The sequence below is a fragment of the Knoellia sp. Soil729 genome, from assembly GCF_001427985.1.
Classification (GTDB): domain Bacteria; phylum Actinomycetota; class Actinomycetes; order Actinomycetales; family Dermatophilaceae; genus Knoellia.
The window spans coordinates 282,267-339,376 of the sequence record NZ_LMSA01000003.1 but is presented as its reverse complement, the minus strand read 5'-3'; the positions used below and the strand labels follow the sequence as shown (position 1 = coordinate 339,376).

The following is a 57,110-nucleotide window of genomic DNA, read 5'->3' as shown; positions in this document are numbered from 1 at the left end:
GGCCTCGATCGCCAGCGACGACGGCGCGGAGACGCAGGCGAGCACCGCGATGCCCGACACGGCGGCCTTCTGCACGATCTCGAAGCTGGCTCGGCTCGACACGACGAGCAGCCCACCGGAGGTCTCGACACCCGTGACGAGGGCCGAGCCCAGCACCTTGTCGACGGCGTTGTGGCGTCCGATGTCCTCACGGACGATCGCCAGGCTGCTGCCACCCACGGGCACGAGACCTGCTCCGTGCACCCCACCGGTCTTGGCGAACACGGCCTGTCGTGAGTGCAGCTCGCCCAGGGATGCCGCGATCCGGTCTGCCTCCCAGAGCACCTCGGGCGGCCGGTGAGTCACGACCGCCTCGATGGCCTCCACCGCGGTGGTGCCGCACAGCCCGCAGCCCCCGAGGGAGGCGAGGTTGCGGGTGGACGTCACAGCACGCCCCGCACCGCCTGCGGGCACCTCGAAGTTCACGACGTTGAGGCTGTCGAGGTCGGAGCAGAAGCGCGCCGACACGACGTCCTCCCTGCGCGCGATGACACCCTCGGCCCGCAGCAGTCCGTGCGCGAGGTCCACGTCCTGGCCAGGGGTGCGCATCGTCACCGTGAAGGTCTCGCCATTGACCCGGATCTCCAGCGGCTCCTCGCAGGCGACCGTGTCGATGGAGCGCGAGGCATCCCCATCCAGGTCGATGCGGACGACCTTGTGCCGTGCGGTGACCCGTCCCATCAGCGCACCTCCTGCACGGCGACCATGCGTTCCATCTGAGCCATTGTCCCTCGTCAGGTCACTGTCGCGCGCGAGCGGAACTCGTCACGTTCGAACTCGCGCCCCGTGACGACCGCGTGGAGGTGGATGGCGGCGGCCAACGCATCCTCGTGCGACAGGTAGAGCGGCGCGAAGCCGAGCCGCACGATGTCGCTCTCGCGGAAGTCCCCGATGACTCCGCGTGCGATGAGAGCCTGCACCACGGCATACGCATCGGGGTGACGCAGGCTGACCTGGGAGCCCCGCGCCTCACTGCGCGGGGTGACCACGGGGAGGTCGACGCCGAGCACGTCGAGGCACTCGACGAAGAATCCAGTGAGCGAGAGCGAACGTCGCCTGACGTCGACGACCTCCAGACCGTCGTATGCCGTGAGCGCACCTTCGAGTGTGGCGATCCCGAGCACCGGGGGAGTGCCGACCCGGGCGCGGGTGATGCCCTCGGCGGGGACGTGGTCGGGCGACATGGCGAAGGGAGTCGCGTGCCCGTTCCAGCCCAGGATCGGGTTGGTGAAGCCGGCGAGGTGCTCCGGCGCGACGAAGAGGAACGCCGGGGCGCCGGGCCCGCCGCTGAGGTACTTGTAGCCGCAGCCCACAGCGAAGTCCGCACCCCCGTCGGCCAGTCCCACCTCGACGACTCCGGCGGAGTGGCACAGGTCCCAGCACGCGAGTGCGCCCGCGGTGTGCGCCGCCGCCGTGATCGCGGCGAGGTCCCAGAGCGCCCCGGTGCGGTAGTCCACGTGCGAGTAGGAAGCGAGGACAACGTCGTCCGAACCCTCCAACCGGATCACGGCGTCGTCGGGGGCGACGAGCTCGAGGGTCAGCCCCAGCTGGTCGCAGACGCCGCGGGTGACGTGCACGTCGGTGGGGAAGGAGTCCGGATCCGTGAGGACGACGGTGCGGCCCGGGCGCAGCCGAGCGGCGGCATGCACCGCTTTGTAGAGGCTGACCGTCGTCGAGTCGCCGACGACGACCGAGCCTGCGGGCGCACCCACGAGCCCGGCGATGCGGTCGCCCACCCGCTCCGGCGCGGTCCACCAGGCGGACTCGTTCCAGGCGGTGATGAGCTGCTCGCCCCACTGGCGCGTCACGGCGTCAGAGGCGGCCTCCCGCGCGGCCACGGACAGGGCACCCAGCGAGTTGCCGTCGAGGTAGATGACGCCCTCGGGCAGGACGAAAGCATCGCGCCGGTCGGTCGCGCGGTGCTCGATGTCGAGACTTCGGGCCTTGTCGGACAGGGCGGGAACCGGGTCCACGCGTGCGGGCTCGCTCATGGGTCGACTCTCTCATCCGGAGGAGTGGCGTCGGGCGTGGCCTGCATCAGGCGTCGCCGGCGAGGATCTGGGCGAGCTTGCGCTTCGGCACGCCCCCGAACTTGTCGCGGACCCGCAGCACATGGTTGCGGGCGGTGCCGATGGAGATGTGGAGATGGTCCGCGATCTCCTGCGCGGTGAGTCCCTGGGCCGCCAACGTGGCGACCTCTCGCTCGCGGGCCGTCAACCCGGCCGTGGAGACCAGCCGCTGGCTCGATGGGACCATCGGCAGGTCACGGCCCCGGTGCAGGCTGCGGTCGCGCAGGACGGCGGCCAGGGAGCGCTCTGCGCCGTGGGTCTGGAAGAGCTCGAGGGCCCTGCGGCGCAGCTGGTTGCCGGTGAGCGCGTCGGGTGCCACACCGGCGGCGGCGTGCAGGAGCTGACCCACCGTCACCGGTTCCGGAAGGGCGGCAAAACGCTCGGCCGCCTCGAGCAGCAGGTCGTAGCCCTGCGCGCCGGAGACCAGTCCGTCGACGGCGAGGCGTACGGCGGCCCCCCGGGGGTTGACCGGCCAGAGGTCACCCATGGTCCGGAGGACCTCGCGGGCCTCGGTGGGGTCGTGCTGTGCGAGGACGAGGACGAGGTCCTCCCACCCGAACCGGACGCCCATGCCCCGCGCCTGGTCCAGCGACTGTCCGAGGTCGCGCAGCGGGAACGGCTCCTGCCTGGCGACGCGTTGGGTGGCCCGGACCGTCAGGCCCAGCCACAGCATCTGCTCGTCGAACTCGATGTGTCTGAGGGACTCATCGAGGATCCTGGGGTCCGGGCGGCCCTCGCGTTCGAGGGCCACGGCCGCCAGCACGATGCCCCCCATCCCCGTCGCCATGTGCGGACGTCCCGACCGCGCCACCCTCGCCGACGCGACCGCGGCGTCGAGGTCGCCGGTGCGCCACTGGACCAGCGCCTCCACCGCTGCGAACTTGCGTGCCCAGGTCGCTCCGTGGGCCAGGAGCTTGCCTTCGCGCGCGACCCGCGACGCCAGGGCGTACGCGCCGTGGCCGTATGCCGTGTGTGCCCAGTTGAACTGGTTGAGGCTGGCGATCTCGGCGGTGGCGGCATCTGGGCTCGAGGGGAGCGCCTCGGCCGCCTCTCGCCAGTGCTCGAGAGCCTCGGGGCGGTCGAGGTAGGTCTCACAGCCGGCCAGCCGTCCTGCGCAGAAGGCAACCGCCCACGTGTCACCCGTGCGTCGTGCGAGAGCCAGGCCCTCGCGCCCCACCGTCACGCGGTAGTCACCGCTCAGCCCGTCCTCCCGCGGCCAGCACAGCTCCCCGAGGGTGACGGCCTGCCCGCGGATGTCGCCGGCCAGCCGGAACTCGGCCAGAGCTCGCTGCAGGATCTCGGGTGTCTCGGCAGCCGTCCCCGCGCGTCCCCGGGTGAAGAGCAGGGCTCCTCGGGCATTCGGCGCCTCGACGCGCTCGGCCAGCGACTCGAGGAAGGGATGGGCATCGATCAGCTCGCTGCCCCAGGCGCTCACGACCACGGCCAGCTCCCCGATGGCGACGCAGTCGTCGTCCGGGGACGAGGGCGGCAGACTCGCCGCGGTCGTCATGAGGAGGTCCAGTCCCGCCCTCGTGTCACCACGTAGGCCCAGGGCCTCTGCCTCGCGCAGGATCGGCGCGAGGGCCGGTGAGACCGAGCGCGCGAACGATGCGAGCGCGGAGCGCGACGACACCCGTCGCCGGGTGTCGGGAGTCGACTGCCGGCGCTGGTTCCTGAGGGTCTGACCGGCCACGTGACGAGAATATAGGTAGTTCTTGCACGTTCGGCGACGATCCGTCAGGGCGTTTGCTTGACCCGGGCGAGCACACCCCGGCGCGCCACGTCAGTGGAGGTTGTCCCATGCGTTCCATCACCAGCAGGGCCACGGCCCTCGCCGCCGCAGCAGTCGTGATCGCCGGCCCGGCCGCGACCGGCTCGGCCTCAGCCTCGACACCAGGGACGACGACCCTGGGTCCACCGGCCAGCGGAGACAAGAGCACCGTCACGTGGACGGGCGGTCCCTACAGCGGCGCCGTCCTCACCCCCGAGACGTGCACGAGTACCACGTGCGACACCCATTCCCTCAAGCTCGACGTCCCGGCCGACTACTGGGGCAGCCACGAGGGTGGGGTCGAGATCGCCATCCGCTGGGCGTCGTCGTCCGACGACTACGACCTCTACGTGGACGACGCCTCGGGTCGGCAGATCGGGTCGAGCGCTGCCGGAAGCACGACGAGCGAGTCGGTCGACCTCGGAGCGCTCGCACCCGGGTCCTACACCGTGCGGGTGGTGCCCTACGCCGCCGCCGGCTCGAGCTACACCGGGACCGGCACCCTGACCTCGTCCGCGGTGCCGACCGGGATGAAGTACCCCGAGGATCGGAGTGCGGTCGAGGACGAGCTCGTCGTCGACTACCCCCTCAACATCGTGTTCGTCGGTCGGCGCCCCAGTGCCGCGGAGGTCGCCGAGCTCAAGCAGTGGACCCCGGAGAAGTACCGGCCGACGGTTGCCACCAAGACCACGGCCTCCGGTGAGACGACCCAGGTGGGCGCGAGCCTGCTGAACTGGAACAAGGACCAGTTCGACGGGACGCCCTACTTCGAGGGCATCACCTACAACTACAAGATCAACGTCCTCGCGGCCACCGACGAGTACGCCAAGGCTCTCTTCCAGGTCGCGAAGACGGCGACGGCGCCCGCGCAGACCTACCACGCAGGAGCAGGGAGCGCGCGCACCGCGAACCAGGTGAAGTACGACGCAACGTTCGGCCAGCACCGTCTCCTCGCGAAGGGCGGCGACCCGGCATACAAGGTCACCGACCCGACGAAGACCGACCTCGTCGACGCCTACGCGGTGGAGGACTGGATCTTCAGCTCCCGTCACGACGCGAAGTGGGCCTGCGCTTTCACCAACCTCGAGACGGGTGCCTGTTCGAGCCCCTCGGTCGTCAACCCCGACCAGGGCGCGTACCACGACCCCTACTACGACAAGAACGGCCTCAACCTCGACCGGATGCCCCAGGGCCCGAACCAGGGGTCGTCGTACCTGTTCCTCGACACCTTCACCCCGGCCTACGCCAAGGACTTCTTCCGGCCCAACGCGTACCACACCTACGGGACCGACAAGGTCGTCGACGGTGCGATCATCCCCAAGTCCGTCAAGGACGGTGGCTCGTGGCGGATCACCGACCCGGACACCGGTGACTGGGACGGCGTCGACTACGCCCGTACCTGGGGAGGTCGCTACCGCTTCCACTTCGTCGACCTCGGCGCGGCGCCCAACGACTACGAGGCCGCGACCTGGGCAGGCAAGGGCCTGGGCATGTCCAGCGACTACCCGCACGGCGACCCACCTGTGTGGCAGTACGCCTCCGACCCGCTGTGGCGACAGCAGGGCGACAGCTGTGCCACCGACGGCACGCCGATCGCGGGCATGGACCTGCCCTACAACAACAGCACCCCCTGCCGGCTGATGCCCCGCCTGGCCAGGGACGTGGCGTACGGACTGTTCTTCCGCTCGACCGCGGGGTTCCTCTACCGGCCCATCCCGCGCGGCGACACCTACTGGCTCGCGGTGTCCAACTGGACCGACTTCTACTCGCGCCCCCAGTGGGTCAACGGCCAGCTCACCAATGCGCCGTACTACGGCACCTGGTGGACGAACATGGACAAGCTCTACAAGATCGGGGACGTCTCGGGCGGCAGGCAGCAGGACGACACCCTGCGCTGGCTCTCCTCGGCGACGCCGTACGCACGCTGGGTGGGACGCAAGGACGAGTCGATTCCCCTCTACGACCCGACGAACAACCAGCCCACCGGTGAGACCCTGGACACCTCTCCCAAGTACGAGGACCTGCCGGCCCCCGCGCACCACGTCCAGACCAAGGACGGGGCGACGCAGGTCCCGGAGCCGCTGCACGACGGGACCCATGAGCACGCGACCTATGGCGACAAGACCGTCGACCTCACGGCCGTGCAGGAGGCCCTCGAGAAGGCCAAGGCGACAGGGTCGGGCATCGGCCCCGGCTATGACGGAGCGGTCTCGCACGAGTCCTTCCGCGACTTCATCGACGCCCACCCGGACGGCATCGCCGACCATGTCGAGGGAGTCAACACCATCCCGGCCATCAACGTCGTCTTCGAGAAGGCGTTCACCTGGGCCCTGCCCGCGATCGTCGGCGGCATCGCCGTGGGTACGGCGGACGGTGAGGCGTGGGGCGTCATGAACAACGTCAACGACCGCTTCAAGTCGAGTTCGTCGCACTACCCGGGTGTGCAGCCCGGCGACGCCCCCGGGTCGAAGCGCTCGATGACCGACACCTCGCTGCCGACGCAGGACAGTGGCGGCGGCTTCAGCTACACCATCGAGCACGAGGCCGCGCACAACCTCGGCCTCAGCCACCCGCACGACGGTTCGTACGGCGTCGACCGGTGCCCGAAGGGTGACGCCAAGGAAGGCCAGTGGGAGTGCTACTGGCAGGGACTCGGTTGGATGTACGACGTCTCCGCAGCGCCGACGACGTACGCCATGTCCTACCGCCCCTACGAGGTCGAGGACCAGGACCAGCTGCAGCGCGGGCACACCGCCGAGTACCTCATCGGGGCGCAGGACGCGCTGCGCACCCGGCTGACCGACGAGTCCGCCGCGGGCCGCACCACTCCGTCGGCAGCGTGGAGCTCGGACTTCTCCCGGATGAAGCAGTGGCGGACCCAGGCGGGCGAGCTGTTCCGCAAGGGTGACTACCTGCACTCCGAATATGCCGCCCGCAACGCCGCGCTCGCGGCCCGCGGGGTTCCGCAGACGGCAGCCAACACCTCGGCGCCGAAGCTGCTCGAAGCCGGTCAGGTGTTCTACTTCACGGTCAACCCGCAGGGTGACGGTCGCCCGGACGCCGTGGCGAACCTGCGGCCAACCGATCTCACGGCGTCCCAGCCGGAGCGGAAGCAGACGACTGTCTCGGTGGCCGTGGCCAACCCCGGCAGTGCCGCCGCCAGCGGAGTCGTGGTGGAGCTGTTCGACGGCGCCACCTCGCTCGGGACAACTGCCCCGGTCGACGTCGCCGCAGGCGGGAGTGTCACGGTGACGAAGGTGTGGGACACCAAGCGGGTCCAGGGTGACCGTGTGCTCAAGGCCGTCGTCGACCCGAGCAACGCCGTCAAGGAGTCCAGCGAGACCGACAACGAGCTCAGCAGGGCGGTGAAGATCAGGGGCAACCTCGTGACCAACGGGTCCTACGAGACCACGACCAGTGGGACGGCACCCGACGGCTGGTCGTCCAGCGGAACGGCACCGTACGACACCTCTGGGGCGCACGCGACCGACGGCACCTCGGCGGTCGGCACCACTGGTGGGCTCACGGGCGGCAGCTGGGCAAGCACTCCCCTGGGTGTGACGGCGGGCTCCACCTACTCGCTGGCGATGTCCGCAGCCGGCGCGACACCGTCGATCACGGCGACGTTCCTCGACAGCTCGGGCAAGGTGGTCAGCAAGATCGCCTCGGTCGACCTGGTCGTCAGCAAGATCGACTCCGCGGTGAGCAAGATCGGTACCTCGGTCAGCAAGATCGACGGGTCCGTGAGCAAGATCACCGGGACCCTGGCCGCACCTGCCGGAGCCTCTCGCATGGTGCTCACGGTCAAGGCACCAGCGACCCTGCCGGCCAGCACGACGATGTGGTTCGACGACGTGTGGGTCTGGTGAGCGGGTCAGGCACCTGAGGTAGGCCCGGGGATGGTCGGCGGCATGGAGCCGCCGACCATCTCCGGCGTCCTCCGCCCGCACTCAGCGGTCGAGTGCCTCAGACTCCAGAAGCATGAAGGCCAGGTCCGGACGGTGGTCGGGCAGCCACGGTGGCCGAGCCGTCCCCACGGTCCGCCAGCCTCTGCGGCGGTAGAAACGGCCGGCGTCGGTGTCGTCGCCGACCACGTCGAGCATCGGGGTCAGGTCGCGGCGCCGGATCTCGGCCAGAGCCGTGTCCAGCAGGAGACCACCGATCCCGCGCCCGTGGCGTGCCCGTGCCACGAAGAGCACGGACACCTCGGCCAGGCCCTGAACGGGCAGTCCGGTCGCCTCGACCCACTCGGACGCCATCCGACCAGCGGTGAGGTCGGTGACGGAGACGTGGCCGGCGACCTGACGGTCCTGCTCGTCCTCGCCATCCTCGCCGTCGTGGCCCTCGATGGCGACCCAGGCCGCGAGCTCGCCGGGGCGGACGAGAAACTCCTCGGCCGGGTAGGGGAGCGGCCACCGCTGGGGGTAGGACGTCTCGGGCTGCTGCGCGCCGAGCAGGCCGACGAGGGCGGGCAGGTCCTCGGGTCGCCGGGGGCGAATGGTGATGGGCACGGGGAAACGGTAGGCGCCCACACCGTCGCCCGTGGTCGTCGGCTCCTAGGAGAGGAAGCTGCGGACGTCGATGTGCTCGCCGCCCTCGTGAACGTGCTCGGCGATCCGCTCGCGCGTGGGCTCGTCGAGGTCGAGGCCGGCCTCGTGCAGCGCCTTGTCGAGCTCCTCGCGCACGGTGCCCTCGGTGGCGCCCTCCTGCCACGAGACGACGCGGTCCACCACCGCCTGCAGGGACTCGACCTTGGCCTCGCGGGCGTCTGCTGACGTGTCGTCTCCGGGGTGCGGTGTCATCATGCGTCCACCCTAGGGCGGGCACCGGGGCGGGCGGTGGCGGACCGGACGTACGATTCCGGGCGTGACCGCCCAGCCCACCATCGGAGTCCTCGCCGTCCAGGGCGACGTGCGCGAGCACGTGCACGCCCTCGAGCTCGCCGGCGCCCGTGCCGTCGCCGTCCGTCGCCCGGGGGAGCTCGCGGCGGTCGACGGCCTCGTCATCCCCGGGGGCGAGTCGACGACGATGGACAAGCTCGTGCGGATCTTCGACCTCTTCGACCCCCTCGTCGAGCGGCTGCGCGACGGGCTGCCCGCCTACGGGTCGTGCGCAGGGATGATCATGCTGGCCGACCGGATCCTCGATGGGCACCGGGAGCAGCAGACCCTCGGTGGTCTGGACATCACGGTGCGCCGCAACGCGTTCGGGCGCCAGGTCGACTCCTTCGAGGAGGACCTGCGCATCCGTGAGCTCGGTCCCGAGCCGGTGCGCGCCGTCTTCATCAGGGCGCCCTGGGTCGAGGATGTCGGCGACGACGTCCAGGTGCTCGCGTCGGTCGACGTCGGGGGAGGGCAGCACCCGGTGGCCGTCCGGCAGGGCAACGTCCTCGCGACGAGCTTCCACCCCGAGGTCACCGGCGACCACCGGATCCACGCCTTCTTCGCCGACATCGTGCGCCGGGCCTGACCCGTCGCCCAACGCCACGACCCATTGCCGAGAACGGGACCACACGGCATACGGCTTAGGATCGTCCGCGAGTCCCGCACGTTCGACAGCACGAGGAGACACCTTGTCCGGCCACTCCAAATGGGCGACGACGAAGCACAAGAAGGCCGTCGTCGACGCCAAGCGCAGCAAGCTCTTCGCCAAGCTGATCAAGAACATCGAGGTGGCGGCGCGCACGGGTGGTGGCGACATCACCGGCAACCCGACGCTCTACGACGCGGTCCAGAAGGCCAAGAAGAGCTCGGTGCCCAACAACAACATCGACAACGCGGTCAAGCGTGGCTCCGGGGCGACGGCGGGTGGCTCCGACTGGGAGACGATCACCTACGAGGGCTACGCGCCCGGCGGTGTCGCGATCCTCATCGAGTGCCTCACCGACAACCGCAACCGTGCCGCCGCCGAGGTCCGCACCGCGCTGACCCGCAACGGTGGTCAGCTCGGCGACCCCGGCTCGGTCGCGTACGTCTTCGACCGCAAGGGCGTCGTCGTCGTCCCGAAGGAGCAGGGCGGCAAGGAGCTGACCGAGGACAGCATCCTGGAGGTCGTGCTCGAGGCCGGCGCCGATGAGGTCAACGACCTGGGTGAGGCCTACGAGGTCGTCTCCGAGGCGAGCGACTTCGTGGCCGTGCGCAAGGCCGTCCAGGACGCCGGCATCGACTACGACTCGGCCGAGGCGTCGTGGGTCCCCAACCTGCAGATCGAGCTCGACCTCGACGGGGCGAAGAAGATGATCCGCGTCATCGACGCCCTCGAGGACTCCGACGACGTGCAGGACGTGTTCGCCAACGGTGACATCCCCGACGACGTCCTCGCCCAGCTCGACGGCGACGACTGACCCGCGTGTTGCTGCGCGTCGCCCTCCGACACGCTGTGTAGCGTGGCACCGAACACGTGTTCGGATCTCACGGAAGGCGGCGCGCGTGCGCGTTCTCGGCATGGACCCCGGGCTCACCCGGTGCGGTCTCGGCGTGGTCGATGGCCGCGCGGGCCGGGCGACGATGGTCGCCGTCGGCGTGGTGCGCACCCCCTCGGACGCCGAGCCCTCGCAGCGCCTGATCTTCCTCGAGCGTGAGCTCGACGGCTGGCTGGACCGGTTCACCCCGGACGTCATGGCGGTGGAGCGGGTCTTCGCCGACACCAACGTCACCCAGGTCATGAACACCGCACACGCCACGGCGATCGCCCTGCTCACGGCGGGCAAGCGCGGCATACCCGTCGTGTTCCACACGCCCACCGAGGTCAAGGCGTCGGTGACCGGCAGCGGTCGTGCCGACAAGCCCCAGGTGACGGCCATGGTCACGCGGATCCTCAAGCTCAGCTCGCCGCCCAAGCCGGCCGATGCGGCCGACGCACTCGCGCTGGCGATCTGCCACCTCTGGCGCGGCGCCGCGACCGCCCGCCTCGAGGCCCTCGCCAAGGCAGGAACCCGATGATCGCCTCGTTGTCCGGCACTGTCGCGCAAGTCGGCCTCGACCGGGTCGTCGTCGCCGTCGGTGGCGTGGGGATGCTCGTCCACACGACCCCGCGCACGGCGGGTGAGCTGCGGACGGGTCAGGACGTCACCGTCTCGACGACGCTCGTGGTGCGCGAGGACTCGTTGACCCTCTTCGGCTTCGGCTCGGACTCGGAGCGCGACATGTTCGAGACGGTGCAGACGGTGTCGGGGGTGGGTCCGCGCCTGGCGCTGGCCATGCTGTCCGTGCTCACGCCCGACGAGGTCAGCGCGGCGCTGCGCGCCGGCGACCTCGCGACGCTCACCAAGATTCCGGGGGTGGGCAAGAAGAGCGCGGAGCGTCTTGTCCTCGAGCTCAAGGACAAGGTGGGTATGCCGTCCGGCTCGCCGGGTGCCGACGTCACCCCGTCGGCCGCGTCCCTCGGTGACGCCAAGCGCGACCAGGTGGCAGAGGCGCTCGTGGGGCTGGGATGGTCGGCCAAGCAGGCGACCGACGCCGTGACCTCGGTGTCGGGGGCTGCCGACCCGGAGGCCTCGGTGGCAGCACTGTTGCGGATGGCCCTGCGCGAGCTGGGCCGGTGACGTCGCTGCCGATGAAGCCGACAGACACGAGCGCCGGTGACCCGGGCGGGAGCGCGAAGGGCTTTCGGTCCGACATCGTCGAGGCGAGCGAGGCCGACGGTCAGGACGTGCACCGCGACGGCCGTCGGGGCGAGCGCTACTCAGACGGGTCGCTCGACGCGACGGCACGCATCGTCGACGCGGGAGCCGACAGCGACGACGAGCGGGTCGTCGAAGCAGCCCTGCGCCCCAAGCGGCTGGCCGAGTTTCCGGGCCAGGCGCGGGTGCGTGACCAGCTGGGCCTCGTGCTCGAGGCGGCGCGACGACGCGGCAGCGTGCCCGACCACATCCTGCTTTCCGGTCCTCCCGGGCTGGGCAAGACGACGCTGGCGCTCATCGTCGCGGCCGAGCTCGAGCGTCCGATCCGCATCACCTCCGGCCCGGCGATCCAGCACGCCGGCGACCTCGCCGCCGTGCTGTCCTCCCTCGACGAGGGCGAGGTGCTCTTCCTCGACGAGATCCACCGCATGTCGCGCGCTGCCGAGGAGATGCTCTACCTCGCCATGGAGGACTTCCGGGTCGATGTCATCGTCGGCAAGGGCCCCGGCGCGACGGCCATCCCGTTGGAGCTGTCGCCGTTCACCGTCGTGGGCGCAACGACGCGCTCGGGTTTGCTGCCCGCACCGCTGCGCGACCGGTTCGGGTTCACCGGACACCTCGACTACTACGACGCCCACGACCTGACGACCATCCTTCGGCGCTCCGCCGGGCTGCTCGGCGTGGATACCGAGGAGGCCGGCATCTCCGAGATCGCCGGACGGTCGCGAGGCACACCCCGCATCGCCAACAGGTTGCTGCGCCGGGTGCGCGACTGGGCGCAGGTCCACGGATCCGGGCACGTCGACCTCGAGGCGGCGCACCAGGCGTTGCGGCTCTTCGACGTCGACGACGCCGGCCTGGACCGGTTGGACCGGGCGGTGCTCGACGCCCTCTGCCGGCGCTTCGGCGGCGGTCCCGTCGGGCTGTCAACCCTGGCCATCGCGGTGGGGGAGGAGAGCGACACGGTGGAGACCGTGGCCGAGCCCTACCTCGTGCGTGAGGGCTTCATGGTCCGCACCCCACGCGGCCGGGCTGCCTCGGCCAAGGCATGGTCCCACCTCGGGCTGCCACCACCGCGGGACCTCGCGACCCAGGACCCGCTTCCGCTTCACGAGGGCCCGGGCCGGCTCGGCGGCTGATCGGGGACGCACGCGAGAACGTGACTGAGACGAGACCTGCCCGGGCACGACTCCCGGGTGTCGCGCGTTGGTCGAGGGTGAACCCGTCACCTATGCTGGCCCGGCCCGGCGTTGCCCGGGCCATTGACGTGCCCAGCAGTGTGGCGGGCGCTCTGATCCAGACTCGAAGGACTCTTCATGAATTCCGGTGCCGGCGTCGGCAATCTCCTTGTGCTCGCCCTGCCCCTTGCCCTGCTGGCGTTCCTGTTCCTCAGCCAGCGCAAGCGTGGCCGTCAGGTGCAGGAGTTCCAGGCTGCCCTCGCCGTCGGTGACGAGGTGGTCCTGACCTCCGGTCTCTACGGCACGATCCTCGCGCTCGACGACGTCGCCGTGACGCTCGAGATCGCGCCGGGCGTCCAGGTGCGCGTCGACCGTCGCGCCGTGGGACTGCGGCAGCCCGGGACCGAGAGCGGCCCGGGCACGTCTGTCAACACCCCCGACACGACCCCTGAGGCCAGCTGACATGGCGCAGATGAGTCACGCGACTTTTGCGCGCCGTGCCCTGGCCGGCATGGCCGCGCTGGCGATCGCCCTCATCGCGCTGCTGTTCGGCGCCAACCAGTTCAGCAACGGCAGCTATGCGCCCAAGCTCGGACTGGACCTCGAGGGTGGCACCCAGCTCATCCTCGCGCCGCGGGTCACGGGCGGGGCGACGGTCTCGCCCGACCAGATCACCCAGGCGCGCGACATCATCGTCCAGCGCGTGGACGCCGGTGGTGTCGCCGGGGCAGAGGTCACCACCCAGGGCGGCCGCAACATCGTGGTCAGCATGCCCGGCACCCCGACCAAGCAGCAGGAGGACGCCATCCGGCGTTCGTCGCAGCTGCAGTTCCGCCCGGTCCTCGCGATCGCGGCCGGGTCGCCGCAACCGAGCCCGTCGGCCACGCCGAGCGGCTCGCCCACCCCGGGCCCGAGCGGTTCCGCGTCGCCGAGCCCGTCCCCGACTGCCAGTGTCCCTGCTGCCAATCCGGCCAGCCCGTCGCCGACCAACAAGTCCGCGATCCCGCAGGCGCTCACCACGGAGGCGTCCCCGTCCCCGTCCGCATCGACGTCCACCTCGCCCACCGCCGCTGCGTCACCGAGCCCCAGCCCCAGCGCCAGTGCGAGCACCTCCGGCGCCGGGCAGGCCAAGGGCGACCCCTACAGCCTCGACCAGATCACGCCGGAGCTCACCGCGCAGTTCACGGCCCTGGACTGCAGCAAGGACGGCGCACTCGAGGGCATCGTCGACGACGAGAACAAGCCGATGGTCACGTGTGACGCCGACGGCGCCGCCAAGTACATCCTGGGCCCGGTCGTCGTCTCTGGTGACAAGATCTCCGACGCCAGCGCCGGCTACCAGACCACCCCGCAGGGGCAGCAGACCTCGCAGGTCGAGATCCAGCTCAGCCTCAACAGTGAGGGCACCAAGCAGTACGCCGACGTCTCCCGCAAGATGGTCGGCCTGCAGCCGCCGCAGAACCAGCTCGCCGCGACGCTGGACTCCCGCGTCATCGTCGCTCCGTCCTTCAACGAGGCCATTCCCAACGGCAAGGCGAGCATCACCGGTGGCTTCACCATCACCGAAGCGCGTGACCTCGCGCAGCAGCTGAAGTTCGGTGCGCTGCCCATCTCGTTCGACCTGCAGACCCGTGAGCAGATCAGCCCCACCCTGGGCAGCGAGCAGCTCAAGTACGGCTTCATCGCCGGCCTCGTCGGCCTGCTGCTCGTGACGATCTACTCGCTCCTGCAGTACCGCCTCCTCGGGTTCGTCACCATTGCGTCGATCGTCGCCGCGGGTGCGTTGACCTACCTCGCGATCACGATCCTCGGCTGGTCCCACAACTACCGGCTCGACATGGCCGGCGTCACGGGCCTCATCGTCGCGATCGGCTTCACCGCGGACTCGTTCATCGTCTACTTCGAACGCATCCGTGACGAGCTGCGAGAGGGGCGCTCGCTCGAGAGCGCCGTCGCCACCGGCTGGAACCGCGCCAAGCGGACGATCCTCATCGCCGACGGCGTCAACTTCCTCGCCGCCATCGTCCTCTACGTCCTCGCCAGCTCCAGTGTGCGCGGGTTCGCGTTCACCCTCGGCCTGACGACCCTGCTGGACATCCTCATCGTCTTCTTCTTCACCCACCCGCTCGTCACGCTCCTTGCACGCCGGCCGTTCTTCCACGGCGGGCATCCCATGTCGGGTCTCGACCCGGACAAGCTCGGAGCCGTGAAGAAGACCTCGTATGCCGGCCGTGGCCGGTTCACGACGAACCCGCCCCGCCTCGCGGGCGGCGAAGGGAGTGCGTCGTGAAGTTCTCGGACCTCGGAAACGACCTCTACACCGGGCGGCGCGCCGTCCCGGTGGTGCCCAAGCGCAAGACCTTCTACATCGTCTCGCTCGTCCTCATGGCGATCGCCATCGCGGGCCTGGGCATCAACAAGCTCAACCTCGGCCTCGAGTTCAGCGGAGGCTCGGAGTTCCGCGTCACCAGCACGTCGCTCCCGAGCGACTACGAGTTCAAGGCGCGGGACACCCTCGGCGCTGCCAATGACACCCAAGGCGTGCGCGTGTCCAAGCTCGGCGCCAACACCGTCCGGGTGCAGACCGAGCGTCTCAACGACGCCGAGAGCGCCCGGGTTGCCGGAGAGCTCGCCAAGGCGTTCGAGGTGAGCACCGACAAGGTCAGCTCCACCTTCATCGGTCCGTCCTGGGGTGACTCGGTCACCAAGCAGGCACTTCGGGCCCTGATCATCTTCCTCGTGCTCGTGGGCGTCGTGCTCGCGATCTACTTCCGCAACTGGAAGATGGCCGCGGCGGCACTGCTGGCCCTGGCGCACGACCTCGTCATCACGGTCGGCATCTACTCGTTCACCGGCTTCGAGGTCTCCCCGGCCACGATGATCGGCTTCCTCACCGTCCTCGGATACTCGATCTACGACACCGTCGTCGTCTTCGACAAGGTGCGCGAGAACACGAACGACGCCTTTGCCAACGGGCGCCTCAGCTTCGCGCAGGCAGCAAACCTTGCGGTGAACCAGACCATGGTCCGCTCCATCAACACCACGGTCATCGGCATCCTGCCGATCCTCGCGGTGCTGGTCGTGGGCGCGATCTTCCTCGGTCCGGGCACGCTCCTTGACCTCGCACTGGTGCTCTTCGTCGGCATCGTCATCGGCGCCTACTCCTCGATCTTCCTCGCGACGCCGCTCCTCGTCAGCCTGCGCAGCAAGGACGACGCGGTCGTGGACCTCGAGAAGCGGGCGGCGCGGTCACAGGCCAAGCGCGCCAAGGAGGCCGCTGCCGTCGCCGTCCCGGCCGGGGTCGGTTCGGGCAGCACCGCCATCGACCAGCGTCCGGTGGGGAACCACGAGGGCGTGGTGCGCGGAGCAGAGACGCCGATGGCCCACGAGGAGGAGGCCGCGACCGTCACCGGGCGCCAGGTGCACAAGTACGCCCAGGCGGGCCCGCGCAACCAGCCCAAGCGCGCCCCCAAGTCGCGCCGCAAGTAGGCACCCGTGAGCATCAGCGACGTCGTCGCGAGTGGGCTTCGGGACGTCCCCGACTTCCCCAAGCCCGGTGTCGTCTTCAAGGACATCACCCCGCTGCTCGCGGACGGTGCAGCGTTCGGTGCGGTGATCCGCGAGCTGGCGTCACGGCATACGGGAGCGGCGCAGCCGGTCGACGCCGTCGCGGGTGTCGAGGCACGTGGCTTCATCATCGGAGCCGCACTGGCCCACGAGCTCGGTGTCGGGTTCATCCCGGTGCGCAAGGCGGGCAAGCTTCCCGGTGACACGGTGCGGCGCAGCTACGACCTCGAGTACGGCACCTCGACGATCGAGGTCCACGCCGACGCCGTCTCGCAGGGGGAGAGGGTCCTGCTCGTCGATGACGTGCTCGCCACGGGTGGCACCGCTGTCGCCGCCTGGGACCTGCTCGTCGACTGCGGGGCCGAGGTGGTCGGGTTCGAGACGATCGTGGAGCTGGCGTTCCTCGGCGGACGGGCGGCGCTGGGGGAGCGCGCAGTGCACGCCCTGCATGTCGTCGGCGCCACGGAGGACAACTAGACTCCGTCCATGCCAGAGGAAACCACGCCGATTCCGGTGCGCAGCGGGGCCTCGGGCTCACAGCGCGCCCGGGCGCGTGCGCGGATCGCCCGCTTCGGTGGCGTCCGGCCCTCTGCCCACCCCGTCCTCGAACCGCTGCTGACCACGGTCCGGCGCACGCACCCCAAGGCCGACGTGTCCGTCATCGAGCGGGCCTACGACGTCGCCGAGCGCGCCCACGAGGGCCAGATGCGCAAGAGCGGTGACGCCTACATCACCCATCCGCTCGCCGTCACCACGATCCTCGCCGAGCTCGGCATGACGCCGCCGACGCTCGCCGCCGCGCTCCTGCACGACACGGTGGAGGACACCGACTACCGGCTGCCGCAGCTCGAGAAGGACTTCGGCGCCGAGATCGCGATGCTCGTCGACGGCGTCACCAAGCTCGACAAGGTGACCTACGGCCAGGCGGCGCAGGCCGAGACCGTGCGCAAGATGGTCGTCGCCATGGCGCGCGACATCCGCGTGCTCGTCATCAAGCTGGCCGACCGGCTGCACAACGCCCGCACCTGGCGCTACGTCTCCAAGGAGTCCGCGCAGCGCAAGGCCCGCGAGACGCTCGAGATCTATGCGCCGCTGGCCCACCGGCTCGGCATGAACACGATCAAGTGGGAGCTCGAGGACCTGTCGTTCCAGACCCTCTATCCCAAGGTCTACGACGAGATCGTGCGGCTGGTCGCCGACCGGGCGCCAGCGCGTGAGGAGTACCTCGCCACGGTGCGCGCCAGCGTCGAGGCGGACCTGCGCGCGGCCAAGCTCAAGGCGACGGTGACCGGGCGCCCGAAGCACTACTACTCCGTCTACCAGAAGATGATCGTCGGCGGTCGCGACTTCGAGGACATCTACGACCTCGTGGCCGTGCGGGTGCTCGTCGACACCGTGCGCGACTGCTATGCCGCACTCGGCGCGATGCACGCGCGGTGGACCCCGGTACCGGGCCGCTTCAAGGACTACATCGCCACGCCCAAGTTCAACATGTACCAGTCGCTGCACACGACCGTCATCGGGCCCGAGGGCAAGCCGGTCGAGATCCAGATCCGCACACACACCATGCACCGCCGGGCCGAGTACGGCGTGGCGGCCCACTGGAAGTACAAGGAGAAGCCGGGCGGGCCGCAGACCCCGTCGACGAGCAACACTGGCGCCAACGACATGGCGTGGCTGCGACAGCTCCTCGACTGGCAGAAGGAGACCGCCGACCCGGGGGAGTTCCTCGAGTCCCTGCGCTTCGAGATCAACGCCAGCGAGGTCTACGTCTTCACCCCCAAGGGACAGCTCGTCGGGCTGCCGGCCAACTCGACTCCCGTCGACTTCGCGTATGCCGTGCACACCGAGGTCGGTCACCGCACCATCGGTGCCAAGGTCAACGGGCGCCTGGTCCCGCTGGAGTCACGCCTCGACAACGGGGACACCGTCGAGGTCCTGACGTCCAAGGCCGACGGGGCAGGCCCCTCGCGTGACTGGCTGTCCTTCGTCAAGTCCGCTCGCGCCCGCAACAAGATCCGTCACTGGTTCACCCTCGAGCGGCGTGAGGAGATGATCGACAACGGCAAGGAGTCGCTCGCCAAGGCGATGCGCAAGCGCAACATGCCGGTCGCCCGGTTGTCCTCGGTCGAGTCGCTCACCGGTGTCGCCGAGGAGCTGCGGCTCAGCGGGATCGACGGACTGTATGCCGCGATCGGCGAGGGCCACGTCAGCGCCCAGCACGTCGTGGCCCGTCTGGTGGCCGCGCAGGGTGGCGAGGAGTCCAGCGACGACCTCGCCGAGGTCACGATGCCACGGCCGGTCTCCAACCGCCGGCGTCGTGCCGGTGACCCAGGTGTGGTCGTCAAGGGCACCTCCGACGTGTGGGTCAAGCTTGCCCGCTGCTGCACCCCCGTGCCGGGCGACGACATCATCGGGTTCGTCACGCGTGGGGCGGGCGTCTCGGTGCACCGCCGGGACTGCACCAACGCCTCGTCCCTGCTGAGCCAGGACGACAAGATCATCGAGGTCGAGTGGGCGCCGACCTCCAACAGCATCTTCCTCGTGCAGCTGGCCGTCGAAGCCCTTGACCGTTCTGCGCTCCTGTCCGACGTCACGCGGGTGCTCTCCGAGAGCGGCGTGAACATCCTCAGTGCGTCGGTGCACACCTCACGCGACCGCGTGGCCGGCCTGAAGTTCACCTTCGAGATGGGTGACCCGAGCCACCTCGACCACGTCATCCGCAGCGTGCGCGGCATCGCGGGCGTGTTCGACGCCTATCGCATCACCCAGAACTGAGACCCGTGGTGCGGTGGGGTGGGTGCGTTCGGCCCCTGACCGGAGCGCGCCAACAGGAAACGGCTCCGTGACACCGGAACCGGCGCGCGCAGGGCAGGGGACGACTGAGCGCCCACCCCACCGCGCAAGGGGCGACAGGACGGGCGCTCAGGGATGAGTGGGTCAGGCGCCGAACTCGTCGCCGGCGGCCTCGGCCTGCTTGAGCCACACCTGCTGCGACTCGAGCTTGGCGGTGAGGTCCTTGGCCTTCCTGTCGTTGCCCGAGGCGGTCGCCTTGGCGAGGTCGGCCTCGATCTGCTCGATGGAGCTGCGCAGCTGGGTCACCATGGAGTTGGCGCGGGCGGCAACCTCGGGGTTGGAGGACTTCCACTTCTTCTCGTCCTGCTCGCGCACGGCCGTCTCGATGCGGCGGAACGCCTTCTCGGTGCGGTCGATGTCGGCGCGCGGCACCTTGCCTGCGGCGTCCCACTTGTCCTGGACGGTGCGCAGCTGGGCCTTGGCCTTCTCGAGGTCGGTCACGGGCAGGATCTGCTCGGCCTCCTTGAGCAGCTCCTCCTTGACCGCGAGGTTGGCCCGGAACTCCTCCTCCTCGGCGGCGGAGACCTCGTCCTTGGCGTTGAAGAACGAGTCCTGGGCGGCCTTGAACCTCTCCCAGAGGGCGTCGTCCTCGCTGCGGGAGGCGCGTCCGGCCTGGCGCCACTGGTCCATGAGGTTCTTGAAGGCCCGGGCCGTAGGGCCCCAGTCCTTGCTGGTGGAGAGGGTTTCGGCCTCCTTGACGAGCGACTCCTTGGTCGACTTGGCGTCGGCCCGGGTGGAGTCGAGCTGCGCGAAGTAGGTGCGGCGCCCCTTGTCGAAGTGGTTGCGGGCGTGGCTGAAACGCTGCCACAGCGAGTTCTCGGTCGGCTTGTCGAGCTTGGTGCCCGAGCGCTGGTGCTGCTTCCACTGGTCGAGCAGGGTGCGCATCCGCTCGCCGCTCTGCTTCCACTGCGTCTGGTCAGGGTGCTGGCCGGCGATCTGCTCGGCCTCGGCCACGATGGCCTCGCGCTCGATTACGGCGGCCGCACGGGCCTGGGCACGGACGGCCTGCTCGGCCTCGCGCTTGCTCGCCAGGCTGGACTCGATGCCGGCGACGGTGGCGTCGAGGGCGGCGAGGTCACCGACGACGTGGGCGTCGGCGATGTGCTCCTTGAGGGTGCTCAGGCCGTCGGCCACCTCCTTGGCCTGGACGTCGGGGTTGGCCAGACGCTGCACGAGGAGGTCGGCCGAGGCGGCGAGCTCGTCGTACTTCCGGGCGAAGTACTGCAGGGCCTCGTCCGGGGTGGCGTTGGGGTAGGAGCCGACCTCGCGCTCCTCGTCGCCCACCGTGACGAAGACGTGGCCCTCGTCGTCGACGCGGCCGAACTGGGCTGAGTCGGAGCGGGCGTGCACGACCGGCGCCACTGCTGCAGGGGTGGGGCGGGCGGCCATCTTGGACGCGAGGGCTGCCGGTGAGGGGATGGCCGGCTTCGGCGCGGGGGTGGGAGCCACCGGAGCCTGGGCTTCGGGTGCCGGAGCGGCAGGCGTCTCGACCTCAGGAGCGGGCGTCGCCGAATCCTCGACCGGAGGCGCCTCGGCCTGGACCTCCGCGGGCTCGTCCACGGGGATGTTGCTCGTCGTCTCGTCGCTCACGGCTATGCCTTCTTCTCAGTCACTGCAACCCGAAGGATGCTGATGGGTGCCACGGGGGCACCGATGGTCTCCGACTCGCCGCCGGGCTGGACGCCCGCTGCAGCGATCTTGTCGACGATATCCAAACCCTTGGTCACCGTGCCGAAGACCGTGTATCCATCTGGGTCCGGAAGGCTCGTGTCGCCGTTGATGATGAAGAACTGGCCACCGTTGCCGGCCTTGGGGTCCGAGGTGCGCGCCATGGCGACCTGGCCGCGCTTGTAGCTGCCGTCCTTCGGGGCGTTCTCGACACCGAACCCGTAGCCGGGCGAGCCGTCGCCGGCGCCGGTCGGGTCACCGCACTGGAGCAGCTTGAAGCCCTCGCCGACCCCGAGACGGTGGCAGGGGGAGTTGATCCAGTAGTCGGCGCGCGCCAGCTGGATGAAGGACGAGACCGCCTGGGGCGCCTTGGCGCCGTCGAGGTCGAGAACGATGTCCCCGCAGTTCGTGGTCAGGGTGGCCGTCCACGTCTCCCCCTTGGCCAGCGCCTTGTCGGGCAGCTCCAGCTTGGCCGAGGTACCCAGCGGCTGTGGCGGTTGCGCGCACCCGGCAGCGGTCTGCTGCGGCTTCGCAGGCTTGTCGGGCCGCAGCGAGAGGGCGAGCCCGCCCACGAGCGCCACGACGATCGCGACCGTCGCCGCGATGGCCACGATGCGCGTGGTGCGCCCGCGCCTGTCCGCGTTGGCGGCCGCTGCCGCCTGCTGCTTCTCCCAGCGGCGGCGGGCCCGGTCCCGTTCCTGCTTCTTCGTCACGCGGGAGAGTCTAAGGACGGCGTATGCCGTTCGCGCACCCGACTAGGGTTGGGCGGCGTGTTGACCATCGCCTTCCCTGCCGCGGCCTTCGGGACCAACTGCTACGTCCTCGCCACGGGCGAGGGGGAGGAGTGCCTGGTCGTCGACCCGGGCATCGGGGTCGAGGAGACGCTGCGTGAGGTCCTCACCGAGCACCGGCTCAAGCCGGCAGCGGTCCTGCTCACGCACGGGCACATCGACCACGTCTTCTCGGTGACGCCGGTCTGCGGGGCGGACGCGGCGGCATACATCCACTCGGAGGACCGCTACCGGCTCGTCGACCCCATCAGCGGCCTCGACCAGGGGCTGGTCGGCATGCTCGAGCAGCAGTTCGGCCGCAAGGCCACGTGGACCGAGCCGAGCACCGTCGTCGAGGTGGTCGACCGAGAGACCCTCACCCTGGCCGGCCTCGACCTCGAGGTGCTGCACGCGCCCGGTCACACCGAGGGCTCAGTGATGTTCGGCCTCGAGCGGCTCCCGGAGGGCGTGCGTGCGCCCGAGGAGCTCGACCGCACGATGGTCACCGGTGATGTGCTCTTCGCCGGCTCCATCGGCCGGACCGACCTGCCGGGCGGGAGCCAGAAGGCGATGCAGCGTTCCCTCAGGGAGGTCGTGCTGCCCCTGCCCGACTCGACGCTGGTCCTGCCCGGTCACGGCGCTGCCACGAGCATGCGCCGTGAGCGGAGCACCAACCCCTACCTGCAAGGATTGAACGCGTGAAGGTCACCAGGCTCAGCGGCTTCCCCGAGTACCTCCCCTCCGAGCGGATCGTCGAGCAGCACTTCCTCGACGTCATCCGCGAGACGTTCGAGCTGCACGGGTTCACCTCGCTCGAGACGCGCGCCGTCGAGCCGGTCGACCGACTCGTCGGCAAGGGCGGCGACGCCGACAAGGAGATCTACGCGGTCACCCGCCTCGCCGACCAGAATGCCGAGACCGGGAGTCGAGCCGAACCAGGGCTGGGCCTGCACTTCGACCTCACCGTGCCCTTCGCCCGGTTCGTCCTCGAGAACGCGGGCAGGTTGACCTTCCCGTACCGCCGCTACCAGATCCAGAAGGTGTGGCGGGGGGAGCGGCCCCAGGAGGGTCGCTACCGCGAGTTCACCCAGGCCGACATCGACGTCGTCGACGTGGGAGAGCTGAGCCCCCACTTCGAGGCCGAGATGCCCTTGGTGATGGCCGAGATCTTCAGCAAGCTCCCGGTGGGTCGGATGACGATCCAGGTCAACAACCGCAAGATCCCCCAGGGCTTCTACGAGGGCATCGGCATCGACGACATCGCCGGCACGCTGCGCGTCGTCGACAAGCTCGACAAGATCGGTCCCGCCAAGGTCAGGGACCTCCTCGTGGAGGGCGGTCGCACCCCCGCGCAGGCCGACCAGTGCCTGGCGCTGGCAGCGATTCGCTCCGAGGACCTGTCGTTCGTCGACCAGGTGCGTGCACTGGGGGTCGAGCACCCCACCCTCGACGAGGGCCTCGAGGCACTGGCTGCGGTCATCCAGAGCGGTCTTGACAACGCTCCGGGAGCGATGGTCGCCGACCTCAAGATCGCCCGCGGGCTCGACTACTACACCGGCACGGTCTACGAGACCCAGCTCGAGGGCTACGAGTCGTGGGGGTCGTTCTGCTCGGGTGGGCGCTACGACGCCCTCGCGAGCGACGGGAAGACGACCTACCCGGGTGTCGGGATCTCGATCGGCGTCTCGAGGCTGCTCGGCCTCCTGCTCGGCAAGGGTCTTGTCACCGCGTCGCGCGCCACGCCGGCTGCCGTGCTCGTCGCCGTCGTCGAGGAGCAGTCGCGTCGGAGCTCGTCCGCGGTGGCGCAGGCTCTGCGCTCCCGCGGCATCGCCTGCGAGGTCGCGCCCAGTGCCGCGAAGTTCGGCAAGCAGATCCGGTATGCCGACCGCCGCGGGATTCCCTTCGTCTGGTTCCCCGGCGACGGCGACGTCGCCCACCAGGTCAAGGACCTCCGCAGCGGCGAGCAGGTGGACGCCGATCCGGCGTCGTGGACACCGCCGACGCAGGACCTCAGGCCGTCCGTGGTGGCAGCAGTCCAGAGTCCTTGAGCTCGAGCAGCGCCAGCGCCGTGATCGTGTCCCGGTCGCCCCGTCGCCAGGCGCCGCTGGGGTCCGACGACACCTTGGCCAGTACAGCCATCGGCTGGTTGGTCATGGCCCGCAGGGCAAACAGGTCGAGGTCCTCGTCGGCGTCGATGAAGTGCTGGGCGGCGGAAGCGCGTCGCACGAACCGCCCGCGGGCGAAGGCCCAGACGAGGACGACGATGACGATCGGGACGAGCGCGGTCGTCCACCCGATGAGGAGGGCGAACCGCTCCACGGCGCTCACGAGGTCGGTCCCGGCCTTCTCGATGTCGGTGCCGGCTCCCGCCGCGGACCGGAACGGCCCGGCGACGCGGTCGTCGAGCACGGGGAGGTTGTCGACACCGTCGCCCGCCGCGTTGAGCTTCTCGCGGAAGCCGGCCCCGGCGTCCTGGAGCTGTCGGCCCGGCTCCGCGAGGGCCATCGTCACGTCGTGGACCCGGTGACCGACCCACGCCCACAGGGCGACCCAGGCGAGCACGCCGACGTCGGCGAGGATCTGGCAGAGACGGCGTCCGGGCAGGTCTGCATAGAGCTTCACGCGTCCTAGACTCGCATCGCGGCACACCCACCGCAGCCTCAGGACAAAGGAGTGCTCAGGTGCGCATCGGGATTCCCACCGAGGTCAAGAACAACGAGTACCGCGTCGGCATCACCCCCGTGGGGGTGCACGAGCTCGTCAAGCACGAGCACGAGGTCCTCATCCAGGCGGGTGCCGGGCTCGGGTCCTCCATCACCGACGACGACTACGTCGCGCAGGGTGCCCGCATCCTCGACGATGCCGACGACGTCTGGGCCCAGGCCGAGATGGTGATGAAGGTCAAGGAACCCGTGCAGGAGGAGTACCACCGGCTGCGAGAGGACCTCACGCTCTTCACCTACCTCCACCTCGCTGCCGAGGGGGGACTCACTCGAGAGCTCGTCAGGGCGGGGACGACGGCCATCGCCTACGAGACCGTGCGGCTGCCCAACGGGCTCCTGCCGCTGCTCTACCCGATGTCCGAGGTCGCCGGCTGCCTGGCCCCCCAGGTGGGAGCGCACTCGCTGATGATGGCCAACGGCGGCCGCGGGGTCCTCATGGGTGGCGTCGGCGGGGTGGCCAGCGCCAAGGTGGTGGTGCTCGGCGGGGGAGTGGCCGGGCAGAACGCGGCCAACATCGCGCTCGGCATGGGCGCCGACGTGACCGTGCTCGACACCGACCTCGACAAGCTGCGCATGGTCTTCTGGCGCTGGCAGAACAGGATCAAGCAGCTCGCCAGCTCCACCCTCGCCGTCCGGCAGCAGGTGCTCGAGGCCGACATGGTCATCGGTGCGGTCCTCATCCCCGGCGCCAGGGCTCCCAGGCTCGTCACCAACGACATGGTCGCCGCGATGAAGCCGGGATCGGTCCTCGTGGACATCGCCGTCGACCAGGGCGGCTGCTTCGAGGACACCCATGCGACGACCCACGCGGACCCGACCTACCGGGTCCACGAGTCGACGTTCTACTGCGTGGCCAACATGCCCGGCTCCGTGCCCAACACCTCGACATGGGCCCTCACCAACGCCACCCTGCCGTATGCCGTCCGCCTCGCCAACCAGGGCTGGCAGCAGGCCCTGCGTGGCGACCCCGCGCTGGCGGAGGGCCTCAACACCCACGCCGGTGAGGTCGTCTACGCCCCGGTCGCGCAGGCCCACGGCCTGGAGCACCGGGAGCTCGCCGAGGTGTTGGCCTGAACGCGGTCGAGCGCTCGGTGCGGTCGTGGCTGACCCATCTCGACGTCGAGCGAGGCCTGTCGGCCAACACGCTCACGGCCTACCGGCGCGACCTGGCGCGCTGGACGGCATACCTCGCCGTGACCGGGATCGACGATCCCGCCAAGGTGAGCGAACAGCACGTCAGCGAGTTCCTCGCACGGCTGCGCGAGGGCGACGACGAGCACCCGCCACTGGCGGCGAACTCTGCCGCGCGCACCCTGGTCTCGGTGCGCGGGCTGCACAAGTTCCTCGTACTCGAGGGCGAGGTCGACGCCGACCCTGCGGCGGCGGTCAGTCCGCCACCTCCGCCGTCCAGGCTGCCCAAGGCGATCAGCGTCAGCGAGGTCGAGCGACTGCTCGACGCGGCGGCGGTCGGCGACACCCCCGCCTCCCTGCGGGACAAGGCGCTTCTCGAGCTGCTCTACGGCACGGGTGCCCGGATCTCCGAGGCCGTCGGACTCGACATCGACGACGTCGACCTGGACGCGGCAGTGGTGCGCCTCGAGGGCAAGGGGGGCAAGCAGCGGCTCGTGCCACTGGGGTCGTACGCCAAGGCGGCGCTCACGGCATACCTCGTCCGTGGGCGTGGCACCTTCTCGACGAAGGGCAGGGGGACACCCGCGATCTTCCTCAACCAACGGGGCTCGCGGCTCTCGCGCCAGAGTGCCTGGTCCATCCTGCGGGCCGCGGCGAGCCGAGCCGACCTCTCCGGGCACCTGTCACCGCACACCCTGCGGCACTCGTTCGCGACCCACCTGCTCGAGGGCGGTGCCGACGTGCGCGTCGTCCAGGAGCTGCTGGGACACGCGTCCGTGACGACGACGCAGGTCTACACGCTCGTCACGGTGCAGCAGCTGCGCGAGGTCTACGCACAAAGTCACCCCCGCGCCCGCTGATAGTGTCGTGCCGATCAGCGGGACGCTGACCGCCTGCACGCCAGTTCCGGGAGAGAGATGTATTCGTCGAACATCGAGGCCGTGGTGACCGAAATGGATGAGACCCCTGGGGTGGAAGAGATCGCCAGCACCGCGAGCCACGACGGTCACCTGCCCGGGACCGAGGACGCCGGACGTGGCCAGATGGGCCCGACCGGCCGTCCCATGCCCGTTTTCCCCGAGCCGGCGCCGCTGGCCAGCCACGGCCCGGCCCGCGTCATCGCGATGTGCAACCAGAAGGGTGGCGTCGGCAAGACCACGACGACGATCAACCTCGGCGCGACGCTGGCCGAGTACGGCCGACGGGTCCTGCTCGTCGACTTCGACCCGCAGGGCGCACTGTCGGTGGGCCTCGGCATCCCCGCCCACCAGCTCGACGTCACCGTCTACAACCTCATCACCGAGCGCGGCCACGACGTGCGTGACGTCATCCAGAAGACCAAGGTCGCGAACCTCGACGTCATCCCCGCGAACATCGACCTGTCGGCTGCGGAGGTCCAGCTCGTCGGAGAGGTGGCGCGCGAGCAGATCCTGGCCCGGGTGCTGCGGCCGGTGCTCGACGACTACGACGTCATCCTCATCGACTGCCAGCCCTCGCTTGGCCTGCTGACGGTCAACGCCCTCACGGCTGCGCACGGCGTGCTCATCCCGCTTGAATGCGAGTTCTTCGCGATGCGCGGCGTCGCCCTGCTCATCGAGACGATCGAGAAGATCACCGACCGCCTCAACCCGCGCCTCGAGGTCGACGGCATTTTGGCGACGATGTACGACAGCCGCACCCTGCACTCCAAGGAGGTCGTGGCGAGCGTCGTCGAGCACTTCGGCGACCGCGTCTTCCACACGGTCATCAGCCGCACGGTGAAGTTCCCGGACGCGTCCCTCGCGGCCGAGCCGATCACGACCTACGACTCGACCCACAAGGGCGCGAGTGCCTACCGGCAGCTGGCCAGAGAGCTCATCAGTCGTGGCGGAGCAGCCTGACACCATGACCGAGGCCCCCGGCGGAGTTCTCACCCGCCGGGCAGCCACGACGGCCTTCGAGGTCCACCTCGACGTGTACTCCGGGCCGTTCGACCTCCTCCTCGGTCTCATCTCCAAGCACAAGCTGGACATCACCGAGATCGCCCTGGCCAAGGTGACCGACGAGTTCATCTCGCACATCAAGGCCGAGCAGGCCAAGGGCGGTGATGTCTGGGACCTGTCGCAGGCCTCGGAGTTCCTCCTCGTCGCCGCGACGCTGCTCGACATCAAGGCTGCCCGGCTGCTCCCGCAGGCGGGCCCCGAGGACGAGGACGACCTCGCGCTCATCGAGGCGCGCGACCTGCTCTTTGCACGCCTGCTCCAGTACCGCGCCTTCAAGGACATCGCCCGCACCTTCGACGAGCGCATGGCGTCCGCAGGGCGGATGACAGCGCGGCAGGCCACCATCGAGCCGCAGTTCGCCAAGCTGCTGCCCGAGCTCGTCATGACGATCACCCCCGACCAGCTGGCCATGATCGCGGCCGCCGCGCTCACCCCCAAGGTCCCCGACACCGTCGGGCTCGGCCACCTGCACGCACCCGCCGTGAGCGTGCGCGAGCAGGCGAGCATCATCGGCGAGCGGCTGCGCCGCGAGGGCGTATCGTCCTTCCGCAGCCTGGTGCGTGACGCCGACAGCACGTTGGTCATCGTCGCCCGCTTCCTCGCCCTGCTCGAGCTGTTCCGTGAGTCCTCCATCAGCTTCGAGCAGGCCGAGGCCCTCGGCGAGCTCACCGTCCGCTGGACCGGGCCGATGGAGGGTGACATCGAGGTCGTCGACGAGTTCGACGAGAGCGCTTCCCCCACCGATCAGCGAGAGGCTGACCATGAGTGAGACACCCGTGACCGAGACCGCCGACCCGGAGCTGGGGCCTGCTGACGGGGCCGACGAGGGCATCGCGCCGGAGGTTCCGCAGGACCAGCTGGCCTTCGACGTCAACGACTACCCGGGGGGCCTGCGCAGCGCGATCGAGGCCGTCCTCATGGTGGTCGACGAGCCCGTGACCGAGCTCGAGATCGCCTCCGCCCTGGAGATCCCGGTCCCGGACGTCGAGAGCGCCCTGGCCGAGCTCGAGGAGGGGTATGCCGCGCAGCAGCGGGGCTTCACCCTGCGGCAGGTCGGTGGTGGCTGGCGCATCTACAGCCGGTCCGACTACGCACCGGTCGTCAGCAAGTTCATCCTCGCGGGGCAGCAGGCCAAGCTCACCCAGGCCTCCCTCGAGACCCTGGCCGTCATCGCCTACCGGCAGCCGGTGTCCCGAGCGCGGGTCTCGGCGGTGCGCGGTGTCAACGTCGACGGCGTCGTCCGGACCCTGCTCACTCGCGGCCTGATCGAGGAGGTCGGCACCGACGAGGAGTCGACCGCCACCTTCTACGGCACCACGTCCTACTTCCTCGAGCGGCTCGGCCTGCAGACGCTCGATGACCTACCAGCCCTGGCTCCCTACCTTCCGGAGGTCGACATGCTCGACGAGATCGCAGAGAGCGGCCGGGCATGACCCCGCCGCAGAACCGACGCGGCGGACCCGCGAAGAAGTCCGGCAGCAGCAGTGGACGCGGACCCGCCTCGGGCGGACGTCCCGGTGCAGGTGGGGCCGGTCGCGCGCGCGGCGTGGGCACGACCAAGAAGAGCCAGCCCACGGGCCTGCCCAACCGGCCCAAGCAGGCCAAGGTCGACGTGCACGACCCCGACGGCATCCGCCTCCAGAAGCTCCTCGCCTCTGCCGGCGTGGGCTCACGCCGGGTCTGCGAGCAGATGATCACCGAGGGCCGGGTGGAAGTCGACGGACAGGTCGTCACCGAGCTCGGGGTGCGCATCAATGCCGAGCAGGTCGTCCACGTGGACGGCGTGCGGGTCACGCTCGACGAGACCCGGGTCTACCTCGCCTTCAACAAGCCGCTCAACGTCGTCACCTCGATGAACGACGACCTCGGGCGCATCGACATCGGCGACTACTTCGGCGACCGCAAGGAGCGCCTCTTCCACGTCGGGCGACTCGACTCCGACACCGAGGGACTGCTGCTGCTGACCAATGACGGCGACCTCGCCCACCGTCTGCAGCACCCCAAGTACGGCGTGCTCAAGACCTACCTCGCGCAGATTCGCGGACCGGTCCCGCGCGACCTCGGCAAGAGGCTGCGCGAGGGCATCGAGCTCGAGGACGGTCCGGTCAAGGTCGACTCGTTCCGCGTCGTCGACCACCAGCCCGGCAAGGCGATCGTCGAGGTGGTCCTGCACGAGGGGCGCAAGCACATCGTTCGCCGCATGCTCGCCGAGGCAGGCTTCCCGGTCCTCTCACTGGTGCGCACCCAGATCGGACCGATCCGGCTCGGCGACACCAAGCCCGGCAAGTTCCGCCGCCTCACCAAGGGTGAGGTCGGCGACCTCCACACCGCGGCGGGGATGTGACCGAGCGCCGGGTGCCGGCCGGCGTGCACATCATCGGCACCGGGTTGATCGGGACCAGCCTGGGGCTGGCGCTGACACGCTCCGGTGGCACGGTGACGCTCGAGGACCTGTCGAGCACCAACGCTGCGCTGGCCCGGGACCTCGGCGCCGGTCAGACCTCCACGGCCGCCGAACCTGACCTCGTGGTGGTCGCCACCCCGCCGGACGTCACCGCGGCGTGTGTCGCCGCGGCCCTGGAGCGCTGGCCGGCAGCGGTCGTCACCGACGTCGCCTCGGTCAAGGGGCTCGTCATCGACGGCCTGCGTTCTCGCGGAGCCGACCTGACCCGCTTCTGCGGCTCGCACCCGATGGCCGGTCGCGAGCGCAGCGGCGCCGTCGCAGGGCGGCACGACCTCTTCCACGGACGGGCGTGGGTCCTCACGCCCACCCCGGAGACCGGCGCCGACGCGCGCGCCCTCGTCGCGGAGGTCGCCCGGTCCGTCGGCGCCGAGGTCCTCACGCTTGAACCGGTCGAGCACGACGCGGCCGTCGCCTCGGTGTCGCACGTGCCCCAGCTCATGGCCAGCCTCGTCGCGGCGCGCCTGGAGCACCTCGCAGAGTCCTCGGTCGCCCTGTCCGGGCAGGGGATCCGTGACGTCACCCGCATCGCGGCCAGCGACCCCCACCTGTGGACCCAGATCCTGTCGGGCAATGCCACGGCAGTGCGCGAGGTCCTTGTCTCGCTCGCCGGCGACCTCGACGGGGTCATCGAGGCCCTCGAGGCGCTCGGTGCCGATGACGACGCACCGGGCGCGCGCGGGACGCTGGCCCGGGCCATCGCGGCAGGCAACGCCGGCCACGCACGCATCCCCGGCAAGCACGGAGCGGCACCCACGGCATACGCGACCGTCCGGGTGCTCATCCCGGACGAGCCGGGCCAGCTCGGGCGGCTGTTCGCCGACGTCGGCTCCACCGGGACCAACATCGAGGAGTTCCACCTCGACCACGGACTGGGCCAGGCGTTCGGTCTCGCCGAGATCGACGTCGTGCCCGCAGCGGCAGCCGCGCTCTCCGACGGGCTGGAGCAGCGGGGTTGGCGTCTGCACGGCTGAGGTCGCTTCGCCGACCACCTAGGCTGTCCGCCATGACGAGCGCCCCCGCACCCCTCACCATCGCCATCGACGGGCCCTCGGGGTCGGGCAAGTCCAGTGTCTCCAAGGCCGTCGCGGGACGCCTCGGCGTGGGATACCTCGACACCGGTGCGATGTACCGCGCGCTCACGTGGTGGTGCCTGGACCAGGGCGTCGAGCTCACGGACCAGACCGCGGTCGTCGCTGCGGCACAGGGCATGCCGCTCGAGCTGTCGACCGACCCGCAGGACCAGCGGGTCGTCGTCGGTGGCACCGACGTGACCGACGACATCCGCACGACCGCCATCAGCTCCGAGGTCTCCAAGGTGGCCACCAACACCGGTGTCCGCCCGATCCTCCAGCAGGCCCAGCGCGACCGGATGGCCGCCATCGCGGCGCAGACCGGCGGTGTCGTGGCGGAGGGACGCGACATCACCACGGTCGTCGCGCCCGACGCCCTCGTGCGACTCCTGCTCACCGCCAGCGAGGAGGCGCGCCTGCGTCGACGGTCGGCCGAGGTCCACGGCAGCGCCGACGAGGCAGCCATCGCGGCGACCCGTGACCAGGTCCTGCGTCGCGACCGCGACGACTCCGCCGTCTCGCAGTTCACCGTGGCGGCCGACGGGGTCGTCACCGTCGACACCTCGGACCTCGACTTCGACGAGAGCGTCGAGGCGGTGCTGGCCGTCGTCGCCTCCGTCGCGGGACACGCGCAGCCCGACATTCGGTGACCAAGGGCGGACGGCATACCGGCTGGCGCGCTGCCGGTGGCCGCGCCCGCTGGCCTCCGGGACCGAGCATGCGGTGACCTGAGGGAGAATGGATGGCATGAACACCCCCGACACCGACGAGACCGTGGCTGACGATGGGGCGCTGGACGAGTCCGTCACGCACGCCCTGCGTGCCGGCCTGGACGACTTCGAGCTCAGCGAGGAGGACCTCGCACTCGTCGACCGTGGCGACAACGCCATCGACGACGACGCGTTCGAGGGTGCCGTGCCGGTCGTCGCCGTCGTGGGCCGGCCCAACGTGGGCAAGTCGACGCTGGTCAACCGCATCATCGGTCGCCGCGAGGCGGTGGTCGAGGACGTGCCCGGCGTGACGCGTGACCGCGTCGCCTACGACGCCGAGTGGACCGGGACCCGCTTCACCCTCGTCGACACCGGGGGCTGGTCCGTCGACGCCAAGGGCATCCACCTGCGGGTCGCGGAGCAGGCCGAGATCGCGGTCGAGCTCGCGGACGCCGTCCTCTTCGTCGTCGACGCCGTCGTGGGTGCCACCGACGACGACGCCAGTGTCGTCAAGCTGCTGCGCCGTTCGGGCAAGCCCGTCATCCTCGTGGCCAACAAGGTCGACGACCAGCGCACCGAGGCGGACGCCGCCGCCCTGTGGAACCTTGGGCTGGGCCAGCCCTGGCCCGTGTCGGCGCTGCACGGCCGGGGGAGCGGTGACGTCCTCGACGCCATCCTCGACGTCCTGCCGGACACGTCCGCGGTCAGTGCCTACCAGCGCGGCGGGCCGCGTCGCGTGGCGCTGCTCGGTCGACCCAACGTGGGCAAGTCCTCGATGCTCAACAAGCTCGCCGGATCCGAGCGCGTCGTGGTCGACGACGTGGCCGGCACCACGCGTGACCCCGTCGACGAGTTCATCGAGCTGGGCGGCAAGACGTGGCGCTTCGTCGACACCGCAGGCATCCGTCGTCGCGTCCACCAGACCCGCGGCGCCGACTTCTACGCCTCGCTGCGCACGCAGACCGCACTCGAGAAGGCCGAGGTGGCCGTCGTGCTCGTCGACGCCTCCGAGGCGATCACCGAGCAGGACATCCGGGTCATCCAGCAGGTGGTCGACGCCGGCCGCGCACTGGTCGTGGCCTACAACAAGTGGGACCTCACCGATGAGGAGCGACGTCGCTACCTCGAGCGCGAGATCGAGCGTGAGCTCGTGCAGATCCCGTGGGCTCCGCGCGTCAACGTCTCCGCCGCGACCGGGCGTCACATGGACCGCCTGGTGCCTGCCCTCGAGACGGCGCTCGAGTCCTGGGACTACCGCGTCCCCACCGGCCGCCTCAACGCGTTCCTCGGCGAGATCGTCGCCGGTCACCCGCACCCGGTGCGCGGTGGCAAGCAGCCCCGCATCCTCTTCGCCACCCAGGCGTCGACGCGGCCGCCGCGCTTCGTCCTCTTCGCCTCCGGCTTCATCGAGGCGGGCTACCGCCGCTTCGTCGAGCGCCGCCTGCGTGAGGAGTTCGGCTTCGAGGGCACGCCCATCGAGGTCTCCGTGCGGGTTCGCGAGAAGCGCTCTCGCCGCTGAGGCGCTTCGTCGCCGGCCCTTGCGCTCGGTGGGCGCTGGGGTGGCGTCGAGGCTCCGCCGGTTCGGGTAGCCACTCAGCGCACCACCGCAGGTGACCACGCGCCGGGGATGAGCACCTCTGCCGGGCCCGAGCCATCGGACGGGGACACCCACACGTCCGAGGTCGCTCCGCCGCCGACCGGCGCCAGCCCGAACATGACGTGGCCCTCGTCCAGCCACTCGATCTGGTCGTCCACGCTGCGGGGAGACTGCACCACGCGCTCCCTACCGTCGGCGAGCGTGCGGACCTTGACCTCCCACGTCGTGGGGCCGGTCGCACTCTTGTAGGCGAGCAGCTTGCCCGAGGGTGACAGGGAGGGGCATTCGGCCGCCACGTCGAGCAGGGCGAGGGTGCGGTCCCTGATGTCGCCCTTCGCGAGGTGACGGGTGGAGCCGGTCATCACGGTGGCGTAGAAGGAGGTGCCTCCTGGGGCGAAGGTGACCCCCCAGACGTTGATGTCCTTCGCGTGGAAGGGGCGAGCGTGGCGGGTGAACGAGAACTTCTCGACGTTGCCGAGCGAGGTGCCGGACTCCATGTCGTAGATCTCGGTCTGGGTCGAGAACCCGCCCTGCGAGTACGAGTGGCCGACGACGAAGGTGGTGGTGGCCGCCCACCGGCCATCCGGGGACACACGTGCGCGGTTGGGGATCCCAGGAGTCGCCAGGCTGTAGCGCACCGACAGGTCCGGGCCCAGCAGCAGGACGCGTGCAGTCGTCACCGCCGACCGGTCGACCTGCAGGCAGATCCCGCCGCGACGGCTCATGTGCACCCGCTCGCACTGGAGGTCGGAACGGGAGGGCGTCGCGCCGGGGTCTGCGAGGGGAACCGTGCCGACGGTGCCGTAGCCCTGGTCGGCCACGGTCCGCCGGAAGGCGATGTAGTCCCCGCGAGTGTCCGGCGCGGCGGACGGCGACGTGGCGGACGTCGGCGCCTTGACGGTCGACGCGCCGCGTGCGGCCAGGAGGAGGTAGCCGAGTGCCCCGCCCATCGTCAGCACGGCCACCACCACGAAGGTGACGAGCCGGACCCGAGTGGCCGTCATCAGCCGGCCACCGAGGTCGAGGTGCGCCACACGGCCCTCGCGGCGACGCCCAGGGCCAGGGCCAGGCCACCACCCATGAGGAGGTAGGCCGGGTTCGCGCCGAGCCGGCCCGAGAGGATGCCGAAGCCCAGGGACGACACGAATCCCGCGAAGGCCACCACGGTGGCAGCCAGTGAGAGTCCCGAGGCCCGGGACACCTCGGGCAGCGTCGACGAGACGGCGGCGGCCAGCACTCCGTCGGTCGCGGCGTAGTAGAGCCCCAGGAGGAGGAGTGCGAGCACGACCGTGGAGACCGTCCCCAGGGGCCCGACGACCACGGCATACACAGCGAGCAGGGCCACGTGCCCGGCGAGGTAGACGCGCATGCGCCCCCATCGGTCGGCAAGCCGCCCGACAGGCAGCGCGAACACCGTGTAGGCCAGCGCCAGTCCGACCGCGAGCAGGGGAAACACCCGCGCCAGGTCCTCGTCGCGGTCGAGCAGGGCGAGGAAGACGAAGGCGTCGCTGACGGTGAAGACGGTGAGCAGGCCGGCGAGCCCGACCCGACGTACGAAGGGGCGCAGCTGAAGGAGGGCACGCAGGTCGGCCCCGGTGAGCCGCGGCGGCGCGGCCACGAGCGGCACCGCTGCACTCTCGACCGGGTTCCGCGCCGGGACCAGGAGGACGAGGACGGCCAGCCCGAGGAACGCGAAGGCCGTGCTGACGACGAAGACCGCGTCGTAGTCCCCCGGCAACAGGAGAAGGATGCCGAACGCCATGAGCGGGCCGATCATCGCGCCGATGGTGTCCAGGGCGCGATGGACACCGAAGTTCCAGCCCAGGTCCTCGGGGTGGGAGGCAGCGGCGATCATCGCGTCGCGCGGAGAGGTGCGGATCCCCTTGCCGACGCGGTCGACGGAGATGAGCCCCGCCACGCCGACCGCCGTCGAGGCGACGAGCAACAGGGGTCGGGTCACGGCCGAGAGCGCGTACCCAGCGGAGGCCACGAGCTTGGGTCGGCCCAGCCGGTCGGACACCACCCCGGCGCCGAGCCTCGAGACGACCGAGACTCCTCGGTAGAGCCCGTCGACGAGCCCGAACTGGGCGGGGGAGAGCCCCAGCTGCAGGACGAGGAAGACCGGGAGCACCGCCGTGAGCATCTCGGAGGAGACGTCGGTGAGGAGACTGGTCAGGCCGAGCAGGACCACCACCCGGGGGGCGGCCCGCCGGGCCCGCGGGTCGGTCCGCACGCTGGAGCGCCGGCCGAGCGGCAGGTTGCGGATCGAGACGTACACAGGCGCTCCCGGAGGTCGGGTGCGTCAACTGTAGGAGCCGGTCGCGTCGACTGTCCCGAGATCACGAAACCCCGAACCCTCTCGAGGGTCCGGGGTTCTTGCCGATGTCCTGCGACATCATGTGGTCGGGCTGACAGGATTTGAACCTGCGACCCCTTGACCCCCAGTCAAGTGCGCTACCAAGCTGCGCCACAGCCCGTGGCTTGCTCTCGCGTTGCCGCTCAAGCGAACGAAACCATATCCCATGGGTGTCGCCCCGGCCGAATCGGTCCTCGGTCCTGCCAAGGGCGTCACGGGTGACGCGTTCCGCAGGACCGGGGACGTGCGCCGGGAACCTCAGAACTCCTGTCGGGAGCGCAGCTGTCGCGGGCGCCCGTCGGGGTCACCGAGCAGCCGCTGCGGCACCTCGAGACCGCGGCGACGCCACGGCCTCATCGACGGAGCGGCGAGCGGTCGCAGCCGGCCTGTCGGGCGTGGACCGAGCATGCCGCCCTCGTGCCAGGACTGCAGGGCCGAAGCGCACGCCGCGAACGCCTCGAACATCGCCGGACCGGACACGCAGTCGGCCATCGCGCGCTCGTGCGCCCCACCGGACAGTGGACGGCCCAGGTGCTCAGCTGCCAGGCGCAGCCGCAATGAGCGCGCATAGGGCGAGTGGTCCAGCCCGGCGTCCTCGATGACGAGGGCGGCCAGCTCGGAGTCGTGCGTCCAGGACCGGCGGTTGACGTTGTCCGAGCCGATGGTGGCGTACCAGTCGTCGACGACCACGACCTTGGCGTGCACGTAGATCGGCCATCCCGTGGTGTTCTCGATGCCGTAGGCCGCGAAACGACCCGGTGCGGCTGCCGTGAGCTGCTCGATGGCCTGCTGCCGTCCCTCCCACTGCATCCGCTCGCCCACGCCCTCGACGTCGGGCCGGTGGGGGAGCACCGCCACCATGTGGAGACGGGGGTTGGCAGCGAGTGCGTCCGCGAAGGCGGCGGTGATGCTCGAGGACCAGAGGTACTGGTCCTCGACGTAGATGAGGTCGCGGGCCTGGGCGACGGCCTTGCGGTGGGCCCGGGCGATGGAGCGCTCACCTGACGGCGCGAAGGGGTAGGCCCGTCCCCGGCGCAGGTGTGGATAGGTGCGGAGCAGCTGGACGACGTGGGCCCCATCCTTCACGGGCGGAGGTGGAGGGTTCTGCGGTGGCAGCGGCGTCGGGGTGTCGCGAACCTTGCTCAGCTTGTCGCGCAGGCGCGAGTGCAACGCCGGTGTCAGCGGGCTGGGGTCCTCCCACCTCTCACGGAACACGGTCTCGACGTCGGCGACCGCCGGCCCGCTGATGGCGCAGTGCACGTCGTGCCACGCCGGACGAGGCCCGTAGTCCGCCGCCAGTGGGTCCGGTTGCGGGTCACCGTGGTGCGAGGAGGAGTCGCGCCGCGAGGAGGCCAGGTCGATGCCGCCCACGAACGCGACATCGCGGCTGGGGTCGTCACGGTGGCGGACGACCACGAACTTCTGGTGGTGTGCGCCGCTGCGACGGACACGCATGTCCAGCAGCACCTCGGCGTGCTCGTCGTCCTCGTCCGCGAGCGCCTCGGCGACCTCGCGGTTCTCCTCCGCCGCGAAGTCGATCTGGTCGGTGTGCGAGCGCCAGACCAGCCCCCGCACCTGGACCCGCCGGTTCTCGGCTCGGTCGAGGACGGTCAGGACGGCGCTGGAGGGGTCGTCGGTGAGGCGCTCGTCGCCGTCGACCTGCCAGCCGGCGAAGAGCACGAGGTCACCCTCTGTCGTGGCCTCGAGCACGCGGTGGAGCTCGGCGAAGTAGTCGGCGCCGTCGACCAGCGGTCTCACGACGTTGCCGGTGGACCAGGCCTGCGCACCGGGATGGGCGTCGTCGACGCGGGTGTGGGGGTTGTCGCGCTCCGTCGACGAGAGCAGCCAGCGCCTCACGTCCTGGTTCATGCGACGGTGGCCATGCGTTCGACGGCCTCGGTGAGGATCTCCGGGGACGTGGCCAGGTTGACCCTGACAAAGCCGCGACCGGTCTGCCCGAACGACGGCCCCGACGAGAACGCCACGCGCCCGCGCTCGCGCAGCACCACAGCCGGGTCCTCGCCCCAGTCGAGCGCGCGGCAGTCGAGCCATGCCAGGTAGGTGGAGGCGGGCACGGCATACCCGATGTCCGGGAGGTGCTGCGAGAGCAGGCGAGCGAGCAGCTCGCGGTTGGCGCCGACCTCCTCGATGACCTGGCCCAGCCACGCGCGCCCGTGAGTCCAGGCGGCGACGGCGGCCACCTGCCCGAGGTGGCTCGCACCGTGGCTGTGCACCTCGTGGAGGGTCACCTCGCTGGGTGCCTCTGCGCCGAGGACCACGACGGCGGACCGCAGCCCGGCGAGGTTCCACGCCTTGGAGGCAGCGAACAGGCTCACCGCACGCTCGCCTCCGGGCACCGTCAGGAAGGGCGTGAACACCCCGTCGTGGACGATCGGTGCGTGGATCTCGTCCGAGACGACCAGCACCCGGTGACGGTTGGCGACCTCGGCCAGGCCGGTGAGCTCATCCCTCGTGTGCACCGTGCCAGTGGGGTTCTGGGGGTTGCACAGCAGGTATGCCGTCCGCTCGCCGCCTGCTGCCAGCTCGCCGAACGTGCGGTCCAGGGCCCCCAGGTCGAGCCGCCCGCCGGGGGACAGGGGAGCGTCGACGATCCGGCGCCCGGTCATGTCGACGAAGTCGAAGAACGCGTTGTAGACCGGGGAGGACACGACGACGGGCCCGCCCGGCGAGGTGGCCCGTCGCAGGATCTCACTGAGGCCGATCATGACGTCCGCGACGGGAGAGATGCGGGAGGTGTCGATCGCCCAGGACCAGGTGTGGCCGGCATACGCCACGGCCGCCGCCACGAAGTCCCGGCCGAGCGGGTAGCCGGTGTCCCCGCGGCGCAGCGCGGCAGTGACCGCCTCGACGACGGGCTCGCACGGTGCCGCGTCCATCTCCGCCACCCACAGGGGCAGCACGTCGTCGTCGTACAGGCCCCACTTCACACCGGTGCGGCGCGCGCGCCAGGTCGAGGCGTCGCCGGCGAGGATGCGGGGAGTCATGGGCCGACTCTAGACAGGAACACATAGGCTGCGGGCATGACTGCCGGTGAGAGCGTTCGGGGAACCGACAGCGCCCCGATGGAGCGCATCCTCACCCTCCCCAACGTCCTGTCCGCGCTGCGACTGCTCGGCGTCCCGGCGTTCATCTGGGCCATCGCCACCCGGCACGACGCCATCGCCCTCGTCATCCTCATGGCGTCCGGTGTCACCGACTACCTCGACGGCAAGATCGCCCGCCACTACGGGTTGGTCTCGCGGGTCGGCCAGCTGCTCGACCCCATCGCGGACCGCCTCTACATCGTCACCACCCTCGTCGGGCTCGCGTGGCGCGACATCATCCCCTGGTGGCTGGTGGCGGTGCTCTTCGCCCGTGAGGCGTTCATGGCCGTCGTGGTGCTCATCGCGAAGCGCTACGGCTGGGTGGGCCTGCCCGTGCACTTCATCGGCAAGGCCGCGACCTTCAACCTCCTGTACTCGTTCCCGGCCCTGCTCATGGCCGACGGCGACGGCTGGCTCGCGTCGTTCGCGCGGCCGGTCGGGTGGGGCTTCGCGTGGTGGGGCACCGTCCTGTACTGGGTCGCCGGAGTCCTGTATGCCGTGCAGCTGCGGCAGCTCATCGCTCGCCGCGGTGCCCCGTGAGTCCGCAACCAGGCACCCCGCAGGCACCGATCCCGCAGGCACCGACTCCGCAGGCGCCGTCCCCGCAGCGCCGGCCGGACGCCTCGATGACCCTCATCACCTCCATGCTGGAGCGACCGCTCGACCCCGGCTACGCCGCGGCCGCCGAGCGGCGCGAGGAGGCGGGGCTGCCACGCGCCACCGGCCTGCGGTCGCCGGCGCTCATCGTGTTCGCGGTCGTCATCGGCGTGCTCGTGGGGATCGCCGCCATCCAGCTGCGCGGGGGAGAGACGACCAGGCAACGCACCAAGGCCAGCCTCATCCAGCGCATCGAGAGCCAGCAGAAGATCGTCGACACGCGAGCAGCGCAGGCCGGGGCGCTGCGCTCCGAGATCGCGGCCCTCGACGCCGAGACCCTGCGCGACGTGAGTGAGTCGCTGGCCCAGGACGTCGAGCGCCTCTCACTCGTCGCCGGTGCCGTGCCCGTGCGTGGACCGGGCTTCGTCGTGACCGTCGACGATGCCCCGACCACCGATGAGGGCGGGACCAACAGCGACCCCCGCGCGGAGGCGGCCTCGACCGACGGCAAGGTCATCGCCCGCGACCTGCAGATCCTCACCAACAGCCTTTGGGAGGCCGGTGCCGAAGCCGTGGCCGTCAACGGCCAGCGGCTGACCTCCACCGCCTCCATCCGCTTCGCCGGGGAGGCGATCCTCGTCGACTACCGACCGCTCAAGCGGCCCTACGTCATCAGCGCCATCGGCGACCCGGGCTCCATGCCGGCCACGTTCGCCGATGGCAACGGCGGCACCTACCTGTCGACCCTCAAGAGCTCGTTCGGCATCCGTGTCGAGACCAAGGTCAGCCGGGAGATCACGATTCCGGCGTCGGCGACGCTCGGTACCAGGGCAGCCACGGTCGCGGATAAGGTCGAGGGCGCATCCACGCCGCCGTCCGAAGGAGAGTCCCCGTGATCCCCGCGCTGGGCCTGGTCATCGGCATCGTCGCAGGCGTGCTCATGCAGCCCGAGGTGCCCGTGTGGCTGCAGCCCTACCTGCCCATCGCCGTCATCGCCGCCCTCGACGCGGTCTTCGGTGCGGTGCGGGCGGTGCTCGACGGGATCTTCAACGACAAGGTCTTCGTGATCTCGTTCCTGTCCAACGTCGTGGTCGCGGCCTTCATCGTCTTCCTCGGCGACCAGCTCGGCGTGGGTAGCCAGCTCTCGACCGGCGTCGTCGTCGTGCTCGGCGTCCGCATCTTCTCCAACGTCGCCTCCATCCGCCGGCACCTCTTCAACGCGTGAGCCCCCGGCCATGAGTTCCAGCACACCTCCGCCGACGCCGTCGCCGAGGTCCGGCACCGCCTGGCACCGGCTGGGCCGTGCGGGCCGTCCGCGCCCGACGAAGGCCAACGTCCTGGCCACGCTGCTGGCCCTCGGCCTTGGCTTCGCCATCGCCGCCCAGGTGCACCAGACCTCGATCGAGGGGCTGGAGAACCTGCGTGGGGACGAGCTCATCCGCATCCTCGACACCGTCGACCAGGACGGCAACCGGCTGGCCGACGAGATCCAGACCCTGAGGTCCTCACGCGACCGGCTCAAGAGCGACACCACCAGCCTCGCCGAGGCCCAGAAGGCCGCGCAGCAGCGTCTCGACTCGCTCGCCATCCTGGCCGGCACGGTGCCGGCCCGCGGGCCGGGCATCGTGCTCACGATCCGCGACCCCGAGGACGGCGTCACCGCCCCTCTACTGCTCGACGCGCTGCAGGAGCTGCGGGACGCCGGAGCCGAGGCCGTCCAGATCAACGGCGTCCGCGTGGTGGCCAACACCTACTTCGCCGACAAGGATGGTGGGATCGCCATCTCCGGCAAGAAGGTCACGGCGCCCTACGTCGTGACGGCCATCGGTGACGGCTCGACGCTCGCCTCGGCGATGGAGATCCCCGGGGGAGTCACGAACTCCGTCCGCAGCGTGGGTGGGCAGGCCGACGTCCAGGCCAAGGACACCGTGACGGTGTCCGCATTGCAGACCGTTTCCGAGCCTCAGTACGCTCGACCCGTTCCCAGTCCGACCACGTCCTGAACCGAACCTGAAGGAGCCCAACGATGAGCGACCTCGAGTACCCGAGCGACCTGCGCTACACCGCCGAGCACGAGTGGGTGCGCTCGAACGAGGACGGCAGCGTGCGCATCGGCATCACCTCCTTCGCCCAGGACGCACTCGGCGACGTCGTCTACGTCAGCCTTCCCGCCGTGGGCGACTCCGTCGCCGTGGGTGACGCGTGCGGTGAGGTCGAGTCGACCAAGTCGGTCAGCGACCTCTACGCCCCGGTCGCGGGCGAGATCGTCGCCGTCAACGCCGCGCTCGACGCCTCGCCCGAGCTCGTCAACTCCGACCCCTACGGAGAGGGCTGGATGTACGAGCTGCGCCTCAGTGACCCCGCAGCGGTCGACGGGCTCCTCGACGTCGAGGCCTACCAGCAGCAGCTCGGCTGATTCGGCGGCGTTGCACAGCACTTCTCCTGTTCATCCCTCGAGCGGTCATCTAGGGTGAGTGCTCCAGACGAGCAGCCGTGGAGAACCGGCGTCATGAGCGCCACAGACAAGGAGCCGCACAGATGAGTGACGAGAGTCGCGAGACCCCCGCGCCCGAGCCGGAGTCGTCGACGACGATGCGCTTCCAGGCGGTGCCCGGGCTCGAGCAGTCCGAGGTCGTCCACGAGAGCGAGCACGTCCTCACCCGTGCCGACCAGGCCACCGTCGAGGCACTTCGCCCCGGCACGGCCCTGCTCGTCGTCCTGCGTGGCCCCAACACGGGCGCCAGGTTCCTGCTCGACGACGACGTCGTCTCGTCGGGACGTCACCCCGAGAGCGGCATCTTCCTCGACGACGTCACGGTCTCTCGCCAGCACGCAACCTTCGAGCGCGTTCAGGGCCAGTTCGTCGTCAAGGACGTCGGCTCGCTCAACGGGACCTACGTCAACCGGGAGCGCATCGACGAGTCCTTGCTGCGCACCGGCGACGAGGTGCAGATCGGCAAGTACCGCCTCGTCTTCTATGCCGCCAAGCAGGCCTGAGCGGCCGCTGACCATCGGCAAGGTCCTCGACGCCCTGCGTGAGGAGTTCCCCGAGGTCAGCATCTCCAAGATCCGCTTCCTCGAGGTCGAGGGGCTCGTGGAGCCGAGCCGGACACCGGCGGGCTACCGGACCTACTCGGCGTCCGACGTCGACCGGCTTCGCTACGTGCTGCGCGCCCAGCGCGACCGGTTCTGGCCGCTCAAGGTCATCCGCGACGCCCTCGACGCGCTCGACCGGGGCCTCGAGCCCGCCCTCGACGCCGACGCGCGTCCGAGGCCTCCCGGTCCCGAGGTCGACCCGGACGTCCCCGACGAGGCCAGCCTCGTCGCCGGACGCGAGGTCCGCCTGACCCGCGACGAGCTGTCCTCCTCCACCGGGCTCGACCTCGCGACCATCACCTCGCTCGAGGGCTTCGGTGTCCTTCGGTCCGACCCCGACGGCCACTTCACCGGTGCCGACCTCCAGGCAGCGCATGCGGCGGCCGGCCTCGCGGCATACGGGATCGAGGCACGGCACCTGCGCCCGTTCCGCACGGCGGCCGACCGTGAGGTCGGGCTCGTGGAGCAGGCCATGAGCACGCGCCGCCCGGCCGGCCGGGCCAAGGACGAGGCAGCGGTGGCCCGGTTGTGCCTGCAGCTGCACGCCGCACTGGTCAAGGGTGGTCTGGCCCGACCCTGACGACGTACGGTGGAACGGTGAAGCCACTGGACGTCCTCGGTGTCCGCGTCGAGATGCCGACGAATCAACCCATCGTGCTGCTCCGGGAGCGGGACGGCAGCCGTTACCTGCCCATCTGGGTGGGCGCCGCGGAGGCGGCCGCCATCGCCTACGCGCAGCAGGGGGTCGTCCCGCCCAGGCCGCTGACCCACGACCTCATCAAGAACGTCCTCGACGAGCTCGGGCACACCCTCACGAGGGTGCGGATCACCAAGCTCGAGGAGGGGGTCTTCCACGCCGAGCTGGACATCGACGGGGGCAACGCCCGGGGAGGACAGAGCGTGGACGCCCGCTCCTCGGACGCCATCGCCCTCGCACTGCGCTTCGGCGTCGACATCGTCACCACCGAGGTGCTGCTCGACGAGGCCGGGGTGGCGATGGCCGAGGAGGAGCAGGAGGAGAACGAGGTCGAGAAGTTCAAGGAGTTCCTCGACCAGGTGTCTGCGGACGACTTCGACACGAGAGACAAACCGTCAAGTTGAGAGTTACTGTTACTCATGTTGCTCACGACACGCATGAGGTCAGGGTCGACTGGTAGTTGACCCCGGGTTCCGCGACCCCTAGCGTCAGCCCCAGAGAACGACGTCCATGTAGTTACATCGCTCGTGTCACAGCAGGAGGTTGGCGTGAACGCCATCGAAGAACACCCCAGGGCGCACGTGCCCGTCGCGGCCCAGGGCCTGCTGTTCACGGACGACCTGCCCGAGTTCGACGAGGAGACCGGCTACCGCGGTCCGACCGCGTGCAAGGCGGCGGGCATCACCTACCGCCAGCTCGACTACTGGGCCCGCACGTCGCTCGTCGAGCCGTCGGTGCGTGGTGCCGCCGGTTCCGGCTCACAGCGTCTCTATGGTTTCCGCGACATCCTGGCTCTCAAGATCGTCAAGCGCCTGCTCGACACCGGTGTCTCGCTGCAGCAGATCCGTGGAGCCGTGCAGGTCCTGCGCGACCGCGGTGTCGACGACCTGGCCCAGATCACCCTCATGAGCGACGGTGCCTCCGTCTACGAGTGCACCTCCAACGAGGAGGTCATCGACCTCCTGCAGGGCGGGCAGGGTGTCTTCGGCATCGCCGTCGGCAAGGTCTGGCGCGAGGTCGAGGGCGACCTGTCCCACCTCCCCAGCGAGCGCGCGTCGGACGAGGTGCCGGCAGCCCACCCCGACGACGAGCTCAGTGCCCGTCGGGCCGCCCGGCTCGCCTGACCCCTTCCGCGTCCCACCCCTTCAGCGCGTGCCCCGTGGGGCACGCGCTGTTTGTTACCCTGAGCCTGCCGCAAACACCGTGCGGGAGAGTCCTCGGTCCGTGATGGAGCCGGGGCGCCGAAGGGGCAAACTCCCCGGAACCTCTCAGGCGCAAAGGACCGCACGGATCAGGCATCTCTGGAACGGCCCCACGCCGCGACAGAAGGGGAGGCCCGTGCCCGTCCGTGCGCCAGGAGCCTCATCCCTCATGACTGAAACCTCGATCCACACCAGTGACCTGCCCGCCTTCGCCGAGCGACACATCGGCCCGAGCGACGCAGACGTCGCCGAGATGCTCGCGGCGATCGGTCGCTCCAGCCTGGACGACCTCACCACGACGGCGGTTCCGGCCGCGATCCGTGCCACCGAGTCCATGAGCATCGTGCCCGCGGAGTCCGAGCGCGCCGTTGTCAAGGAGCTGCGCGGGCTTGCCTCCCGCAACCAGGTCCTCACCTCGATGATCGGGCTGGGCTACTACGGCACGGTCACCCCCGCCGTCATCCAGCGCAACGTCCTCGAGAACCCCGCCTGGTACACGGCCTACACGCCGTACCAGCCCGAGATCTCGCAGGGGCGGCTCGAGGCCCTGCTCAACTTCCAGACGGTCGTCTCCGACCTCACCGCCCTCAGCACCGCTGGTGCCTCACTGCTCGACGAGGCCACGGCTGCCGCGGAGGCGATGACCCTGATGCGCCGCTCGAGCAAGGCCCCCGAGGCCGCCGTGCTCCTCGTCGACGAGGCGATCTTCCCGCAGACGCTGGCCGTGATGCAGACCCGCGCCCGCCCTCTCGGGATCGAGATCGTCGTCGCCGACCTCTCCGAGGTCACCTCGCGCGACGAGCTCTCCTCCGCCACCGGTGGCCGTGACGTCTTCGGTGTCCTGGTCCAGTACCCCGACCTCCACGGCCGCCTCCGCAACCACCGGTCTCTTGCCGACGCCGCCCACGAGGCCGGCGCGCTCGTGACCGCCGCAGCCGACCTCATGGCGCTCACCCTGGCCACGGCGCCGGGGGAGTGGGGTGCCGACATCGCGGTCGGCACCAGCCAGCGACTCGGCGTGCCCATGGGCTTCGGTGGCCCCCACGCCGGCTACATGTCCGTGCGTGCGGGTCTGGAGCGCACGCTGCCGGGCCGCCTCGTCGGCGTCTCGGTCGACGTGACCGGTGCACCGGCCTACCGCCTGGCGCTGCAGACGCGCGAGCAGCACATCCGCCGTGAGAAGGCCACGTCCAACATCTGCACCGCCCAGGTCCTCCTGGCCGTCATGGCCAGCATGTATGCCGTCTACCACGGCCCCCGTGGACTGCGCGCCATCGCGTTGCGCATCCAGGCGCACGCGGGCTCCCTCGCGCAGGCCCTGCGCCAGGGTGGCTTGGAGGTCGCGGAAGGCGACCGCTTCGACACGTTGTCGATCCGGGTGCCGGGCCGGGCCGACGAGGTCGCCGCGGCCGCGGTCGCCGAGAAGGTCAACGTCTGGCGGCACGACGCCGACACGGTGATCCTGTCGGTCGACGAGACGACCGACCTCGAGGACCTCGCCAAGGTCGCCCGCGCCTTCGGCGTCGAGGCACCCTCGAACGTCGAGGTCACCGAGCCGGCCTGGGACGCGGCGCTCGTGCGCACGTCCGACTACCTCACCCACCCGGTCTTCACCAGCCACCACAGCGAGACCGCGATGCTGCGCTACCTGCGCCGCCTGTCCGACCGTGACTTCGCGCTCGACCGCGGCATGATCCCGCTCGGCTCGTGCACCATGAAGCTCAACGCCACGACCGAGATGCTCGCGATCACGTGGCCCGAGTTCGCCGACCTCCACCCGTTCGCGCCGCTGGACCAGACCGAGGGCATCCGCCACCTCGTGGGCGAGCTCGAGCAGTGGCTGTGCGACATCACCGGCTACGACGCGGTCTCGCTCCAGCCCAACGCGGGGTCCCAGGGTGAGTTCGCCGGGCTCCTCGCCATCGCGGCCTACCACCGCTCGCGCGGCGATGCCGAGCGCAACATCTGCCTGATCCCCGCCAGCGCGCACGGCACCAACGCGGCCAGCGCCGTCATGGCCGGCATGAAGGTCGTGGTCGTCAAGACCGACACGATCACCGGCAACGTCGACATGGACGACCTCAAGGCCAAGGTCGAGCAGCACCGTGACGACCTCGCGGCGATCATGGTGACCTACCCGTCGACGCACGGTGTCTTCGAGGACACCATCACCGACCTGTGCGCCATGGTGCACGACGCCGGTGGACAGGTCTACGTGGACGGGGCGAACCTCAACGCGCTGGTGGGTCTGGCGAAGCCGGGCCGTTTCGGTGCCGACGTGTCCCACCTCAACCTCCACAAGACGTTCTGCATCCCGCACGGCGGTGGTGGCCCGGGCGTCGGGCCGGTCGCGTGCCGTGAGCACCTCGCACCGTTCCTGCCCAACCACCCGCTGGACACCGAGGCCGGTCCCGAGACCGGCGTCGGGCCGGTGTCAGCAGCCCCCTACGGCTCGGCCGGGATCCTGCCGATCTCCTGGGCCTATGTGCGCCTCATGGGCGCCTCGGGCCTGCGTCGCGCGACAGAGGTCGCTGTCCTGAACGCGAACTACGTCGCCGCCCGCCTGCGGGACCACTACCCGGTGCTCTACTCGGGTGAGGGCGGCCTCGTCGCCCACGAGTGCATCCTCGACGTCCGTCCGCTCAGCAAGGAGACGGGTGTGAGCGTCGACGACATCGCCAAGCGCCTCATCGACTACGGCTTCCACGCGCCGACGATGTCGTTCCCGGTGGCGGGCACGCTCATGGTCGAGCCCACCGAGAGCGAGGACAAGCTCGAGCTCGACCGCTTCTGCGACGCCATGATCGCGATCCGTGCCGAGATCGACGCGGTCGGTGCCGCGGGCAACGCCGCGACGAGCGTCCTGCGCGGCGCGCCGCACACCGCGCTCTCGCTGGCCGGCGACTGGGAGGTCGACTACAGCCGCCAGGAGGCCGCCTTCCCGCAGGGCGTCGACCCGCTGGCGAAGTACTGGCCGCCGGTGCGACGCATCGACGGTGCCTATGGCGACCGCCACCTCGTGTGCTCGTGCCCTCCGCCGGAGGCCTTCGAGGACTGACGCGGCCCGTCGACGTCAGGCGGCGCTCTCGACCCCTGGGGTGGAGACGGCAACCGTGCTGCCGCCGGCGGTCTTGCGGACGACGAGCTGGCTCGTGATGCGGCTGCGCAGCTCGGCGACGTGGGACACGACGCCGACGGCGCGGCCGCCCTCGCGCAGGGAGTCGAGCACGGAGATGACCTGTTCGAGGCTCTCGTCGTCAAGGGTGCCGAAGCCCTCGTCGACGAACAGGGTGCCGAGGTCGAAGCCACCGGCTTCCTCGCGCACGGCGTCGGCGAGGCCGAGCGCAAGGGCCAGTGACGCCATGAAGGCCTCTCCGCCGGACAGGGTCGAGGTCTCGCGGCTCACGCCGGTCCACTGGTCGAGCACGCGCAGGCCGAGACCGCTGCGCGCTCCGCGGGCAGCCAGGCGATCGCTGTGCTCGAGGCTGTAGCGGCCCTCGCCCATGACGCTCAGCCGCTCGTTGGCCAGGCGGGCGACGGTGTCGAGCCGGGCGGCCAGCACGAACGAGGTCAGCCTCATCCGCAGGCTGTTGTTGAGTCCGCCACCGCTGAAGGTGTCAGCCAGCTCCTTGATGCGGTGGTGATGGGTGAGCGCAGGTCCGGCGGCGTCGAGCCCCGCGACCAGGCTCGTGCGCACCGCCGCGAAGGCCCGGCGGGCGCCGCTGGCCTCGGTCTGGGCGGACTGGGCCGTGAGGAGAGCCGCCCGGGCCTGCGCAGCCGCGGTGGTCAGTGCCTCCACGTCGGGTTCGGGGCCCGACTCTGCGGCGATGACCTCGGCGTCCTCGAGGACCGCGTTCATCGAGGCGCGCGCGCGGTCGTGGTCGTGCAGGCGGTCGCGCAGCCGATCGAGCGCCGCCGGTGCGATGAGGGCGGCCGAGGCCTCGTCGAGCGTGGCGAACCCTGCCTCGGTGGCAGCGGCCTCACCGGCGTCGACGGCGAGTCGGTGGCGGCTGGAGCTGTCGTCGAGGCGGCACTGGGCGTCGTGCCAGGACCGCACCGCCGCGGTGAGCTGCTCGTGCGACCGCGAGAGGTCACCGGCCGAGGTGCCGGTGCTGCGAGCGGCACACGGACAGGACGAGTGGGAGTCGAGCAGGTCGGTGACCCTCGCCAGGTCGGCCGCCTCGGCCGTGCGGGCCTGCTCGGCCAGGGCGGAGGCGCGGGCGAGGGACTCCTGGGCCTGCACGACCGCCCGGTCGAGCTGCTCGAGCTCGGCGCGCGCCGATGCCAGTGCCTCGTCCGCGAACTTGCGACGGAAGGCCCGGGCTCGCACCGCCAACAGGTGGTCGGTCGCGGCCCGCGCCTCGTCCTCGAGCTTGGCGAGGTCGAGATCCCCAGCGGAGCGGACCTCGAGGACCTGCAGGGCCTCGTGCAGGAGCGCACGGGCGCTGGCCGCGACCGTCTCGCACTGCTGGTGCGCCTGGGCCAGTGCCGCGTGGGTGAGACGGGCGTCCTCGAGCTCGTGGCCGCTGACCCGGTCGCCCGAGAGGGCCGGCGAGGGGTGCTCGTGTGCACCACAGACCGGGCATGACTCCCCGTCGACGAGGCCCTCGGCCAGCTCGGCAGCCATCTGGGAGAGGCGTCGGGCGACGAGGTCCTGCTCGTGGTCGCGGGCATCCTGGGCGGCGGACCTTGCGTCGGCGGCGTCTGTCACGAGACGGGCCAGGGCGGCCTCGTCGGTGACCACCCGCCGAGCCAGCTGGAGCTGGCTGCGCGCTGCGTCGGCGGAGCGCTCGACCCCGGCGAGTGAGGCGTCGGCCTCCAGGGCGTCGGCGACGGCAGCCTCGGCGGCGGCCACCCGTTCGAGGGTGGAGGCTCGGTCGCCGTCAGCGGTGGCGAGCACGGTTGACGCCGACGTGATCGCGTCCTGGTCCTCCTGCGCCTGTCGTGCCCGCTGCGCCCGAGCAGCCTCGAGGCGGACGAGCTCGCGCAGGGTGTCGTCGTGCTGCTGCAGCTGCTCGACCAGTGCCGCCGGGTCCGTGGCCTGGGCGACCGACGCCCGGACGCGCGCCGCTGCCGCGTCCACTGCATCGCAGCCGCGCTCGACCTCGGACGCCTCGCGGGCGATCGCCGCGACGTGCCCGCGCACCGAGGCGGCACGGCTGGCGGCGTCGTGGGTGGCCCGGGCGGTGCTGATGTCGGCCTCGGCACGGTCGAGCTCGCCCAGGGTGCTGCGGGCGACCCGTGCCCGCTGGCGCAGGGCGAGCAGAGAGCGTGCGTCCTCGGCTGCGGCGGCCGCAGCACCTTCTGAGGCGACGGCGGCGTCGAGGGCCACCATCGCCTCGGAGACGAGCACGTCGAGGTCGTCAGCCGTCGCCTCGAGCATGGCTCGAATGGCCTCGGGCGAGCTCGGATCCAGCGCGGCTTGCCCGTGGAGCAACCGATCCTCGTGCCCTGAGCCCTCGTCGCCCGAGCTGTGGGACTCGCCCTCCGGCGCAGTCGCGTGACCGCCGAGACCCGAGGCAGCCACGACGTCCGCGAGCCGAGCGAGGTCGGTGTCGATGCCGCTGCGAAGGCTGCTCACGGTCGCCTCGCTCATCCGTCGCTGGTCGACCAGCCATTGCTCGACGTCGGCGAACCGGGTGATGTCGAAGAGCTTCTCGAGCAGGGCGCGGCGGTCGTCGTCCTTGGCGGTGAGGAAGGCCGCGAACTCACCCTGCGGGAGCATCGCCACCTTGGAGAACTGCTCCTTGCCCAGCCCGAGGACGTCGTGGAGGACCTCGGCGGTCTCGTCGTTGCGGGTCGACACCACCGACCAGGAGTCACCTCGCAGCTCGGAGAGCGCGACGGTTGCTGGCGTCTCGATGGTGCCGGTGCCGCGCTTCTTGGCCCGCAGGTGGGCAGGGGAGCGGCGGACCAGGAACCGCCGTGTGCCACAGGTGAACTCGAGCTGCACGGACGGGGTCGCCGTCGGGGCAGCGTGGTCACTGACGATGCCGCGCTTGTCGCGCAGCCCCGGCACGTCGGCGAACAGTGCGAAACAGATGGCGTCGAGCAGGCTCGTCTTGCCGGCGCCGGTGGGACCGTGGATGAGGAACAGCCCCGCAGAGGTCAGCTCGTCGAAGTCGACGGTGACCTCGTCGGGGAACGGCCCGAACGCCGTGGCGCTGAGCTGGTGGATCCTCACGCCGCCCCCGACACCCGGTTGGACGTGCCACCCTCACCGTCACGGGCCGAACGACCCAGCCGCGCGCCCTCGACGGCCTGGGCCAACAGCACGCGCTCGGCCTCATCGGCGCCGTGCCCGCCCCGCACGTGGGCGAGGAAGTCGCAGCAGACGTCGAGGTCCGAGCGCTCGGTGAGGGATGCGGCATACGCACTCATGGTGGTGACCGAACCGGAGGGTGCGAAGCTCAGGTCCAGGGTGTGCGGGAAGCGGACCCGCAGGCGCTCCATGGCCCCGAGGGGACGGATCGGGTCGGTCAGGGTGACCTGGCACCAGGCAGACTCCGCCGCTGTGTGCCGGCGGTCTGCGAGCAGCTCGTCGAGGGTGCCGCGCAGCAGCATCAGCGGTCGCTCGACCGGGGCGGCGACGAAGTCAGCGACGGGGGTGTCGCCCGAGAGGTCGACGAGCCAGGAACCCTTGGTGTGGGAGGCCTCGCTGAACGACATGGCGACGGGGGAGCCGGAGTAGCGCACCGTCCCGGACACCTGCTGGCGGCCGTGCAGGTGCCCCAGGGCGGCGTAGTCGACGCCCGCGAAGACGTCGGGCGGCACTGCTGCCACGCCGCCGACGGCAATGTCGCGCTCGGAGTCGCTCGTGGCGCCGCCGGTGACGAAGGCATGGGCCATCACCACCGAGCGGCGGTGCGAACCCGAGTCCAGCGATGCTCGCACCCGTGCCATCGCGGCACGCAGCGCACCGGCGTGGGTGCGCTCGCTCGTGCCCAGCGGCCCGGCAGCGAGGGAGGGCTCGAGATAGGGGAGGGGGTGGATGGCGACGTCACCCACGACCACGGGGCGACCGATGTCGCCGATGTCGGTGCGGATGTGCAGGCCGGAGCGCTCGAGCAGCCGCGAGGCGAAGCCGAGCCGGATGGCCGAGTCGTGGTTGCCGCTGGACAGCACCACGGTCGCACCGGCGTCGATGAGCCTCTCGACGGCCTCGGAGAGCAGCTGCACGGTCTCGGGAGCGGGCAGCGCCCGGTCGTAGATGTCGCCGGAGACAAGCACCGCGTCCACGGACTCAGATCTCACCACCTCGACCAGCTGGTCCAGGAAGGCCGACTGGGCGTGCTGCAGCCCCACCTGGTGGAACGCCCGCCCCAGGTGCCAGTCGGAGGTGTGGATCATGCGCACATCTCGAAGGCTAGGTCGCGGCACCGACACACCCCATGACCGAAACGCGGATTCGGCCACGTTCCCCTCGCCCGCTGTGCTCGGATGATGGTTGAGTGGGCCGTTCCAGATCACGCAGGACCAACGAGATCGTGAGGTGAAGGGCGTGGGTGCTGAGGTCAGTGCGCAGAGCTACACGCGCGAGGAGCGCCAGCGCTACCGCGAGAAGGTCCGCCAGAACCTCGACGTGTTCGAGCGCATGCTCAGCCAGCACTCCTTCGAGTTCGACCGTCCGCTGACCGGCCTGGAGATCGAGCTCAACCTCGTCAACGCCGACTACGACCCGCACTTCGCCAACGCCGAGGTCCTGCAAGCCATCGCCGACCCGGGCTACCAGACAGAGCTCGCGCAGTACAACATCGAGCTCAATGTGTTGCCACGCCCCCTCCCGGGGGACTCCGCGCTCGAGCTCGAGAGCGACCTGCGCGAGTCGCTCAACGCCGCCGATGCCAAGGCACGTGAGGTCGGCTCACGCCTCGTCGCGATCGGCATCCTGCCCACGATCATGCCCGAGCACTACGAGGGGGAGTGGATCAGCGACAACAACCGCTACACCGCCCTCAACGACTCGATCTTCGTCGCCCGCGGGGAGGACATCTACCTCGACATCAGCGGGCCCCAGGGCGAGCGGGTGGCGACCTACTGCAGCTCGATCGCCCCCGAGTCCGCGTGCACGAGTGTGCAGCTCCACCTGCAGGTCCAGCCGTCCGACTTCGCCGACCACTGGAACGCGGCCCAGGCCGTGTCGCCGGTGCAGGTGGCACTCGCCGCGAACTCGCCGTTCTTCTTCGGCCAGCGGCTGCACGCCGAGACCCGCATCGAGCTGTTCAAGCAGGCGACGGACACGCGCCCGATCGAGCTCAAGAACCAGGGAGTGCGGCCCCGGGTCTTCTTCGGGGAGCGGTGGATCACCTCGATCTTCGACCTCTTCGAGGAGAACTCCCGCTACTTCCCGGCGCTGCTCGCGGAGACGACCGACGAGGACCCGATGGCCAAGCTCGAGGCGGGCGAGGCACCAGAGCTCAGCGAGCTGCGGCTGCACAACGGCACGGTCTACCGCTGGAACCGTCCGATCTACGACATCGTCAACGGGCGGCCCCACCTGCGGGTCGAGAACCGCGTCCTCCCCGCTGGCCCGACGATTGCCGACACCCTGGCCAACGCCGCCTTCTACTACGGGGTCGTGCGTCAGCTCGCGACCACGGACCGGCCCGTGTGGACCAAGATGAGCTTCGCGGCGTGCGAGGAGAACTTCCACCGCGGCGCCCGTGACGGCATGGATGCGCGGCTGTACTGGCCCGGCTTCGGCGAGGTCGGCGTCGACGAGCTCGTGCTGCGCCACCTGCTCCCGCTCGCCCACCAGGGCCTGGAGGACTGGGGTGTCTCGCAGGCGGTGCGCGACCGCTTCCTCGGCATCATCGAGGCGCGCAGCCAGGCTGGAGTCAACGGAGCCACGTGGCAGACCGACGCGGTGCGCCGCTTCGAGGAGCGAGGCTCGGACCGGCGTCAGGCGCTGCACCAGATGCTCGAGCTCTATGCCGAGCACATGGGGACCAACGAGCCCGTGCACACCTGGCCGCTGCCCTGAGGCCTCCTGCCCAGTGCGGTTCGCGAACCACGTTGCCGCTCGTGGACCCGAACGATCCGGTTTCCGAGAGTGGGTGTGGTTCGCGAACCACTTCGTGTATGCCGCGTGCGCCCCGGAGCGGTCAGCCCAGGCTGTTCCACAGCCGGATCGCGGGCTGCTCACGCTCGTACTCGAGGACGCTGACGGACCCCGCATCCAGCAGGAGCTTGGCCGCACCGCGCGGCTGCTCGCGCAGGAACACCGTCGCGAGGATGCGCAGGGCATGTCCGTGTCCGAAGAGCAGGACATCCCGGCTGGCCACGACCGGGGCGGCCCGCAGCAGCACCCGCGAAGCCCGAGCAGCCACCTCCTCGACCGTCTCACCGGGACTGGCGCCAGGGACGACACCGTCCTCGAAGACAGTCCAGTCGTAGCCGAGCTCGGCCCGGATGTCCTTGGTGGTGCGCCCCTCGTAGGCGCCGTAGTCCCACTCGACGAGGTTGGGGTCGACCTCGGGGGAGGGGAACCCGGCGATCTCCGCGGTCCGGAGTGACCGCTGCAGCGGAGAGGAGAGCACCAGCCCGAAGTCGAAGTCGGCCAGCCGTGGGGCGAGGGTGGCGGCGTCCGCCTCGCCCTGCTCCAGGAGCGGCAGGTCGGTGGTACCGGTGTGCTGACCGGACTCGCTCCACTCGGTCTTGCCGTGGCGGACGAGGACGATGCGGCCCTTGGGGACAGGGGGTGCGCCAGTCATGCTCCTCACTGTGGCAGCAGATGCACACCCTTGGCCACCTCGTGACAGCCGCGCGGCCGGGTCCCACCGGGGCTCTGGCAGGATCGGCCGTATGCCGCGCCACCTGGCCTTCCTTCGAGCCGTCAACCTCGGTGCCCACCACAAGGTGCCGATGGCCGAGCTGCGCGAACGGCTCGCCGAGGCGGGCTTCACCGACGTGCAGACCCACATCCAGACCGGCAACATCGCCCTCACCACGTCGATGCGCTCGGCGGCCAAGGTCGAGGCCGCGGTGGAGGACCTGCTGCATCAGTGGCGTGGGTTCGACGTCCCGACGATCGTCCGCTCGCCGTCCGAGCTGCAAAGCCTCCTCGAGGAGGTGGAGGCGACCGCCCCACTGATCGATGCCGACGCTCGCCGCTACGTGGTGTTCGCCAAGGGCGAGGTGAGCACGTCTGCGCAGGCCGCCCTCACGGCATACGCGGACACTCCCGAACGTTGCGTCCCCGTGGGACGGGACATCCTGCTCGAGATCGCCGGTGACTACCACACCGCCCGCCTCGCCGGCGCCCGGCTCGAACGCCTCGCCGGCACCGCCCTGACCGCGCGCGACATCAAGGTCGTGCGTTCCCTCGCCGAGAAGTGGAGCAGCCCATGACCGACCAGGCCGCACGGACGACGCCCGAACCCGAGACCGGCGGCACCGGCCCCGGTCACCGCTCGGTCACCCTGAACCGCACCTCCCACGGCGAGTTCGACGTGACCAACGCGCGCGGCGGGACGATCCACATCGGCTCCGGGGAGACCGACGACTTCACGCCCGTCGAGCTCCTGCTCACCGCCATCGCCGGCTGCAGCGCCGTCGACGTCGACTTCATCACGAGCAAGCGGGCCGAGCCCGTCGAGTTCACCGTCACGGGCGCCGGCGAGAAGGCCAAGGACGCGGTCAAGGGCAACCACATGCAGGACCTCGAGGTGACCTTCCGGCTGCGTTTCCCGGAGGGACCCGAGGGCGACAGGGCGCGCGAGATGCTGCCGCGCGCCATCGCGCAGTCGCACGACCGGCTCTGCACGGTCTCGCGCACCGTCCAGCTCGGCACTCCCATCACCATGCGCGAGGACTGAGCCATGGCCCGTTACCTCGACGTCCACCCGGTCGACCCGCAGCCGCGCGCGATCAAGCAGGCGGTCGACACCCTGCGTGACGGTGGGCTGATCGCCTACCCGACCGACTCCGGCTACGCCTTGGGCGCGGCGATGGGCAACCAGGCAGCCAAGGACCGGATCCGCGACATCCGACGGCTCGACGACAAGCACCACTACACGCTGGTCTGCGCGGACTTCGCCCAGCTCGGCCACTTCGTCCACGTCGACAACTCGGTCTTCCGGGCGGTCAAGGCGGCCACGCCCGGCTCCTACACGTTCATCCTTCCCGCCACCGCTGAGGTGCCCCGCAAGCTGCTCCACCCCAAGAAGAAGACCGTGGGCGTGCGCATCCCCGAGCACCCGGTCGTGCGGGCGCTCCTCGCGGAGCTGGGCGAGCCGATGCTCACCTCCACCCTCATCCTCCCCGGCGAGAGCGAGCCGATGACGGACGGGTGGCAGGTCAAGGAGGAGCTCGACCACGTCGTCGACGTCGTCATCGACTCGGGGGAGTGCGGCACCGAGCCCACGACCGTCATCGACCTGTCCGGGGACGGCGCCGAGGTGCTGCGGGTGGGTGCCGGCGACCCGTCCCGTTTCGAGGCATGAGGCCCCTCCGGCGTGCCTGAGGTGCCGCCGTTCCCGGACGTGGTGCTGCAGGCGATCACCCGTCACGGTGTGGTGCCGGGACGCGGCTACGTGACGCTCGGCCACGAGGACGCGCTCATCACGCACTACCCGCCCGAGCCCGAGCGGGCGTTCGTCGTGCACTGGACCCGTTCGCAACGTGAGCCGGCTGAGCTCTTCGGCGAGCTCACGGCACACCTTCGTGACGCGGGTGCGCGCAGCGCGCAGTGGTGGTTCCGGGACGACTCGAGCCCGGTGGGGCTCGAGGAGCTCGTCCTCGCGGCGGGGGCCACGACCGTCGAGGACCAGGTGTGTCTGGCCCGAGCGGTCGACGGGCGGCTTCCGGTGATCGCGCCGGGCGTGCGCGTGACGCTGCTCGAGGACGCCGCCGGTCTCGACGCCATGGTCGACATCGGAGTCGGCGTCTTTGACGACCCAGAGCCGGCCGACCGCGCCGAGCTGCTCGCCGAGGTCCTCGACGACCTGGAGCGCGCGTCGGCCGCCTGGGTCATCGGCTGGCTCGACGGCGTGCCTGTCGGGCGGGCCCGCGTCGGTCTCGAGCACGGCGTGGCGGCGCTCGTGGGTGCGGCCGTCCTGTCCCAGGCGCGACGACGAGGCGTGTATGCCGCGATGCTCGCCGCCCGGCTCGACCTTGCCTCGACCGCCCGCTGCCACACCGCGGTGACCAAGGCCCGGCGTACCCAGTCCTTGCCCGTGCTGTTGCGGGAGGGCTTCACCGTGATCGGGCACGAGCGTGCCCACCTGTTGGCGACCACCTGACGGGCCCCGGCCGTCGTCACCCCCACCGGTGCCTGGGCCCCTGGACCGATGGGGGTGACGACGCCCTGCTCCGGAGGAAAGGAAGCAGGGTGGCTGCGGTGGAGCGAAAAGACTCCCTGACCCTCGCTGCCGCAGCGTTGTCCACCGTAGGAGCGTCGTGGTCAACGGCGGGTTCCCCACAGGTCAAGAGTTGGTATGCCGCGTCAAGAGTCCGTCGGCGACTCACCCTGCCTCGTGCCCGCGCGGGGTTAGGTTGACCGGCATGGACAGCGTCACTTTCGAGTTCACCGGCGAGGTGTGGGAGTGGCGTGGACCGGCGCCGTACCACTTCGTGTCCGTTCCCGAGGACCTGTGCGACGAGGTGCGCGAGGCCGCGGAGCTCGTGAGCTATGGGTGGGGAATGGTTCCGGTGAGCCTGCGCATCGGTCGAACCTCATGGACGACCTCGCTGTGGCCGAAGGACGGTGGCTACGTCGTGCCGCTCAAGGACAAGGTTCGCCGCGCGGAGTCCGTGCAGCTGGGTGACACCGTGACGGTGGGGATGGAGATCCGGCTGAGCATGTGAGTTCGCTTGGGACTCAACTGTTCTGAGCGTCGTGT

Annotated in this window: 54 protein-coding genes, 1 tRNA gene and 1 riboswitch (2 of these 56 cut by a window edge); of the genes, 38 read left to right on the top strand and 17 right to left on the bottom strand. The window is 70.5% G+C overall.

The window, feature by feature from the left end; all coding sequences use genetic code 11:
• The 3 genes in view from fdhD to ASG74_RS13375 are tightly spaced (at most 53 nt apart) and all read right to left on the bottom strand, a layout consistent with a single transcriptional unit that may run on beyond the window.
• On the bottom strand, positions 1–720 hold the 5' portion of the coding sequence (gene fdhD / locus ASG74_RS13385; protein WP_056144415.1) for a formate dehydrogenase accessory sulfurtransferase FdhD. The gene continues 87 nt to the left of window position 1, outside the view; the window shows 720 of its 807 coding nt (coding positions 1–720); its start codon is at positions 718–720; its stop codon lies beyond the left edge, outside the window.
• 53 nt (positions 721–773) lie between these two features.
• The gene (locus ASG74_RS13380; RefSeq protein ID WP_056144412.1) at positions 774–2,030 is read right to left on the bottom strand and encodes a kynureninase; all 1,257 of its coding nucleotides are present in this window, start codon (positions 2,028–2,030) and stop codon (positions 774–776) included.
• Positions 2,031–2,076: 46 nt separating this feature from the next.
• Positions 2,077–3,801, bottom strand: a complete 1,725-nt coding sequence (locus ASG74_RS13375; RefSeq protein ID WP_056144410.1) for a helix-turn-helix transcriptional regulator — start codon at positions 3,799–3,801, stop codon at positions 2,077–2,079.
• A gap of 107 nt (positions 3,802–3,908) precedes the next feature.
• Between ASG74_RS13375 and ASG74_RS13370 the strand changes: the two genes are divergently transcribed.
• Positions 3,909–7,748, top strand: a complete 3,840-nt coding sequence (locus ASG74_RS13370) for a CARDB domain-containing protein (protein WP_056144407.1) — start codon at positions 3,909–3,911, stop codon at positions 7,746–7,748.
• Positions 7,749–7,829: 81 nt separating this feature from the next.
• Here the strand turns inward: ASG74_RS13370 and ASG74_RS13365 are convergent, their stop codons facing one another.
• Both ASG74_RS13365 and ASG74_RS13360 read right to left on the bottom strand, forming a co-directional pair.
• Positions 7,830–8,390 (bottom strand): GNAT family N-acetyltransferase, encoded by a 561-nt coding sequence (locus tag ASG74_RS13365; protein WP_056144808.1) that lies wholly within the window; start codon positions 8,388–8,390, stop codon positions 7,830–7,832.
• A 45-nt stretch (positions 8,391–8,435) separates the two neighbouring features.
• Positions 8,436–8,684: a hypothetical protein gene (locus ASG74_RS13360; protein ID WP_200942609.1), complete on the bottom strand. Its 249-nt coding sequence runs from the start codon at positions 8,682–8,684 to the stop codon at positions 8,436–8,438.
• A gap of 61 nt (positions 8,685–8,745) precedes the next feature.
• On the opposite strand from ASG74_RS13360, the gene pdxT reads away from it, so the two are divergent.
• The 10 genes from pdxT (at position 8,746) to ASG74_RS13310 (ending at position 19,023) form a co-directional block, all read left to right on the top strand.
• A complete protein-coding gene (gene pdxT / locus ASG74_RS13355; RefSeq protein WP_056144404.1) occupies positions 8,746–9,348 on the top strand; it encodes a pyridoxal 5'-phosphate synthase glutaminase subunit PdxT in 603 nt (200 codons plus the stop codon).
• Positions 9,349–9,451: 103 nt separating this feature from the next.
• Complete coding sequence (locus ASG74_RS13350) at positions 9,452–10,222, top strand: YebC/PmpR family DNA-binding transcriptional regulator (protein WP_056144401.1); 771 nt, start codon at positions 9,452–9,454, stop codon at positions 10,220–10,222.
• Positions 10,223–10,307: 85 nt separating this feature from the next.
• A complete protein-coding gene (ruvC, locus tag ASG74_RS13345; protein WP_056144398.1) occupies positions 10,308–10,820 on the top strand; it encodes a crossover junction endodeoxyribonuclease RuvC in 513 nt (170 codons plus the stop codon).
• The gene (ruvA, locus tag ASG74_RS13340) at positions 10,817–11,422 is read left to right on the top strand and encodes a Holliday junction branch migration protein RuvA (protein ID WP_056144395.1); all 606 of its coding nucleotides are present in this window, start codon (positions 10,817–10,819) and stop codon (positions 11,420–11,422) included. Before ruvC ends, ruvA begins: the two co-directional genes overlap by 4 nt.
• 11 nt (positions 11,423–11,433) lie before the next feature.
• On the top strand, positions 11,434–12,639 hold the full coding sequence (ruvB, locus tag ASG74_RS13335) for a Holliday junction branch migration DNA helicase RuvB (protein WP_235498985.1): 1,206 nt from the start codon (positions 11,434–11,436) through the stop codon (positions 12,637–12,639).
• 177 nt (positions 12,640–12,816) lie between these two features.
• A complete protein-coding gene (gene yajC / locus ASG74_RS13330; RefSeq protein ID WP_056144392.1) occupies positions 12,817–13,140 on the top strand; it encodes a preprotein translocase subunit YajC in 324 nt (107 codons plus the stop codon).
• 10 nt (positions 13,141–13,150) lie between these two features.
• Positions 13,151–14,968 carry a protein translocase subunit SecD gene (gene secD / locus ASG74_RS13325; RefSeq protein WP_235498962.1) on the top strand — a complete coding sequence of 606 codons (1,818 nt, stop codon included), beginning with the start codon at positions 13,151–13,153 and terminating at the stop codon, positions 14,966–14,968.
• The gene (gene secF / locus ASG74_RS13320; protein WP_056144385.1) at positions 14,965–16,167 is read left to right on the top strand and encodes a protein translocase subunit SecF; all 1,203 of its coding nucleotides are present in this window, start codon (positions 14,965–14,967) and stop codon (positions 16,165–16,167) included. The genes secD and secF overlap by 4 nt, the downstream gene beginning before the upstream one ends.
• A gap of 6 nt (positions 16,168–16,173) precedes the next feature.
• Positions 16,174–16,722, top strand: coding sequence for an adenine phosphoribosyltransferase (locus tag ASG74_RS13315; RefSeq protein WP_056144382.1), 549 nt, complete (start codon positions 16,174–16,176; stop codon positions 16,720–16,722).
• Positions 16,723–16,731: 9 nt separating this feature from the next.
• The gene (locus ASG74_RS13310) at positions 16,732–19,023 is read left to right on the top strand and encodes a RelA/SpoT family protein (RefSeq protein ID WP_056144380.1); all 2,292 of its coding nucleotides are present in this window, start codon (positions 16,732–16,734) and stop codon (positions 19,021–19,023) included.
• A 162-nt stretch (positions 19,024–19,185) separates the two neighbouring features.
• Here the strand turns inward: ASG74_RS13310 and ASG74_RS13305 are convergent, their stop codons facing one another.
• Complete coding sequence (locus tag ASG74_RS13305) at positions 19,186–20,691, bottom strand: DUF349 domain-containing protein (protein ID WP_082569739.1); 1,506 nt, start codon at positions 20,689–20,691, stop codon at positions 19,186–19,188.
• 2 nt (positions 20,692–20,693) lie between these two features.
• The gene (locus tag ASG74_RS13300; RefSeq protein ID WP_056144377.1) at positions 20,694–21,482 is read right to left on the bottom strand and encodes a peptidylprolyl isomerase; all 789 of its coding nucleotides are present in this window, start codon (positions 21,480–21,482) and stop codon (positions 20,694–20,696) included.
• Positions 21,483–21,539: 57 nt separating this feature from the next.
• Between ASG74_RS13300 and ASG74_RS13295 the strand changes: the two genes are divergently transcribed.
• On the top strand, positions 21,540–22,241 hold the full coding sequence (locus ASG74_RS13295; protein ID WP_056144795.1) for an MBL fold metallo-hydrolase: 702 nt from the start codon (positions 21,540–21,542) through the stop codon (positions 22,239–22,241).
• Positions 22,238–23,587, top strand: coding sequence for a histidine--tRNA ligase (gene hisS, locus ASG74_RS13290; protein ID WP_056144374.1), 1,350 nt, complete (start codon positions 22,238–22,240; stop codon positions 23,585–23,587). The genes ASG74_RS13295 and hisS overlap by 4 nt, the downstream gene beginning before the upstream one ends.
• Here the strand turns inward: hisS and ASG74_RS13285 are convergent.
• A complete protein-coding gene (locus ASG74_RS13285) occupies positions 23,550–24,161 on the bottom strand; it encodes a hypothetical protein (RefSeq protein WP_056144371.1) in 612 nt (203 codons plus the stop codon). The two genes, hisS and ASG74_RS13285, sit on opposite strands and share 38 nt — an antisense overlap.
• 59 nt (positions 24,162–24,220) lie before the next feature.
• Between ASG74_RS13285 and ald the strand changes: the two genes are divergently transcribed.
• The 9 genes from ald to der all read left to right on the top strand — a co-directional run bounded on the left by ald (position 24,221) and on the right by der (position 33,138).
• Entirely contained in the window at positions 24,221–25,336 is a 1,116-nt protein-coding gene (gene ald / locus ASG74_RS13280) for an alanine dehydrogenase (RefSeq protein WP_056144369.1), read from the top strand.
• 17 nt (positions 25,337–25,353) lie between these two features.
• Positions 25,354–26,253 (top strand): site-specific tyrosine recombinase XerD, encoded by a 900-nt coding sequence (gene xerD, locus ASG74_RS13275; protein ID WP_082569738.1) that lies wholly within the window; start codon positions 25,354–25,356, stop codon positions 26,251–26,253.
• 93 nt (positions 26,254–26,346) lie between these two features.
• A complete protein-coding gene (locus ASG74_RS13270) occupies positions 26,347–27,273 on the top strand; it encodes a ParA family protein (RefSeq protein WP_056144793.1) in 927 nt (308 codons plus the stop codon).
• A 4-nt stretch (positions 27,274–27,277) separates the two neighbouring features.
• Positions 27,278–28,144 carry a segregation and condensation protein A gene (locus ASG74_RS13265; protein ID WP_082569737.1) on the top strand — a complete coding sequence of 289 codons (867 nt, stop codon included), beginning with the start codon at positions 27,278–27,280 and terminating at the stop codon, positions 28,142–28,144.
• Entirely contained in the window at positions 28,137–28,808 is a 672-nt protein-coding gene (gene scpB, locus ASG74_RS13260) for an SMC-Scp complex subunit ScpB (protein ID WP_056144358.1), read from the top strand. Before ASG74_RS13265 ends, scpB begins: the two co-directional genes overlap by 8 nt.
• On the top strand, positions 28,805–29,719 hold the full coding sequence (locus ASG74_RS13255) for a pseudouridine synthase (protein WP_056144353.1): 915 nt from the start codon (positions 28,805–28,807) through the stop codon (positions 29,717–29,719). Before scpB ends, ASG74_RS13255 begins: the two co-directional genes overlap by 4 nt.
• Positions 29,716–30,810, top strand: coding sequence for a prephenate dehydrogenase (locus ASG74_RS13250; RefSeq protein ID WP_056144349.1), 1,095 nt, complete (start codon positions 29,716–29,718; stop codon positions 30,808–30,810). Before ASG74_RS13255 ends, ASG74_RS13250 begins: the two co-directional genes overlap by 4 nt.
• 32 nt (positions 30,811–30,842) lie before the next feature.
• Entirely contained in the window at positions 30,843–31,559 is a 717-nt protein-coding gene (gene cmk / locus ASG74_RS13245) for a (d)CMP kinase (RefSeq protein WP_056144347.1), read from the top strand.
• Positions 31,560–31,656: 97 nt separating this feature from the next.
• Positions 31,657–33,138: a ribosome biogenesis GTPase Der gene (gene der, locus ASG74_RS13240; RefSeq protein WP_442910088.1), complete on the top strand. Its 1,482-nt coding sequence runs from the start codon at positions 31,657–31,659 to the stop codon at positions 33,136–33,138.
• A gap of 74 nt (positions 33,139–33,212) precedes the next feature.
• Here der and ASG74_RS13235 read toward each other — a convergent pair whose 3' ends face one another.
• From ASG74_RS13235 to ASG74_RS13215, 5 genes are all read right to left on the bottom strand, one after another.
• A complete protein-coding gene (locus tag ASG74_RS13235; protein ID WP_056144341.1) occupies positions 33,213–34,250 on the bottom strand; it encodes a hypothetical protein in 1,038 nt (345 codons plus the stop codon).
• Positions 34,220–35,494, bottom strand: coding sequence for an MFS transporter (locus tag ASG74_RS13230; protein WP_056144338.1), 1,275 nt, complete (start codon positions 35,492–35,494; stop codon positions 34,220–34,222). Before ASG74_RS13230 ends, ASG74_RS13235 begins: the two co-directional genes overlap by 31 nt.
• Before the next feature lie 122 nt (positions 35,495–35,616).
• Positions 35,617–35,693, bottom strand: a tRNA-Pro gene (locus ASG74_RS13225).
• 137 nt (positions 35,694–35,830) lie between these two features.
• Positions 35,831–37,441, bottom strand: coding sequence for a phospholipase D family protein (locus tag ASG74_RS13220; RefSeq protein ID WP_056144333.1), 1,611 nt, complete (start codon positions 37,439–37,441; stop codon positions 35,831–35,833).
• Positions 37,438–38,577 (bottom strand): MalY/PatB family protein, encoded by a 1,140-nt coding sequence (locus ASG74_RS13215; protein WP_056144332.1) that lies wholly within the window; start codon positions 38,575–38,577, stop codon positions 37,438–37,440. The genes ASG74_RS13220 and ASG74_RS13215 overlap by 4 nt, the downstream gene beginning before the upstream one ends.
• Before the next feature lie 36 nt (positions 38,578–38,613).
• On the opposite strand from ASG74_RS13215, the gene ASG74_RS13210 reads away from it, so the two are divergent.
• The 10 genes from ASG74_RS13210 to gcvP all read left to right on the top strand — a co-directional run bounded on the left by ASG74_RS13210 (position 38,614) and on the right by gcvP (position 47,326).
• Positions 38,614–39,216, top strand: coding sequence for a CDP-alcohol phosphatidyltransferase family protein (locus ASG74_RS13210; RefSeq protein WP_056144329.1), 603 nt, complete (start codon positions 38,614–38,616; stop codon positions 39,214–39,216).
• Complete coding sequence (locus ASG74_RS13205; protein ID WP_235498961.1) at positions 39,213–40,169, top strand: DUF881 domain-containing protein; 957 nt, start codon at positions 39,213–39,215, stop codon at positions 40,167–40,169. The genes ASG74_RS13210 and ASG74_RS13205 overlap by 4 nt, the downstream gene beginning before the upstream one ends.
• Entirely contained in the window at positions 40,166–40,498 is a 333-nt protein-coding gene (locus ASG74_RS13200) for a small basic family protein (RefSeq protein ID WP_056144324.1), read from the top strand. Before ASG74_RS13205 ends, ASG74_RS13200 begins: the two co-directional genes overlap by 4 nt.
• Before the next feature lie 10 nt (positions 40,499–40,508).
• Positions 40,509–41,276: a DUF881 domain-containing protein gene (locus tag ASG74_RS13195; protein WP_056144320.1), complete on the top strand. Its 768-nt coding sequence runs from the start codon at positions 40,509–40,511 to the stop codon at positions 41,274–41,276.
• Between the two features lie 23 nt (positions 41,277–41,299).
• Positions 41,300–41,689, top strand: a complete 390-nt coding sequence (gene gcvH, locus ASG74_RS13190; RefSeq protein ID WP_056144316.1) for a glycine cleavage system protein GcvH — start codon at positions 41,300–41,302, stop codon at positions 41,687–41,689.
• Between the two features lie 122 nt (positions 41,690–41,811).
• Complete coding sequence (locus ASG74_RS13185) at positions 41,812–42,270, top strand: FHA domain-containing protein (protein ID WP_056144315.1); 459 nt, start codon at positions 41,812–41,814, stop codon at positions 42,268–42,270.
• Positions 42,251–42,949 (top strand): transcriptional regulator FtsR, encoded by a 699-nt coding sequence (ftsR, locus tag ASG74_RS13180; RefSeq protein ID WP_056144312.1) that lies wholly within the window; start codon positions 42,251–42,253, stop codon positions 42,947–42,949. The genes ASG74_RS13185 and ftsR overlap by 20 nt, the downstream gene beginning before the upstream one ends.
• Before the next feature lie 17 nt (positions 42,950–42,966).
• The gene (locus tag ASG74_RS13175; RefSeq protein WP_056144309.1) at positions 42,967–43,470 is read left to right on the top strand and encodes a bifunctional nuclease family protein; all 504 of its coding nucleotides are present in this window, start codon (positions 42,967–42,969) and stop codon (positions 43,468–43,470) included.
• Between the two features lie 144 nt (positions 43,471–43,614).
• Positions 43,615–44,190, top strand: a complete 576-nt coding sequence (locus ASG74_RS13170) for a MerR family transcriptional regulator (RefSeq protein WP_200942608.1) — start codon at positions 43,615–43,617, stop codon at positions 44,188–44,190.
• Positions 44,191–44,262: 72 nt separating this feature from the next.
• Positions 44,263–44,361: riboswitch (glycine riboswitch) on the top strand.
• A 76-nt stretch (positions 44,362–44,437) separates the two neighbouring features.
• Positions 44,438–47,326 carry an aminomethyl-transferring glycine dehydrogenase gene (gene gcvP, locus ASG74_RS13165; RefSeq protein WP_056144305.1) on the top strand — a complete coding sequence of 963 codons (2,889 nt, stop codon included), beginning with the start codon at positions 44,438–44,440 and terminating at the stop codon, positions 47,324–47,326.
• A gap of 15 nt (positions 47,327–47,341) precedes the next feature.
• On the opposite strand, the gene ASG74_RS13160 is transcribed toward gcvP, so the two are convergent.
• The gene (locus tag ASG74_RS13160) at positions 47,342–50,452 is read right to left on the bottom strand and encodes an AAA family ATPase (protein WP_056144302.1); all 3,111 of its coding nucleotides are present in this window, start codon (positions 50,450–50,452) and stop codon (positions 47,342–47,344) included.
• The gene (locus ASG74_RS13155; RefSeq protein ID WP_082569736.1) at positions 50,449–51,618 is read right to left on the bottom strand and encodes an exonuclease SbcCD subunit D; all 1,170 of its coding nucleotides are present in this window, start codon (positions 51,616–51,618) and stop codon (positions 50,449–50,451) included. Before ASG74_RS13155 ends, ASG74_RS13160 begins: the two co-directional genes overlap by 4 nt.
• A 151-nt stretch (positions 51,619–51,769) precedes the next feature.
• Here ASG74_RS13155 and ASG74_RS13150 point away from each other — a divergent pair, with 151 nt between their 5' ends.
• On the top strand, positions 51,770–53,251 hold the full coding sequence (locus ASG74_RS13150; RefSeq protein WP_082569764.1) for a glutamate-cysteine ligase family protein: 1,482 nt from the start codon (positions 51,770–51,772) through the stop codon (positions 53,249–53,251).
• 121 nt (positions 53,252–53,372) lie between these two features.
• On the opposite strand, the gene ASG74_RS13145 is transcribed toward ASG74_RS13150, so the two are convergent.
• Complete coding sequence (locus ASG74_RS13145) at positions 53,373–53,981, bottom strand: histidine phosphatase family protein (protein ID WP_056144292.1); 609 nt, start codon at positions 53,979–53,981, stop codon at positions 53,373–53,375.
• A 91-nt stretch (positions 53,982–54,072) separates the two neighbouring features.
• On the opposite strand from ASG74_RS13145, the gene ASG74_RS13140 reads away from it, so the two are divergent.
• The 5 genes from ASG74_RS13140 to ASG74_RS13120 all read left to right on the top strand — a co-directional run bounded on the left by ASG74_RS13140 (position 54,073) and on the right by ASG74_RS13120 (position 57,075).
• Positions 54,073–54,618 carry a DUF1697 domain-containing protein gene (locus tag ASG74_RS13140; protein WP_056144289.1) on the top strand — a complete coding sequence of 182 codons (546 nt, stop codon included), beginning with the start codon at positions 54,073–54,075 and terminating at the stop codon, positions 54,616–54,618.
• Positions 54,615–55,085 (top strand): OsmC family protein, encoded by a 471-nt coding sequence (locus ASG74_RS13135; RefSeq protein WP_082569763.1) that lies wholly within the window; start codon positions 54,615–54,617, stop codon positions 55,083–55,085. Before ASG74_RS13140 ends, ASG74_RS13135 begins: the two co-directional genes overlap by 4 nt.
• A gap of 3 nt (positions 55,086–55,088) precedes the next feature.
• Complete coding sequence (locus ASG74_RS13130; RefSeq protein WP_056144287.1) at positions 55,089–55,712, top strand: L-threonylcarbamoyladenylate synthase; 624 nt, start codon at positions 55,089–55,091, stop codon at positions 55,710–55,712.
• A 21-nt stretch (positions 55,713–55,733) separates the two neighbouring features.
• On the top strand, positions 55,734–56,510 hold the full coding sequence (locus tag ASG74_RS13125) for a GNAT family N-acetyltransferase (protein WP_235498960.1): 777 nt from the start codon (positions 55,734–55,736) through the stop codon (positions 56,508–56,510).
• A 262-nt stretch (positions 56,511–56,772) separates the two neighbouring features.
• Entirely contained in the window at positions 56,773–57,075 is a 303-nt protein-coding gene (locus tag ASG74_RS13120; RefSeq protein WP_056144281.1) for a DUF1905 domain-containing protein, read from the top strand.
• A gap of 13 nt (positions 57,076–57,088) precedes the next feature.
• On the opposite strand, the gene ASG74_RS13115 is transcribed toward ASG74_RS13120, so the two are convergent.
• A protein-coding gene (locus ASG74_RS13115) for a nitroreductase family deazaflavin-dependent oxidoreductase (RefSeq protein ID WP_056144278.1) crosses the window boundary here: on the bottom strand, positions 57,089–57,110 show its 3' end. It continues 530 nt past the right edge of the window; only the last 22 of its 552 coding nucleotides appear in the window; its start codon lies beyond the right edge, outside the window — the gene reads right to left on this strand; its stop codon occupies positions 57,089–57,091.

Excerpts from the sequence above, each read along its gene's own strand:
- yajC (WP_056144392.1), top strand. The coding sequence starts at position 12,817 with ATGAATTCCGGTGCCGGCGTCGGCAATCTCCTTGTGCTCGCCCTGCCC.
- cmk (WP_056144347.1), top strand. The coding sequence starts at position 30,843 with ATGACGAGCGCCCCCGCACCCCTCACCATCGCCATCGACGGGCCCTCG.
- ftsR (WP_056144312.1), top strand. The coding sequence starts at position 42,251 with ATGCCGCCAAGCAGGCCTGAGCGGCCGCTGACCATCGGCAAGGTCCTC.
- ASG74_RS13210 (WP_056144329.1), top strand. The coding sequence starts at position 38,614 with ATGACTGCCGGTGAGAGCGTTCGGGGAACCGACAGCGCCCCGATGGAG.
- ASG74_RS13145 (WP_056144292.1), bottom strand. The coding sequence starts at position 53,981 with ATGACTGGCGCACCCCCTGTCCCCAAGGGCCGCATCGTCCTCGTCCGC.
- ASG74_RS13185 (WP_056144315.1), top strand. The coding sequence starts at position 41,812 with ATGAGTGACGAGAGTCGCGAGACCCCCGCGCCCGAGCCGGAGTCGTCG.
- ASG74_RS13120 (WP_056144281.1), top strand. The coding sequence starts at position 56,773 with ATGGACAGCGTCACTTTCGAGTTCACCGGCGAGGTGTGGGAGTGGCGT.
- ASG74_RS13155 (WP_082569736.1), bottom strand. The coding sequence starts at position 51,618 with ATGATCCACACCTCCGACTGGCACCTGGGGCGGGCGTTCCACCAGGTG.
- gcvP (WP_056144305.1), top strand. The coding sequence starts at position 44,438 with ATGACTGAAACCTCGATCCACACCAGTGACCTGCCCGCCTTCGCCGAG.
- ASG74_RS13220 (WP_056144333.1), bottom strand. The coding sequence starts at position 37,441 with ATGAACCAGGACGTGAGGCGCTGGCTGCTCTCGTCGACGGAGCGCGAC.
- secD (WP_235498962.1), top strand. The coding sequence starts at position 13,151 with ATGAGTCACGCGACTTTTGCGCGCCGTGCCCTGGCCGGCATGGCCGCG.
- ASG74_RS13360 (WP_200942609.1), bottom strand. The coding sequence starts at position 8,684 with ATGATGACACCGCACCCCGGAGACGACACGTCAGCAGACGCCCGCGAG.
- der (WP_442910088.1), top strand. The coding sequence starts at position 31,657 with ATGAACACCCCCGACACCGACGAGACCGTGGCTGACGATGGGGCGCTG.
- ASG74_RS13135 (WP_082569763.1), top strand. The coding sequence starts at position 54,615 with ATGACCGACCAGGCCGCACGGACGACGCCCGAACCCGAGACCGGCGGC.
- ASG74_RS13195 (WP_056144320.1), top strand. The coding sequence starts at position 40,509 with ATGAGTTCCAGCACACCTCCGCCGACGCCGTCGCCGAGGTCCGGCACC.
- ASG74_RS13310 (WP_056144380.1), top strand. The coding sequence starts at position 16,732 with ATGCCAGAGGAAACCACGCCGATTCCGGTGCGCAGCGGGGCCTCGGGC.
- ASG74_RS13130 (WP_056144287.1), top strand. The coding sequence starts at position 55,089 with ATGGCCCGTTACCTCGACGTCCACCCGGTCGACCCGCAGCCGCGCGCG.
- ASG74_RS13265 (WP_082569737.1), top strand. The coding sequence starts at position 27,278 with ATGACCGAGGCCCCCGGCGGAGTTCTCACCCGCCGGGCAGCCACGACG.
- ASG74_RS13270 (WP_056144793.1), top strand. The coding sequence starts at position 26,347 with ATGGATGAGACCCCTGGGGTGGAAGAGATCGCCAGCACCGCGAGCCAC.
- gcvH (WP_056144316.1), top strand. The coding sequence starts at position 41,300 with ATGAGCGACCTCGAGTACCCGAGCGACCTGCGCTACACCGCCGAGCAC.
- ruvA (WP_056144395.1), top strand. The coding sequence starts at position 10,817 with ATGATCGCCTCGTTGTCCGGCACTGTCGCGCAAGTCGGCCTCGACCGG.
- ruvB (WP_235498985.1), top strand. The coding sequence starts at position 11,434 with ATGAAGCCGACAGACACGAGCGCCGGTGACCCGGGCGGGAGCGCGAAG.
- ASG74_RS13255 (WP_056144353.1), top strand. The coding sequence starts at position 28,805 with ATGACCCCGCCGCAGAACCGACGCGGCGGACCCGCGAAGAAGTCCGGC.
- ASG74_RS13215 (WP_056144332.1), bottom strand. The coding sequence starts at position 38,577 with ATGACTCCCCGCATCCTCGCCGGCGACGCCTCGACCTGGCGCGCGCGC.
- ASG74_RS13370 (WP_056144407.1), top strand. The coding sequence starts at position 3,909 with ATGCGTTCCATCACCAGCAGGGCCACGGCCCTCGCCGCCGCAGCAGTC.
- ASG74_RS13380 (WP_056144412.1), bottom strand. The coding sequence starts at position 2,030 with ATGAGCGAGCCCGCACGCGTGGACCCGGTTCCCGCCCTGTCCGACAAG.
- scpB (WP_056144358.1), top strand. The coding sequence starts at position 28,137 with ATGAGTGAGACACCCGTGACCGAGACCGCCGACCCGGAGCTGGGGCCT.
- ASG74_RS13140 (WP_056144289.1), top strand. The coding sequence starts at position 54,073 with ATGCCGCGCCACCTGGCCTTCCTTCGAGCCGTCAACCTCGGTGCCCAC.